This is a genomic window from Rhodobacter sp. TJ_12, assembly GCF_020023995.1.
In the GTDB taxonomy this organism is placed as follows: Bacteria; Pseudomonadota; Alphaproteobacteria; order Rhodobacterales; family Rhodobacteraceae; genus Rhodobacter.
Window position 1 is genome coordinate 56,036 of the sequence record NZ_NRRD01000010.1, and the last position, 45,755, is coordinate 101,790.

Sequence of the window (45,755 nt, forward strand, 5' to 3'; positions counted from 1 at the left end):
GATGGGCGGTTTGGGCCTCTTTACCGTATGCCAGCGCGACGTTTCGGCGAAACACTATTTCACGGCAGGTTTCGCGGCAGGCATTGAAACTGGGCATGTCCTTGCAGCCTTGCCGGTGCAGCGCAAGCAAACGGAACCCGTCGACGTCGCCCGCTTCGGGCGTCTCGCCCCGCGCGGCAAGCCATGCTTCCAAGATCTGTTCGCCCATGGCGAGAAGCTCATCGGGCGCGGGCAGCGCGACACGGCGTTCCAGCCCTGCATCGATCCGGGTCAGAATATCGGGAAAGGGCGTCTCCATCACCTCAGCCCCCGTTCCTTGAGATAGACGCGCGGATCGGCCATGTTTTCGGCCACGCCCACCTTGCGCTGTGACAGGCCCAGCGCCATCCCCAGAAGCTGGGTGAAATAGAGGATTTTCACGTTTGTCTTGCGACCCAGAAGCTTCTCGGCGCGCAATTGGTGGATTTCCAGACTGGTGTGGCAGGTCGGGCATTCGGTGGCGATCACCTCTGCGCCGCAGGCCTCGGCAGTGGTAAGAATGTTCAGAACCAACTGCGTCGACGTGTCCGCGTCCGACATCGCATGCGCGCCACCGCAGCACGCGGTTTTCAGCGGGAAATCGACATTTTCCGCCCCGGCCGAGGCCAGGAGGTCGTCCATGAAATGCGGCGCATGGGTCGATTCGCTGCCTGCGCCCTGATCCTTGTCGGGGAAGATATGGCGCGGTCGCGTATACATACAGCCATAGTAGTTCGCGATTTTCATGCCCTTGAGCTTGCCGGCCGTGCGCCGCGCCAGCTCTTTTTCACCGACGGCGCGCTTGAGCCAATCCAACGCATGGATCGTCTCAACCCGGCCTGGCTGATAAGCAGGATGCCCTGCCTTGGCGGAGATACGCTCGTTCGCCTCGACCGCCTGGGGGTTATGGGCCAAATCGTATTCGGCCTTTTTGAGATTGTGATAGCAGCCGTTGCAGGGTGCCATCACCACGTCAAAGCCCATTTCCTCGGTCTTGGTCAGGTTGCGCGCCGACAGATAGGTTTGCACCTGCGGGTCGATGTTTTTTACCTCCATCGCGCCGCAGCAGTTCCAGTCTTTAACCTCGACCAGTTCAAGCCCAAGCGCCTTGCCCACCGCCTTGGTCGAACGGTTATAGGCGTGCCCCGTCCCCTCAAGCGCGCAGCCCGGATAATAGGCCACCTGTTTGAGGTTTTTGTCTTTTGGATCGGATGTAAGATCCTGTTCCGTCATATCTTTGGCCATCAGTGCCCCCCCTTCCCCGAAAGCCCAAGCGCGGCCGCCTGCTCGGCATGGCGTTCGCGCACATAGTCCTCAATCGCCGCACCGGTTTTGCCCCAGCCGCGCGTCTTGGGGCGGAGCACGGCGGTTTTCAGCAGATTGTACAGGTAAAAGACCGGCAGCTTCTTCACCAAGCCGAGGATCAAATCGCGCAGCCACGGCGGCGCCAACGGCTGCCCCGTGCGCCAAAAGAAGATGCGCAAGACATGGCCTTCTTCAATCTTGCCGGAATGCACCACATTGTCGGTAAAGCCGCGATCAAAGACCGAAGACAGGCTTTCGCCAGTATGGCCCTTCAGTTCGAGCCAATGCGCGGTGGCCTTCATCACCGCTTCGGGCACCACATCGCGCGGGCAGGCATAGGTGCATTTGTTGCAACTTACGCATTGCCAGATGATATCCTTATCGCGCAGCAATTCCTCTTCCAGCCCCTGCCGGATCAGGTAAATCCAATAGCGCGGGTTGAACTCGGGGTTGACCGCATTCATCGTGCAGGAATTGGTGCAAGAGCCGCATTGCCAGCAGCGGTGGATGTTCTCGCCACCCGGCAGAGCCGCGATTTCCGCCTGCATCTCCTCGTTATAATCGGTGATCGTGCGCGGCTTGATGAAGGTGGACCAATGGCCCGACACATCGACGCCATCGATCACCAACTCGTCATGGCTGACAAGGTTTTCGGGCCGGATCAGGGTCTTTTCATGAATGGGCATCGGCAACCTCCGGGGCGTCGTCAGCGGGGGTGAGGTCAAGGCGGGCGGAAAGCGCGCCGCCGAATTCATGGGCCGCGCCATCGATCAGACGCAGCCGGGTGCGCCCGGTCTTGGTGTCGACGGCATCAAGCCCCAGCATGCGCCGCGTGTGCAGCATCGGGTCACCCTCTTGGGTGAAGTCATTGCGCAGATATTGCCCACCGCGGTCATTGATATAGCCCGCGTAAATATGGGCCATCAGCAAATCGGCCATCCAAAGCCGGTCGCGATAGACGCCCTCGGTCTCCAGAAAGCCGTCAAGTTCCGCGCGCAATGTGGTGAAGGTGGCCAGATCGTCGGGCGCGGTGATCTGCGTGCAATCGACATCATCGGCATGCCAAATCTCGCGCAGCACCCCGGTAGAGACGCGGGCATCCCAGACCCAGCGCGCCATCAGCGGCACCGAGGGCTGGGTGAAATGCAATAGCTCCGCCCCAAGGTCGCGCACCCAGCGCATTTCTTTGCCATCGGGGAAACGCTCTATGAAAAACGCGAGTCGTTCCTCGACCGTGCCGCCGCCGTGCAACAAAACCTCGATCCGCGCGGCCATCTCTTTGATGCCGATCCGGGCGATGGCCGGGCCGATACGGCGGCGCACCGGGGCGATAAAGGCAGCCAGATCCAGAAATTCGGTTTCGCTGATGCCAATGGCGGTCTGGCCCAACAGATCTTTGAACAGGGCCGATTTAAGATGCAGTGCCGTAATGTAACGGCTGACGCCGCCGGTGGGCTGCGCTGCCGCCCCCAAATCGGCGAAGGCGCGGCGCAGTCGATCCCCCGAAAGGTCAAGCACCGGCCCTGTCTTGCTTATCGCCTGTTTGCGCGCCCGGCCGAACATCACTCTGCCGCCTGCGCTACACGAACGCCTTGGCGCGACAGCGCGGCTATCGCCGCTGCTTGGCCTTGGGCAATGGAATCGTCAATTGTTTCAGGCCCGGAGGCCGCGCCGCATACGTAAACGCCCGGACGTGAGGTTTGGCCCGTGGTGGTGTAAGCCGCCGCCTTGCCGATATAGCCATATTGGTTGAGATCGACGCCGAAGACCGCGCCCAGCGTCATATTATCGACATTCGGATCCATCCCGATCGCTTGCACGACCATGTCGAAGGGAATGGTGATCGGGCGTTTGACCAGCGTATCTTCGCCCTTCACCACCAGCCGCTTGCCATCCGATGTGACCTCGGCGATGCGCGCCTTTATGTATTTGACCCGCGCTTCTTCTTGGCCTTTCCAGTAGAATTCGCCCTCGTAAAGCCCGAAGGTGCGGATATCCATGTAATAGACATAGACGTTGGTTTTGGGCGAGAGTTCGCGAATTTCCATCGCCATATTGGCCGAGACGGTGCAGCAGATTTTCGAGCACCATTCGCGGCCAATCTGCCGATCCCGCGAGCCAACGCATAGCAAGATCGCCACCCGCTCCGGCACGCGGCCATCGGACGGGCAACGGATGCCCTTGCCCGAGGAAATCATCTGTTCCACCTGCACCGTGGTCACCACATCGGGATAGGTGCCAAAGCCCCATTCGGGTTTATTGAGGCTGTCGAAATGTGTGAATCCGGTGGCCAAAATCGCAGCATCGGCCTCGATTTTGGTGCCGTCACTAAGGGCCGCCAAGAAGTCCCCAGGATCGCCCGCGAAGCTTTGCACCTGCGCGCCCGTATGCACTGTGATATTGGCATTCGTCTGCACCCGCGTAACCATGCCGCCAATGGCGTCCTTGGCCCATTCATGGCTGGGCACCAGTTTCGCATAGCCTTGCAAGATCGGCGCGCCGCCCAAACGGTCAGCCTTGTCCACGATCACCGCCTGCCGGCCAGAAGACGCGACCGCATGCGCTGCCGACAGCCCCGCCGGGCCGCCGCCCACGATCAGGATGGGTTTCTCACTCATACTTCACGCTCCCTGTTCGGTTTTTTCGGGCAGGCTTTTCGGGGGTTTGACGTAGCCGGGGCCGGAGGTGATGGCGCGCTTTGGGTCATAAAGCGTCTCGATCCGGCCCTCTTTCACCTCTTCGAGATAGGTTTCGAACTCGGCCTTCGTCTTTTCCCAATCGATGCCCATCTTTTCGAGAAGCCCTTCGAACGGGCTGGCGTGCCAATGCAATTGCGCAAGTTTGTAGGGATGGGCGCCCATGGTGAGGGCGGCAAACTGGCAGTCCGCCATCACCGGCAGCGCATAGATTTTGTCGACCGCCTTGCCGATCCATTGGTTTTTATCGAGCGTGGTGATGCAGCCGGTATCATGGCCAATCATCACATCCGAGCGCGCCTCTTCGACCGCCACCTTGATCTTGCGGTCAATCGCATAGGAGCGGGTGAATTCCCGCTCGCCGATGATGTGGCGGAACCCAAAACCGCAGCAATCATACCACGTCGAATAGTCGATCACCTGCGTGCCAAGGCTGTTCAAAAGCCCCGTCGTCACCGCGACCCGGTCACCATTCATCACCGTGTCGTCATAGATCACGTCTTCCGGCACCATTTTATAGACATGGCAGGCCGGGTGCACCGTGGTGCGGATGTTCGACACGTCGATTTGCTGGCGCTCTTTGATCCGGTGGCGCATGACATGCAGCCATTCCGAGTAATGCACGATCTCTTCCGGGATCAGCAACTTGCCATCAACGAGCCGCCCCAACTTGCCGAGGATCTTTTTCACCTCTTCACGCAGCTCTGCCGAATGCAGCAAAAAGCCCCTGATTTCTTTGTAGTTTCCGAAAGATGTTCCGCAGTGGATCAGCGGGTAATAGGTGCCTTCTGGGAGCCCTTGCGCCTTGGCCGACACATAGGCCTGATGCATGTTGCGCAAGAACACGGCGGCCAACGAAACCACATTGCCGATGCCCGAACCGTGGTAGTTCCATGCCGTGCAAGAGGTCTGATCGGTCTCGTCGAGATAGGTCAGCCCAAGCTCGTTCATGATCCAGAGCACCGAGGACGGATAGCCCGGAATATTGCCGCATTGGCCGCAGGATTTATGGTGCCACAGATTGGTGGTGGGGATTTTCTTGTCCCAGCCATAAAGCGTTTTCGCCATTTCGGGGGCGTGGTGATCGCCCACCCGATGCACGACGATCTCGCCCTCTTTTTCAAGCTGCCACAGGATATCGCGCACATCTTCCTTGCGGTCTTTGCCGGTCAGAAGGAAGCGCTTGTCAATCTTTTGCGTAACCCAATCGGTGGCGCGCCGCGCCTCGTTTTCGGTCAGGTTGGTGGGGGCCCAATCGGCGCCAAAGCCATTATAGGCGCCCTTGCCCTCTGTCTCCTCGGCCATCTTCCGCACTCCTCCCTAAGTCGCGGTCCTCGTGGCGGCGACGGTCAGTCGTCGTCGTCCTCCTCTTCCTGCTCTTCGAGCCATTCCTCCCATTCGTCGCGCTTCTCCTCCATCACGTCGGAAACCACGTCGAAAAGGTTTTCATCGACCTGTTCGAGTTGCTTGAGCACCCCGGTCGCCTCCCAAATCGTATAAAGCTCGACCGAGGTGCGCAGGTTCACCTCCCACGCTGTGTCGAGCGTGTGCATCGTCGGCATCGGGATCGCCTTGCGCAGCACCATCAAAGGCGCATCGACCTTGGCCACATTCGGCCCCCAATCGGGAAAGGCTTCCCGGGTAATCATGTTCGGTGCCAATTGGTTGCCGGTCGACACAACTTTAAGCAGAACGCGCGAAAATGGCCGCAAAACCTCTTTCACCGAGGGCAATTCATGTTTGATCGCCACTTCGCGCAAGATCATCACCAACCCGCCGGGCGAGTTTTCAAACGGGCAGCGCGCAGCGCAGGTATAACATTGCGCACAGGCCCAGATTTTCTCGTGCATCGCGTCATAAATGCCTTCGAGATTTTCGGTCCAAAGCAGCTGCACAATCTCACGCGGCGAATAATCGTAATATTGCGCCGAGGGGCAGGTCGCCGTACAGATCCCGCAATTCAAACAACCATGAATTTCATGGTCGTAAAGCGGATGCCCCCGCACATCGTCGAAGATCTGCTCAAGCGCTTCATAGGCCACGACCGGCTTTTCTGAGACCGGATCTGCAACCTTGGGTTGCGACATGTTGGTATGCGCATTCATGGCTGGCCCCTCCCCGGGCTGGCGCGACGGTCTATTCCGGCAAGTTGCGCGGCTAAAAACCCTAGTAGGTCAACACCTTGGCATCATCGTCTTCCATGATATCCTCGATCACTTTCGCCCCGCCGACGATCCCCGAACATTCGGGGATCAGGTCTTCTTCGGTCATGTCGAAAAGATCGAGATTGGGCGAACAGCACCAAAATTTCGCCCCGGCCCCATGCGCATCCTTGATGAAGTCATAGACCGTTTTGGGCGAACCTTCCTTGACCACAAGGCCTTCTGCCACGCCCGTTTTCATCAGCCGTCCAGCAGTCGCGGTGCAGACCACATCGACCTCGTAATCCATTGCCGCGGCAACCGTGGCTTGAAAGAACGGGGCCCCCAATTCCTCGCCATTGCGCGGATCGGTATTGACCATAAGAATGATAAGTTTGCTCGCCAAGGCGCCCTCCCAAACGACCGTGACCACATTTTTCGGAGTATTCGATCAGCGCTCCCTTCACCGTTCGAATGCTCAAATCGTCAGATGTAATTTTTGGAATGTCAAAAGATTTTTTCAACGCTGCGTTGCAGAAGGCGCCATCCAGCCGGTTTGCGCGATCAGCGCGACCATGAACGGGCCGAGGCTTTCGGCAATCTGTTTCTGGGCCGTGCCCAGCGCCTCCAGCGCCGCCACGGTATCCGCCGGCGTTTCAGAAAATTCCATGATCAGATCTTCTGCCATACCGCGTTTCATCCCCGGATGCCCCAGCAGGCCAAGGCTGTTTTCCCCAACCGTGAAGCCCAGAACCTCGCCCCTCGGCCCGGTCATCACCGGGCCCATATCCGGGCCCAAAACCGGGCGGTCGCGCAAATAGCACGCCAAGGGCATTCGCTGCGGCGCGGCAGGGCCAAGCCCGGCGATTTGTGCCGCAAGAACCTCGAATCGCAGCGGCGCCTCTTCGGCACCGCCGCCACCCGCCACAGCCAGAATCAGCGCCCCCAGCCCAAGCCCCACCACCGGCTTACCCGCCTGCAAAAACGCCCGAGCCAAACGCAACTCTGGCCCGAGCGAGGGCAGGATATGCCCCGACACCACGCCGTAGGGGCCACCGCCCAGCAGCATCAGCCCATCTGCCGCTGTGCCCTCGGGCAGGCCACCCCCTGCAGCAAAGGGCCGGAAATAGCGAAACCGCAGATTCCGCCCCTCCAGATGGTCTTCGATCCATCCTAGATATTCGGCCTGTGTGTGCTGGATCACCCAGATCGTTTTCATCGCAGCCTCCCTTTTGGGACCGATCAGAACAGGAAACCCCCACAAGTCAACGCCGCACCGATCATTCGATTTGGTAGATTGTTTTGATAATTTCATTTCGCTTTTCTGAATGACGGAATCGTATCAGGCTATGTGCATGTGAAGTCCCTTATCCACGCCAAGCCCGAAGGAACCGCCATGACTGCCACCGCCATTCCGGCCTCGGCGCCATCGATCTCGATCTGGCCCGGGGTGTCGCTGGTGGCGGCAATCGTGGCGGCCGCCTTCGCGCTGCGGCTGGTGCCCGGGATCTCGATGTTCAGCCCGCTGATCATTGCCATCATCCTTGGCGTTATCGTGCGCAACACCTATGGCCTGCCCGCCGGGGCGGTGCCGGGCCTTGCCTTTTCGCTGCGGCGATTGTTGCGGGCGGGCATTGTTACGCTGGGGTTGCAACTGACCCTTGGACAGGTGTTGTCGATCGGCGGCATGGGGCTTGCCACGATCCTGATCGGGCTGTTTGCCACCTATTTCTTCACGCTGGCAGCGGGGCGCTGGCTGGGGGTGGAGGCCGGTCTGACCCGGCTCATTGCCACTGGCACGTCGATCTGCGGGGCCTCCGCCGTGCTGGCGGCCAATGCCGTGGGCCGCGAAAGCGATGAAGATGTTGCCTATGCCATCGCCTCGGTCACTATTTTTGGCACGATTGCGATGATCCTCTTCCCGGTGCTGGGATCGGGGCTCAGCGCGCAGGATTACGGCCTATGGGCAGGGGCTTCGATCCATGAGGTCGCGCAGGTGGTGGCGGCGGGGGCGCAAGGCGGGCAAGAGGCGACCGCATTCGCCACCATCGCCAAGCTGACCCGTGTGGCGCTTTTGGCCCCGCTGATCCTGATCATGGCGCGCCATGTCGGCAGCACGGGGCGCGCGCCTTTTCCTTGGTTCGTGATCGGCTTCATCGCCATGGTGGGGCTAGCCTCCACAGGCTATGTCCCCAATTTGATCACCACCGCCTCTGGCCCGGTCACGCAGGTGCTTTTGGCGATGGGCTTGGCCGCGATGGGGCTACAAACCGATATTGGCAAACTGCGCGCCAAAGGGGTGCGTCCGCTTGCTCTGGGTCTTGTGGCCTCGCTCTTCATTGCCGGGCTGACCTTCGTGCTGGTTTTCGGAGCCGCGCTCTTTTAGCCTCGGGCCATGACCCTCGAACAACTGCGCATCTTTTTGGCCGTGGCCGAGCGTGAACATGTCACGCGCGCGGCAGAGGCGTTACACCTGACGCAATCGGCGGTATCGGCCGCCGTTTCGGCGCTTGAGGCGCGCCACGGCACCAAGCTGTTTGATCGGATCGGACGGGGCATCAAACTGACAGAGGCGGGCAAGCTGTTCGTGCCCGAGGCGCGGGCGGTGCTGGCGCGCGCTGCGGCGGCCGAACGGGTGCTGGATGATCTGGCCCGGCTTGCACGCGGCAGTTTGCGCATTGCGGCCAGCCAAACCTTGGCCACCTATTGGTTGCCGCCCTTGGTGGTGCGGTTTCATGCGGCCTATCCCGGCATCACGCTGGATCTGATCACCGCCAATTCCGAAACCGTGGGCCATGAGGTGGCCGCGCTTTCCGCCGATTTCGGCTTTATCGAGGGGGGCGCCGCCCATCCGGGGCTGCGCGATGAGCCCTTTGGCGCGGATGAACTGTATCTCGTCGTTGCGCCCACGCATCCTTGGGCGACGCAACCGCCCACCCCGCAGGCCTTGACCGCTGGCCCATGGATCATGCGCGAGGACGGCTCTGGCACCCGGGCGCGCATGGATGAGGCTTTGCACGAAATGGGCGTCACGGCTCCGGGCGGCAAGCTTGAGTTCCCCTCAAACGAAGCGGTGCGCTCGGCGGTGATTGCAGGGGGCGGCGCAACGCTGATTTCGCGCCTCGCGGTCGAGGCCGATCTGGCCGATGGGCGGCTTTTGCGGCTTGAGGCCCCGCCTGCCGCGCGCCAATTCCGGCTGCTGCTGCACCCCGAACGCCACCTGACCGAGGCGGCAAAAGCCTTTTTGCACCTCGCCCTGCCCGATCAAACGTTTTAGCGCGCGGGCTCGTTGCGCATCTGGGCCGCAACCATCACCGCCTTTGCAAAATCGCTGCCGGGGGCCGACATCAGCGCCGCGCGCGCTTGGTCAAAAAACGCAGCAACCGTGCTTTCGACCGCCTCAAGCTCGACCCCGCGCAAGGCTGCCTCAAGGTCCGGCACGATGCGCGGCGGGGCAACAAAGAAATCGCCGGTCAACAAGACCTCGCGGATGCGGTCTTGTTTTGGCCCTTCAAGCCGCAGATGCGCGGTGATCGTACCCCCTGGCCCCGCATGGCTGCCCGACAGCACATCCGCCGCGCGGGCCGGATCGTCGAGGCCGTAAACATACTCTTCAGTGCCGATTTCCGCATCATGGATCTGCTGCGCCAGGGCTTCTTCTTCGGCGGTGATCGCCCCCCATCTGGGCGTGATACCAAGCCGCTTGGCGAAAGCCGCAACCAGCGCCTCTTTCACTTCGGCCACGGGCGGGGGGGCGCCGCCGCATAATTCGGTCATCGTCACGATCCGCTGCGCCCCGGCACTGGCACCATGGCGCGCCAGCTTGGCGGAGGGAATGTTCAAAAGCCCCGCCATCTTGGCGCCATCCATCGCGCGCAGGATCGTGCCTTGGTAAAAGATCGTGTCACCGTCAAAGAACCCGCCGGTGCCAGAGATTTTGCGCCCCTCCACCTCGATATCGTTGCGCGGGCGGTAGCGCGCGGCAATGCCAAGGCTCTGCAGCCCCGCAGCGGCGGCTTCGCACAATTCCCGCGCCACATCGCCCAAACTGGGCAGCCCCAGCGTCGCCTTGTGCATCACCAGTTCCCAGCCGAATTGGCCCTCGTCCAGATAAAGCGCGCCGCCGCCGGTCACCCGCCGCCCAATCCCCACCCCCGCCGCGCGGCAAGCGGGCAGGTTCAATTCCTGATCAATCGCCTGATGGCGGCCCACCAAAACCGTGGGCGGGAAGGTCAAAAACCGGATCGTATCGGGCGTGGTGCCCGCCTTGTGCCCCTCGATCAAGGCTTGATCAAAGGCGATCTGGGCGCGGCCGGGTCGCACGCCGGTGTCAATCACCCGCACGGGTTTCTCAGTCATGCTCGAACTCCTCGCCCGGTTCATAGATTTCATTGGCGCGCGACATGTCCAACTGGCTGCGCACGCGCTTCAAATCGACCGGGCGCAACGCAAAGGGGTAGGAGGCAATATCCGAGGGCGGGCTGTCGCCATAGGGCCGATCGCAGGCAGAAATATCCTCGGCAAATTTGCCCGGGCAGCCCGAGGTGCGAAAGGCGATCCCGGCATCGATGATTGCATCCAGCTCCGCTTGCGGCAGACCGAAATCCGCCACGCGGCCTTGGTCATCAAAGCGCATCTGCTCGACCCGGACCCCGCAATAATCGATCAGATAGCGGCCCAATTGCACGCGCCGCCATTGATCGCGCGGGGTTGCGGGCAGATGGTCCATCAAGCTGCCCTCTTCGGGGTAAAAGCTGAACAGATGGCTGTGCCCGCCCATATCGCCCAACCGCTGCACCACGCCCAGCATCTCGGCCTCTGTCTCGCCCATGCCCACAATCAGATGCGCGCCGAACTTTTGCGGGCCGAACACATCGCGCGCCCAATCCAGCGCCTCCCAATAGCCCGCCCAGCTATGGGGCGATTGCACGCCCTTGCCGCGCGTGCGCGCGAAAATCGCGGGCGTGGCGGCATCCAGCGCCACGGTAAAAATATCCGATCCCATATCGCGCAGGCGCACGACATCTTGGCGCCCCATCGTCGTCGGGTTCGACAGGATCGAAATTGGAATGTGATCCGGGTCGATCCGGTCGGTCCATGTTTTCAACACCGTCACCGTATCGGCATCAGAATTCGGGTGTGTGATCATGGAAATGCACATGCGGTGAAAGGGGGTATTTTCGACATCCGCCGCGATCCGGTCCACCACCTCGGCCATCGGCACGGCGGGCCAATCAACACGAATGAAATTGCGGTCTGCATAGTTGCGCTCTGCCTCGCGGTGGCGCGCAAGCCCGCAATAGGCGCAATTGGCCCGGCAGCCTTCGGGATAGGTCAGGAGCAGGTTCAAACAGCGGGTGCAGGAACAATTATACATCTGCCCGTCCACCAGCCCGAGCGTGATCGCGGCGGCGGTCGACATTTGCACATAATCGGGCGAGCGCATTGCAGGCGTCATCACCCGGTAATCGGGCCGGTAAAGCCCTTGCGGCGCGTGATCCGCCTGTTTCACCGCACCGCCGTTTTTCCTGCTCGCGGGAATGGGGGTGGGGGCGCGCGGGACCATGATCCCCGGAGCGTTGAAGCCGGTGGGGGCGCCTTGGGCCTTGGTTTCGGATTTCGTGCAGCTCATGCGGGTTCCTCCACGCCGGTGGGGTCGGTGCGATACTCTGGCCAGGCGATCCACGCCCGGCGCAGCGCGGCCAGATCGGGGCGGCGGCCCGCCGCGTAATGGGCCATCAGTTCGGCGCGCCGTCGCACCGCAAGGGTAAGCGACGGTCCAAACAGGTCTTCGATATCCTCGGCATAATCTTCGGCGGCCTGTGCCTGCCCGGCGGCGATCTGCGCCCCCGCCTCGCCAGCCATCCGGCCCGACAAGACTGCCGTGGCGATCCCCGCCCCGGTGATCGGATGCGTCAGCCCCGCCGCATCGCCTGCAAGCAAAACCGAAGCCGCGCCGCGCCGGGCGACGGGGCCAACCAACCCGCCCACCGGGATCGTGCCCCCGGTCAGGCGGGATGCTTGTGCCCCCACGCGCCCCTCGGCCATCAACTCATCGTGCAGTTGTTCAAGCAAGGGCTTGAGGCTGTCGCGCGCCACATGCGCGACGCCCACCCCAAGATTGGCGTGATCCCCGCGCGGAAACAGCCAGCCGTAACCGCCCACGATTTCCGGGGCAAGAAAGATATCGGTCGCATCATGGGCGACCCGCAACGGCACGGTGATCTGGCGCGCCTCGCACAGATCGCGGTTGACCAACCCCACCGCGCGCCCAATGCGCGAATGCGGGCCATCGGCCCCAATCACCACGCGCGGGGTGATCCGGCGCCCATCGGCCAGATGAACCGCCCCCGCAGCATCAAACCCCGTCACAGCCAAACCAAAGGCAATTTCTGCCCCCGCTGCGCGCGCTTGATCCACCAGCGCGGCATCAAAGTGCGCGCGGTCGATCATCACGCCGCGAAAATCCGCGCTGCGCAGCGGATCATCGGTCAAATACGTCTCCATCGCCGCGATTTCCTGCACCGCAGCGGCCCGCACGGCGCCGGTCTGCGCCGCCAGCGCGGCGGGCACGAATTCGGCGCATTGCACCGGCTGGCCCGGTGTGGCGCGTTTGTCCACGGCCAAAACCCGCGCCCCGGCTTGCGCGGCCAAAGCCGCGGCCGAGGCCCCCGCCGGGCCCAGCCCGACAATCAGCACATCCACATTCATGCCGCGCACCCCGCGCGCAAACTGCGGCCCTCGCCCAACTTGATCGAACAGCAGGCATGCGCTTGGTCCCACTCACGCCCAACCAGATCGGCCACAGCGACCGCGCCTTCGGCGGGAAAAGCGATTCCATCAAGCCCCGCCATCACCGCATAGGCATCGGTGATGCGCTTGTGCATACCCGCAGGCCGCGCACAGCCCAAAAGCAGATCACGATCCGGCAGCACGTCGCGCGCCCGCAAGAAGAGACGCCCCACATCATCGGCGGGCACGGTGGCAAAGGTGCCGGGGCTGGCATAAAACGGCATCACCACCACCAAAACCAGCGCCTTGGTCGGATAACGCGCGACCATTTCCAGCGCATGTTCCTCGCCCAGCAATCGACCATAATGCAGCCCGATCACGATATGGGGCGAGATTTCCATTGCTGTGGCGCTAAGCGCTTCCAGCGTTTTTTCGAAATCGGCCACCGGACGGTCAAGGTGATAGACCTGTTCGATGGTTTCTTGCGCGCCGATCACATCCAACATCGCGGTATCGACGCCCGCCGCCTCCATCCGCCGCGCGCCGGCATCATCGGTCAGCGCGGTGTGTATGGCGATCCGCATTTCGGGGAAATCACGTTTGAGCCCCTCAATCACCGGATAGAATTTGTCATAGCGGATTTCATTGCGCCGGTTCGAGCCACCCGACAACAAGAACCCCTGCAAACCTTGCAACATCACCAGATCACGGACCTTGCGATCTAGGTCTTCGGGCTTTGTCGCCGGGATCATCGGCTCAAGGATCTTTGCCCGGCAATGGTCGCAATCCAGCGCGCAGGCCCCGCCGGTGATCGAAAAAGCCGGAAAGGCGTTCTTGCCACAGCCCTTGATCTCTTGGCTGTCATATTCCTTGAAGGTGGGGGTCGAAAACCGCACTGGGCGAGGTTGGGCCCGCGCGGCGTGTGCCTGCATCTGCGCCACCAGATCGGCATCGAAATCAGCATCTTCCAGCGGTTCGATCAAAGAAAGCGCGTCCAGCCAAGTGCTCATGCATGCGTCCTTTTCTGTTCGGGTCTTTGCCGTGCGCGACCGTTTTGCGGAAAGGCCACGTCTTGCGCGGCCAGCCGTTTGCGGGTGGCGGCAATCAAAGCCTCTGTCTCGGGGCGGATCGGTCCCGGGTTCGGCGGATCGGCCAGCGTCGCAAACCATGCCGGGGCGCGGTCTTCCTCCTCGACAAGGTCGCAATCGAGACTGGCCAGCACCGCGCGCGCCGCTTTGGGCAATTGCGCCGGGATCTCCTGCCCCGAAAGCCGCGCCCACAGGCCCGCCCAAGCGCGCCCCAAGGTCCATGGGTTATAGCCGCCACCCCCCAGCACAACGCGCGCCGGGGCAAGCGCACAAACCGTTTCAACCGCCGCCCAAAGCCGGGAATTAGTGATCGCCAAAGAGGACAAAGGATCGCCTTGCAAAGCATCGGCCCCGACCGTCACCACCACCGCATCGGGCGCGAAATCCCGCGCCACCGGTAGCACCGCCTGCACCAGAATGCGGTCAAACTCGCTATCATTCAGGCATGGCGGCAGCGGCAGGTTGCATCGCCGCGGCCCCTGATCCTCGGCCCCGCCGGTGAAGGGCCAGCGCCCCACCTCGTGAAGCGATAGCGTCATCACGCGTGGATCGTGCAAAAACGCCGCTTCTACCCCATCGCCATGGTGGGCATCGAAATCGACATAAAGCACCCGCCGCCGCCCCAGATCGAGCAGCGTCAGGATGGCAAAAACCGGATCGTTGAGGAAACAAAACCCGCTGGCCCGCGCGCGCAACCCGTGCTGCGTGCCGCCGCCGGGGTGAAACGCAACGGCCCCTTGATGGGCCAACCGCGCGGCCAACATCGCGCCCCCTACGGAAACCGCCGCGCGATGCCACAGCCCTTCAAAGACAGGGTTTTCCAATGTGCCGATCTGATAGCGGGCGCGATCTTCGGCGCTGGCCCCGCGCGCCGCCTCGGACCGCTGAATCGCGTCCAGATACTCTGGCATGTGGAACCGCTCGATCTCGGCTCGGCTCGCGGGCAGGCATTCCAGCGGCGCATCGCCCGGCCCAAACCAGCCCAGCGCCTGGCACAACCGCTCCACCGTGCCCACGCGTGGAATGGCCAGCGGATGGTTGCCAGAATAGCCCGTCTGCCTGAAACAGGCGGCGGTGATGAAATGGGCCGTCATCTCTGATGGCCTCCCTCCCTATGCGGGCTCCCCTCCCGCAACCAGAAGTGTCATGCAGAAAATCGCATGTGACAAGATAAAATTGGAAAACGGCGCTTAGCCGGCGCGGCTGCCGCGCAATTGCGCCAAGAAGGCCGCCGCTGCGGGCGACAGCCGCTTGCCACGCGGCCATGCCACATGCCATGCGCGATCCAGCGGGAACCCCTGCACATCCAGTGCCACCAGCCGACCCAGTTCCAGTTCCAACTCGACGGTCGATCGCGACAGAACCGCGATCCCCAGCCCCGCCCGCACCGCCTGCCGGATCGCGGCATTCGCCCCCAGTTCCAGCCGCACCTTGGGCGCCCACCCTTGCGCCGCAAAGAACCGCTCGGCCGCGATCCGTGTGCCTGAGCCCGTTTCGCGCATCACGAAAGGTTCCGCAACCAGCCTGCCGGGGGCGATACCGCGTTGGTTCGCCAGCGGATGATCGGGCGGCGCCACAAGCACCAAGGGGTTCTTGGCAAAGGCAAAATGCTCTGCCTCCACCTCATCGGGCGGGGTGCCCAGAATGTAAAGATCGTCTTCATTGGCCATAAAACGTGCCAGCAACTCGCCCCGGTTGCCGACCTTCAGCGCCACCTCGATCCCCGGATGATTGCGGCAAAATTCGCCCAAAAGCGCGGGCGCATCATATTGCGCCGTCGAGACGGCAGCGAGCCGAAGCTGCCCAGCCGACAGGCCCTGCACCTCGGCCAGACGCGCCGCCATCCGTTCCATTTCGCCCAAAATCTCGCGCGCGGAAGCCAGCACCACCTCCCCCGCCTGCGTCAGGTAAAGCTGCTTGCCGATCCGCTCGATCAGCGCTGCGCCGATTTGCTCTTCCAAACTGCGCACTTGGGTAAAAACGGCAGGCTGGGTCAGATTCAAAGCCTCCGCCGCGCGGGTGTAAGAAAGCTCCCGCGCCACCGCCGCAAAGATCTGCAATTGCCGCAAGCTCGCCCGCATGAATAGCCTTTTATAAAGCCTGTATCTAAAAACTATTCATTTTTGCATAGTCTCGCAAGCGGCTAACCTTTCGTTAAGCAAATGCGTCGGAGGAGTGCCGCAGATGAATGCTCAGCCCAGAAAGACTTATGATGCCGGGGTCAAAGACTACCGCGCGACCTATTGGGAACCCAATTACACGGTGAAGGACACCGATGTTATGGCGGTGTTCAAAGTGATCCCGCAAGCCGGGGTCAGCCGCGAAGAAGCCGCCGCCGCCGTGGCCGCCGAAAGTTCGACCGGCACGTGGACCACGGTCTGGACCGACCTTCTGACCGACCTTGACCATTACAAGGGCCGCGCCTACCGCGTCGAAGATGTTCCGGGCCATGACGAGGCGTTTTATGCCTTCATCGCCTATCCGGCGGATCTGTTCGAAGAAGGCTCGGTCGTCAACGTCTTCACCTCGCTTGTGGGCAACGTCTTTGGCTTCAAAGCGGTGCGCGCGCTGCGGCTGGAAGATGTGCGCTTCCCGATTTGGTTCTTGAAAACCTGTTTCGGCCCGCCGCATGGCATTCAGGTCGAACGCGACAAGCTAGACAAATATGGCCGCCCGCTTTTGGGCTGCACGATCAAGCCCAAGCTTGGCCTGTCCGCCAAAAACTATGGCCGCGCCGTTTATGAATGCCTGCGCGGCGGGCTCGACTTCACGAAAGACGACGAAAACGTCAATTCGCAACCCTTCATGCGCTGGCGCGACCGGTTCCTGTTTTGCCAAGAGGCGATCAGCAAATCCGAAGCCGAAACCGGCGAGCGCAAGGGCCATTACATGAATGTCACCGCGCCCACGGTCGAAGACATGTTCCGCCGCGCCGAATTCGCCAAAGAGCTTGGCACGCCGATCATCATGTCGGATTACATCACGCTTGGCTGGGCCGCGCATAATTCGCTGTCCAAATGGTGCCGGGAAAACGGGATGCTTTTGCACGTCCACCGCGCCATGCATGCCGTGATTGACCGCAACCCGAACCACGGCATCAATTTCCGGGTACTGGCGAAACTGCTTCGCCTTTTGGGCGGCGATCACCTGCATTCGGGCACCGTGGTTGGCAAGCTGGAGGGCGACCGCGCGGCCACCTTGGGGTGGATCGACCTTCTGCGCGACCGTTTTGTGGCCGAAGACCGCGAGCGGGGGATTTTCTTCGATCAAGATTGGGGCTCGATGCCCGGCGTCTTCCCGGTTGCTTCGGGGGGCATTCATGTCTGGCACATGCCTGCACTGGTTTCGATTTTCGGCAATGACTCGGTGTTGCAGTTCGGCGGTGGCACTTTGGGCCACCCCTGGGGCAATGCAGCGGGCGCGGCGGCGAACCGCGTGGCGCTAGAGGCCTGCGTGCAGGCCCGCAACGAAGGCCGCCAGCTTGAAAAAGAGGGCAAAGACATCCTGACCAAAGCCGCCCAGCACAGCCCCGAACTGAAAGTGGCGATGGAGACGTGGAAAGAGATCAAGTTCGAATTCGACACGGTCGACAAGCTCGACGTGCAGCACCGCTGATCGCAAAGCCCCGCTCTTTTCGACGTTGTCCAAATATCCCGGGGGTCCGGGGGCAGCGCCCCCGGCTTGCCCGACCAAAAAGGAAAAACCATGAGCACCGTTCAAGATTACCCCTCGCGCCTATCCACGCCCGAAAGCCGCAAGATGGGCACGTTTTCCTACCTGCCGCCGATGGATGACGGCGAAATTCGCAAACAGGTGGACTGGATCGTGAAACACGGCTGGAACCCGGCGATCGAACATACAGAGCCCGAATTCGCCCGCAGCACCTACTGGTATATGTGGAAATTGCCGATGTTTGGCGAAAGCGATGTCGATGCCATCTTGGCAGAGTTGAAAGCCTGCCACGAGGCCAACCCCGGCCACCATGTCCGGCTGATCGGCTATGACAATTTCACCCAAAGCCAAGGCGCCAATATGGTCGTCTATCGCGGCGCCGCCGTGTGAAGCGACGTGCCAAGTGGTCCGCCCCCCGGCGGGCCGCACAGCGGGGAGGATGCGATGAAAGACATGATCGAAAACCATCTGGTTGCGGCAGAGCCGTGGTATCGGCCGGTCGCAGATGAGGTCGCGCTGTTTCAGGCCGCCTATGCCGCGCGGATGCCGGTGATGCTCAAAGGCCCGACCGGCTGCGGCAAAACCCGGTTTGTCGAGCATATGGCGTGGCGTCTGGGCAAGCCGCTTGTCACCGTGGCGTGCAACGAAGACATGACCGCCTCGGACCTTGTCGGGCGGTTCTTGCTCGATGCCAATGGCACCCGCTGGCAGGACGGTCCGCTTGCCTTTGCGGCGCGCCATGGTGCGATTTGCTATCTGGATGAGGTGGTCGAGGCGCGCCAAGACACGACCGTTGCGATCCACCCGCTGACCGATGGCCGCCGCGTGCTGCCGTTGGAAAAGAAAGGCGAATTGCTCAAGGCGCATCCCGATTTTCATCTCGTGATCAGCTATAACCCCGGCTACCAATCGCTGATGAAAGACCTCAAGCAATCCACCAAGCAACGCTTTGGTGCGCTGGATTTTGCGTGGCCCGAAGCTGCGGTGGAGGTTGAGATCGTCGCCCATGAGGCGGGGGTGGCGGAAGACACCGCCCAAAAACTGGTCGAGATCGGGGCCCGCGCGCGCAACCTAAAGGGCCACGGGCTGGATGAGGGCGTCTCGACCCGGATGCTGGTGCATGCGGGGCAACTCATCGCCCAAGGCGTGGCCCCGGTGGCCGCCTGCACCATGGCGATCACCCGTCCGATCACCGACGATATGGATATGCGCGATGCCCTTGATGCAGCCGTTGCCACCTTCTTCTGAAAGCCCCACCTCCCCGGGCTGCGAGGGCCTTCCTGCCGAGCATGCAGGCCTTCCCTTCTCGCTGCCTGATGCGGCGGCGAAGGCCCTCGTTCAAATGCTGCCGGAGGCACGGCGGCGGCTTTCGCCCCGCGGGCTTGATACATGGCTGCGCGGAATCGAGGCGCTTCATCAAATGGGGCGCGGCGCGGGGCCGATTGCGGCTTACGCCACGGCCATGCCGCAGGTCGCCCGCGATCTGGGCGAAGACGTTCTGGCCGAAACCACCACCGCCTGCCTTGGCTTTGCCTCGCGCACCTCTGGCGCGGTGATCGAGCGGATCTTGGAAACTGCACCCTTGGCGGCGCGACGGTTGGGCGATGCGGGGCTGTTTTTGGCCTATTTGCGGTTCTTGGAACATGTGCTGGCCCGTGCGCCGCGCGCGATCCGCCCGATGCTGGAGCATTTGGGCGAGCTGTTCGATGTGCTCACGCTTGGCGGTCTGCGCCGTTGGGCCGAGTGGGGGATCGAGGCACATCGCACCGATCCCCCCGCGCTAGAGGCTTATTTTTCGCTCGGCTCGGACGCCGCCAAAGCGGTGCTCCAATCGGAGCGCAAAGGCGTGTTGCTGGTCGATGTGCAGCGGCGCTTGGGCATGTATCTGCGCGCGCTTTGGGGGCGTGATTTCGTTTTGGTGCCGACGGCGGGCGATTATGAAACCCGTGCCGGGCTGCGCCCCTTTGCCGAAAACCGTAGGATGCATCTCCCCGATGCCTTGGACGATTGGCAGGGCGCACCGGGGCTTGATCTTTATCGCGCGCAAGTCGCACATCTGGCGGCGCATTTGGCCGTTTTGCGCGCGCCGATTTTGGCCGAAGGGCTGGGCGCGCTGGATCTTGCCTGCATCGGGTTGATCGAAGACGCACGCGCCGAAGCGCTGGCAATCCGCCGCTTCCCAAACCTGCGCGGGCTTTGGGCGCGGTTTCATAGCCAAACCGGAACCGGCATTGCCGGGGTCTTTGATCGGCTTGCCCGCGTGCTGCTGACAGGCACCGCAGAAGACGACCTGTCAAGCTGGGTTCTGGCGCAGTTCAACGCGCTGGATTTGCACGAGCCAGAGGCCACGCGGGCGCTTGGCCTGGCGCTTGCAAATCGGCTGCACAACCAGCCCTATTCCACGCATCGCGATCAGCCCTCGTGCCCCTATCGCTGTGACAACCGCGTGCTTTGGGAATTTGACGAGATCGACTGGGAAGTTCTTACCGCGCCCGCGCAAACCCGCCGCTATGTCTCGGTCAGCGAGATGGTGAATGAGGTGGAGGTCGAAACCGCAGGCGAAGATGCGCAAGAAATCTGGGTGCAATCGGCCGAGTTTTTTGACGATGATGGCACCAGTTTCAATGCGCGCGAAGGCAAGCCCGCGCTCGCGCCGCCGGTGCTGTATGAAGAGTTCGACCACCGCCTGCAGATGACCCGCCCCGCTTGGGCGACCCTGCGCGAGATGCGCCCCAAAGCGGGCAACCCGGCGACGGCCGAGGCGATTTTGGAGACCCATCGCAAAACCTCGGACAGGCTGCGGCATTTGCTGGAGGCCATGCGCCCGCAAGGCACGCAGCGCATCCGCAAGTTGGAAGATGGCGACGAGATCGACCTAGAAGCCGCAATCCGCGCGGTGAGCGATATCCGCATGGGGCGCGAGCCCGACCCGCGCGTGATGATGCGGGTGATCCGCAAAACCCGCGACACCGCTGTTTTGGTGCTGCTTGATCTGTCTGAATCCACCAATGACCCCGCGCCGGGCGGTGAAACGGTGTTGAGCCTCACCCAATCCGCCTGTCTGATCCTGTCGCAAGCGATCGACCGGGTGGGCGACCGCTTCGCGATCCATGGCTTTCAGTCGGATGGGCGCGAGAATGTGTTTTACACCCGGCTCAAGGATTTCGACACGCCTTGGGGGGCTGCCCCCAAGGCGCGGATCATGGGGGCAGAGGGCAAGCTTTCCACCCGTATGGGCACGGCGCTCCGGCACGCCACGGCGGAACTGTCGCGCCTCAAAGCCAACCGCAAACTACTGTTGGTGCTGACCGATGGCGCCCCTTCTGACATTGACGTGCGCGACCCGCATTACCTGCGCGCCGATGCCCGCGCGGCGGTTGAGGCGGCGCGGCGCGTGGGTGTGACGCCCTTTTGCCTGACGCTTGATCCTGGGGCCGATGCCTATGCGGGGCGCATTTTCGGGGCGCAAAATGTGCAGGTGTTGGAAAAGGTCGAACGGTTGCCCGAGCGGCTCCCCCTGCTTTACGCGGCGCTGACCTGCTAGCGCTTGCAATCGCCTTCGCACGGGTCTTTCATCGCCTTGGGCAGCCCCGATACGGCACCCGAAAGCGAGGAAGAACCATGCTCAAGAACATCGACCCGATCCTGACGGCAGACCTGCTTTATACGCTGCGCGCGATGGGCCACGGCGACGAGATCGTCATTGTGGATGCCAACTTTCCGGCGGAAAGCTGCGCGCAAGAACTGATCCGCATGCCCGGGCTGAGCGCCACGCAGGTGATGGATGCGATCTTGTCGGTGATGCCGCTGGATGACTTTGTGCCCGAAGCGGCTTTCCATATGGAGGTCGTGGGCGAGCCCGATGCCGAACAACCGATTTTCGCTGATTTCCGCGAAATTTTGGCCAAGCACGAAGGGCCAGAGGCGAAACTGGGCCGGGTTGAACGGTTCGATTTTTATGACCGCTCGAAAAAAGCCTTTGCCATCATCGCCACCGGCGAAACCCGGCTTTACGGCTGCCTGATCTTGAAAAAAGGCGTGATCCGGCCCGCCTGAGGCAAAAAACAAGACCGCCCGCCCCGGGAGGGAGGCGGGCGGCTGGTTGGGCCCCGGCGCAACGGGGAGGAGGGTGTTCCGCCAAGGTCTACCGCGCGATCTGTCCGCGCGATTTCTTAGGCCGTGACGCGGGCCAGCACTTTGCGCACCGCCGCGCAAATGCCGGGCACCGACAGCCCGTATTCTTCAAACAGCCATTCGGTGGAGCCGGTCGGCACAAAGCCCGGGAACCCCAGCCGTTCGACCGGCACCGGGCATTCGCCTGCGGTCAATTCGGCCACAGCCCCGCCCAAGCCGCCCCGGACCGAGGCTTCTTCGACCGTGACAATCGCCCCGGTTTCGCGCGCCGCAGCCAGAACGGCTGCCTCATCAAGCGGATTGATCGTTGCCATGTTCAGAACCCTCACCGAAAGCCCTTTGTCTGCCAGCCGGTCGGCCGCCTCGGCCGCCAGATGCACCGTGGTGCCACAAGCGATCACGGTCACATCCTCGCCCGAACGCACCAGTTCTGCCTTGCCCGGCGTAAAGACCCGACCCACGATATCCAGATCGGGCACCGGCATCCGCGACAGCCGCAGATAGACCGGCCCTTGATGCGCGGCGGCCCATTTCACCGCCTCGGCGGTTTCCCAAGCATCGGCGGGCGCGATCACCGTGATATTGGTGAGCGGACGCAACCAAGCAAAGTCTTCGATCGAATGGTGCGTTGCGCCCAACTCGCCATAGGCCACGCCGGAGGATTGGCCCACAAGTTTGACGTTGAAATTGGCGTAAGCCACATCGGCCTTCACCTGTTCAAGCGAGCGCCCGGTCAAGAAGCACGAGGCCGCCGAAACAAAGGGAATACGCCCGCCATTTGCAAGACCGGCCCCCACACCGACCATCAACTGTTCGGCAATGCCGACATTGATCAGCCGGTCGGGGAATTTCTTTTGAAACCCGCCCAGTTTCGACGAGCCGGTGGAATCGTTTACCACCGCCACGATGCGTTCGTCTTCCGCCGCCAGCGCTTCGAGCGTTTCCACCCAAGCGTTGCGGCAATCGTGCAGGCGGGGGGTGGGGCTGCCATCATGTGCCATCAGACCAACTCCTCCATCGCTTGGGCAAATTGCGCGTCATCGGGCACGCCATGGTGCCATTTCGCTTGGTTTTCCATGAAGGACACCCCCTTACCCTTGACCGTATTGGCAATCACACACAGCGGCTTGCCACGACCTCTGGGGCTCGCGGACAGCACCTCAAGCAGCGCGCCAATGTCATGGCCATCCACCATCGCGACCTCAAAGCCAAAGGCCCGGTATTTGTCATCCATCGGGTCCATCCCCGAGGTCGCCTCGGTCGATTGGCCCTGTTGCAGCCGGTTGCGGTCGATGATCAGCGTCAGGTTTTCCAGTTTGCGGAACCCCGCCGTCATCGCCGCTTCCCAGTTCGAGCCCTCTTGCTGCTCGCCATCGCCGGTCAGCACAAAGGTGCGGTAATCGGCGCCGGTCAATTGCCCCGCAATCGCGATGCCGGTGGCCACCGGGAAACCATGCCCCAAGGGGCCGGTATTGGTTTCCACGCCCGGCAAATAATTGCGGTTGGGGTGCCCGTTCAACATGGACCGCGGCTGCATATAGGTTTGCAGCCAGCTTTCGGGGAAATACCCCGCCGCGCAAAGTGCGGTGTAAAGCGCGCCCGTGGCATGCCCCTTGGACATGATGAACCGGTCGCGGTTCTCCCATTCGGGGCGGTCGGCGTCATAGCGCATGACCCCGAAATACAGTGTCGCCAGAATATCGATGGCAGAAAAATCGCCGCCGGGGTGCCCAAGCTGCGCTTTGTGGACCATGCCAAACGCGGTCCGGCGCATCCACAGCGCTTTCTCGCGGATCAGCTCCACAGTTTCGGGTTTCGTGGTCATGATATCCTCGTCAGAAACGGTGGGGGGTAAAAAGCTGCGGCTCGGGCTCGCCCCCATGGTGGTAGATCGGCCAGCCGAGATAGCGCACCACGGCCTCATTCAGCACATCGGCCACGTGGCCGCGCACCATGGCGACGTGATGTTCAAAGCCGTTGTGGCTGGCAAATTTCATCAGCTTGCGCAGCTGCGGCACCTGCGCGACAGCAATGCCGCCATCCATGCCAAAGGGATCATCGGTGAAATCCCCCTCGCCCAGATAGCATTTCAGCGTCCCATTGCGGTCATCGGTCGACAGCCGGAAATAGGTCATCGGGCCGGGCTGCACCTTGCCTTTGACCGCGCCAAAGCAATTGGACCGGCCCAAGCTTTCGCCCAGCACATCCAGTTCGCCGATCTCGGGCGTGGTGCCCAAGAAGCTTTTGGGATAGTTGCCGCAATGAGTGCAGACGCATTTGTCCGGCTCGGCCCCATAGTTATTGTTCCAATCCAAAAGCGCGGCAGGCTGACCCGAAGCCAGCGCCAGCGCATACATGGAAACGGCGCCGATCACATCGACCTCGCAGGCCGAGGGCATCAATTCCTCGCCCATCATCGACATGGTCACGCAGGTCGCGCAGCCGAAATTGTCTTGCAAGCTCCGCCAGCACTGAATGGCCGACGCATCACAGCCGTTTTCCGCGATCCAGCGGTTCACCGCGAGCGTCCATTTCGCCTGTTTGACGATCTGGCTTTGCTGGATATGGGCCGAGATTTTGCCGTAGTTTTGCAGCTTGTCGAGCTTCGCCGCCAGGTCGGGATCGTCATCGCCAATCGCGCCAGCGGCGGCCAGCAATTCCGAAAGATCGGCGGTGACAACGGTCATGCCGCTTGCTTGCAGCAGTTTTTCGGAAAACCGCATGGTTTGGAACGGGCTGGTGCGCGCGCCAATCGCACCGATACGCGCATTGCGCAGGCCCCGCACGGTGCGGCACACGCGGGCGAAACGCTCCAGATCGGCCCCGAACGCCGCGCCCCAAGTGTCGCAGGTATGCGTGGTGGTTTCGGTAAAGGGCACGCCATATTGCCAAAAGTTGTTCGACACCGAAAGCTTGCCGCAAAACGCATCGCGGCGCGAATGCACATCGACCTTGTCGATTTCATCATTCGAGGCTTGCAGCAGGATCGGCACATTCAGTTTTGCGCGGTTGACCAGTTCGGCCACGGCGATCTCGTCGCCGAAATTCGGCAAACAGATCACCAGCCCGTCGATCTCGTCGCGGTGTTCCTTGAAATGGCGCGCGTAAAGCTCGGCATCGGCAATCGATTGCACGGCCCCGTTCGCGGTGGCCTCGAACGGCAAGATCACCGCATTCACGCCGATTTTTTCAAGCTGCGCCAGCACGTCTTCGCGCGCATCCTTGCACGGCGCGGGGCTAAAGAAGGCGCGGCTGCCGATGACAACGCCAAAGGTCACCTTGCGGTGGATGTTCAGGCTCATGTCTCTCCTCCTGGCCTTGCGGCCGACATTCGCGGGAAGCCGCGCAATACCTGCGGGCTACTTTCGATTACTTTCGATTTTTTCGGTTTACGCCGAGTCGGTCCCTTGATGCAAGCTTTCCTCGCGGCATCGCACCGCATTTGGGCGCCCGACAGAATCGGCTGCAATCGCAGCATTTCGCGCCGCAGCGCCGCATTGCTCGCTAACATGCAAAATCACGCATTTACGGCAGATCAATTTTTAGGGCGAAAACCGCAAGAAAGCGCGACTAAACGAAAATACTTGACGACAAACGAGAGCCGGGCGCAGGATCAACAGGGGAGTCGCCCCACGATCGGGAGCGACGACAAGGAGGAACCCATGAACTTCAAAAGACGCCTTCTGGTGTCGGCCATGGCCGTCGCCATGACCGGTCTGATGCCGAGCTTTGCCGCGGCGGCGGACACGATCGCCATCATCACGCCCAGCCATGACAACCCGTTCTTCAAAGCCGAAGCCGATGGCGCGGCGGCGAAAGCGGCGGAACTGGGCTATGACACCATGGTTTTGGTGCATGACGACGATGCCAACAAGCAATCCGAACTGTTCGACAGCGCGATTGCGGCAGGCGTTTCGGCGATCATCCTTGATAATGCGGGGGCCGATGCCACCGTGGCCGCCGTACAAAAGGCGAAAGATGCGGGCATTCCGTCTTTCCTGATCGACCGCGAAATCACCGTTTCGGGGATTGCCATCAGCCAGATCGTGTCGAACAACTACCAAGGCGCGCAACTTGGTGGCGAGGAATTCGTCACGCTGATGGGCGAAGAAGGCAAATATGCCGAATTGCTGGGCAAGGAATCCGACACCAATGCCGGGATCCGCTCGCAAGGCTACCATGATGTGATCGACCAATATCCCGATCTGGAACTGGTCGCCCAGCAAACCGCGAACTGGTCGCAGACCGAAGCTTTCACCGTGATGGAATCGATGTTGCAGGCGCACCCGGAAATCAAGGGTGTGATCTCGGGCAACGACACCATGGCGATGGGCGCTTGGGCCGCTTTGGAAGCGGCGGGCCGCACCGATGTGATCGTGGTGGGCTTTGATGGCTCGAACGACGTGCGCGACTCGATCTTGGCGGGCGGCATCAAGGCGACCGTGCTGCAACCGGCCTATGCGCAAGCGCAGATGGCGGTGGAACAAGCCGATGCCTATCTGAAAACTGGCTCGACCGGCGTGGATGAAAAGCAGTTGATGGACTGCGTGCTGATCAACGCCGACAATGCCGCGCAGCTCGAAACCTTCGCGATTTCCGAGTGATCCGCTGAAACGACCGGCGCGCCAACCCCTTGGCGCGCCGGAGTCTACCGGGACCAAGGCCATGAAATTTGTTACCGTGACAGCCCTGTGCCTGGCGTCAGCCATGGCACTTTCGGGCTGCAAGATCGTGCCTGACACGGCTGAAGACGATGCCACCCCCGCGGCCGATGCCAGCGGCGACGCGGCGCGGATCGAAACCCTTTTGGCCGCAAGCTACGACGCCAAGCTGCTGCCGCATATCACCGCCAAGGCGCAATCGGTCACCAGCTTGCGCGGCCAGCTTGCCGCTGATTTTGCTGCGGCTGCCGCCGAACATGGCGCCTCGGGCGCGGGGGCCGGTGCGCCGGTGAACTTTGCGCTTGCCGATACCGGCACTGTGGTCGCCACCAAATTGGACAGCCGCGCCCGCACGCTGGATCTGGATGTCGATGCCGATGGCACGGCGGATGTCGTGTTGCAGCTTGGCCCCGTGGTGCGCGGCTCTGCACTGCGCGATGTGGCGCCGCAGCTTTACGACTTCACCTCGTTCCGCGACCAGATCGAATTTGCGAAACTGGGCCGCGCGCTCAATGACCGCGCCTCGGGCGGCCTTGTGATCCCCGAAGGCGATCTGATGGGCGCCACGGTTGGCTTTACCGGGGTTGTGCCGCTGAAATCCGCCAAGGACAAATGGCTTGTGACGCCGGTTGCGATTGAGGTGACGCCATGACAGAGGCGCACCCGATCGGGCTGTCGATCCGGGGCGGCGTCAAGGTTTACCCGGGCACCCGCGCGCTTAAAGGCGTGGACTTCGACCTGCGCATGGGCGCGGTCAATGTGCTGGTGGGCGAAAATGGTGCCGGCAAATCGACCCTGATGAAACTGATCGCGGGCGTGGAAGAGATGACCGAGGGCGTCATCACCATGAATGGCCGCGAAATGCATTTCCGCGACAAGGCCGATGCGGTCGCGGCGGGCATTGGCATCGTGTTTCAGGAGTTGAACCTGTTTCCCAACCTAAGCGTGGCGGAAAATATCTTTATCGGCCATGAACGCACCCGCGCGGGCATCGATATCGATACCGACACCCAGCGCGAAGAAGCCCGCAAGCTGATGGAGCGTTTGGAACAGCCCATCGATCCCGATACGATCTTGGGCACTTTGCGCATCGGCCAGCAGCAGATTGTCGAAATTGCCAAGGCGCTGGCGCTTGAGGCGAAAATCCTGATCTTGGATGAGCCCACCTCGGCGCTATCGGCCGCCGAGGTCGAGGTGCTGTTTCGGGTGATTGATGAGTTGAAAGCCCAAGGCGTGGGGATCGTTTATATCTCGCACCGGCTCGAAGAACTGATCCGGGTGGGCGATTACATCACCGTGCTGCGTGACGGCACGATCACCGGCGCGCGCTCGATGGAGGGCGTGGATATTCCGTGGATCGTGCAGGCGATGATCGGCTCGTCGTCGAAAGAATATGGCCGGACCGAAGTGACCGAATTCGGCCCCGAGATTTTCCGCGCCGAAGACATCACGCTACCCCGCACCGGCGGCGGCTACACGGTCGACCATGTGTCGCTGTCGATCCGCGCGGGCGAGATTGTCGGGCTTTACGGGCTGATGGGCGCGGGCCGGTCAGAGTTTCTGGAATGCGTGATGGCGCAGCACCCGCATTCGACCGGCAAATTCTGGGTCGAGGGCAAGCCGCTTGTCGAACGGGATGTGCCGGGCCGGATTGCGCGTGGCATCGCCCTGATCCCCGAAGATCGCAAACGCGACGGGCTTATCCAGATCATGGCGATCCGCGAAAACCTGACGCTGTCCTCGCTGCCCGCCTTCACCAAGCTGTTCCACCTCAACCTCAAACAAGAGGCGGAGCGGGCGCGCGACTTTATCAAACGCCTGACGATCAAAGTTGCCAGCCCGGAAAACCCGGTTTCGTCGCTGTCGGGCGGCAACCAGCAAAAGGTGGTGATCGGCAAGGCGCTGATGACCGGGCCGAAGGTGCTATTGATGGATGAACCCTCGCGGGGCATCGACATTGGCGCCAAGGCCGAGGTCTTCCGCACCATGCGCCGCCTTGCCGCCGAGGGCTTGGGCATTTTGTTCGTCACCTCTGACCTTGATGAGGTGCTTGCCCTGTCCGACCGTATCATTGTCATGGCGCAAGGCCGTGTGACAGGCGAATTCCCTGCGGGCACCGATGCCGCGCAGGTGATTTCCGCCACCACGCCCAATGCGCAAGTTCCGAAGGAAGCCGCCGAATGACCGCCGTTCCCGCCCCGAAAGCCGCGCAAGGATCGTCGATCCTGCTGACGTTCTTGCAAGCCCGCACCTATGTGGCGCTGATCTTGGTGTTTGGCTATTTCGCGATCATGGCGCCGAATTTCCTGTCGGTCGCCAATACGGTGATCGTGGCCAAACACGCCGCACTGACCGCGCTGTTGGCCATTGGCATGACCTTTGTCATCATCACCGGCGGGATCGACCTGTCGGTCGGCTCCACCGTCGGGCTGACAGGCATGGTCTCTGGCTGGCTGATCTTGTACGGCATCGACCCCGGCCTAGGCTGGTCGATCCAGTTCAATACCGTTGAAATTGCCCTTTTGGTGATGTGTGTGGGCATGTTTGTCGGCTGGATAAACGGGATATTGGTCACAAAGCTAAATGTGGCACCATTCATCGCCACACTTGGGATGCTGTATATCGCACGGGGCGTGGCGCTGTTGTCCTCGGGCGGGCGCACCTTCCCGAACCTGTCGGGCAACCCCGAATATGGCTCTCATACCTTCCCGATGATCGGCGCAGGCACCTTTTTGGGGCTGCCGATCCTGATCTGGATGCTGATCGTGGTGGGGCTGATCGCGGCCTATATTGCCAAACGCACGCCTTTGGGCCGCCATATCTATGCGGTGGGCGGTAATGAACGCGGCGCGGCGCTGTCGGGCGTGAAAGTCGACCGGGTGAAGATTTTTGTCTACATGTTCTCGGGCTTTTGTGCGGCGCTTGTGGGGCTTATCATTGCCTCGCAACTCAAGGCTTCGCACCCCGCCACGGGCGAGATGTTCGAGCTTAACGCCATCGCCGCCGCCGTTCTGGGGGGCACCTCGCTTTCCGGCGGGCGCGGCAAAATCTCGGGCACGATTGTCGGGGCTTTTGTAATCTCGATCTTGGTCGATGGTCTGGTGATGATGGGCGTCTCGTCCTTCTGGCAAACCGTCATCAAGGGGCTGGTGATTGTCGCCGCCGTGGTGATCGACCAAGCGCAAAGCAAGCTGCAAGCGCGCGTGGCGCTTCAACAAGAAGCGGCGGCGGGGCGCTGATACGCCCCGTTGACCGGGTCGGCCCTTCCCGCTTAGGGCTAGGACCGACCCAATCCTTATAGCTATAACCTCCAAAGGCGCTTCCGTGGCCACCAAACCCACCCCGACCCGCGAAGACAGCAATACGGGCCTTTTGTCCGAACCGCGGCGGCGTCGCATTCTGGAATGGATCGAAGAAGAGGGGTCGGCCCGGGTGCGCGATCTGGCCGGAGCGTTTCAAGTCTCGGAAGCGACGATCCGCCAAGATCTCGAAAAGCTCGAAACCGATGGGTTCATCACGCGAGAACATGGCGGGGCGTTTTTGAATGCCCCCACCTCGCCCGCCGAAGGGCTGGTGCTGCATCATCAAGAGAACATGGACAAGAAACGCCGCATCGGCGCGCTGGCCGCAGGTCTTGTGCGCGATGGCGAGACGATCATCTTGGACGCGGGCACCACCACGACAGAGGTTGCCACGCGCCTTGTGCAACGGCGCAACTTGACGGTGATCACCAACGCGCTGAATATTGCGATCATCTTGGGCTCGGTGCCGGGCACGGCGGTGCATATGCCGGGCGGCCAGTTCAAGGCGCCGACGCTGTCGCTTTCGGGGGATAAATCGGTCGAATATTTCCGCAATATCTTCGCGGGCAAGCTGTTTTTGGCCACCGCAGGCGTCGCGCTGGATGCCGGGCTGACCTATCCCAGCTTTGCCGATCTGCAACTGAAAGAAGCGATGATCCGCGCGGCCTCCCACGTCTATCTTGTGGCCGACAGCACCAAGATCAACAAAAGCTCTTTCACGCGCCTCGGCGCGCTGGAGGTGGTCCATTCCTTCATCACCGATGACGGGATTTCCGACAAAGACGCCAAGGAATTTGAAGCCCGCGGGATCGAACTTCTGATCGCCACCTGAGGGCCGCCACGCTTAGCGTAGCGACGCCTCGATATTGCCGCCATCCACCGTCATCACATGGCCGGTCGTGCGCTCGGCCTTTGCCAGCATCACGAAAGCCTCGGCCACATGGCGCGCCTCGACCTCGGCTTTCAGCAGGTTGCCGGCCATGTAGCTGCCCTCATCCAGCCCCCGCGCGGCAGAGCGCGCCGCAATCATTTCAGGCGTCAGCAGGCCCGAGCGGATGCGGTCGGCATTGATGCCATTCACGCGAATGCCCTCGCCCCCATGTTCAAGCGTCAATTGCTTGAGCAAGAAGAACAGCGTGGCTTTGGGCAAGCCATAAGCGGCAAAGCCCTTGCCCGGGTTCACCGCCTGCTTGGAGACATTGAACAGGATCTGCCCCGGTTCCGCCCCCCGGCAGCCACGCGTGCCCACCTGCGCGCGGTAAAGCGCGATGGCGGCCTGTGCAAAGGCCAGATGCGAGAAGAAGTTCAACTCGAAACTGCCGCGCAGGACCGCATCATCGAGCGTGGCAATATCACCGTTGATCGCCGCCCCCGCGTTTGACACAAGAATATCCAGCCCGCCAAAGCGCTTGGCGCAGGCGGCGACGGCCTCGGCTGCCGCGCCGGGTTGGGTGATATCACAGCCATAGCCGCCCGCATCGCGGCCAAGGTTTGCCACCGCCTGATCCAGCACCGCGCCGGGGCGGTCGACGATGAAGATCGCGGCCCCCTCGGCGGCAAAAGCCTCTGCCGTGGCCATGCCAATCGCGCCCGCGCCGCCCGTCACCAACACCACCCGGCCTGCAAGCGGTTTGGGTTTGGCGGTGCCCAACTTGGCCAGCTCCAGCGGCCAATATTCCATGTCGAACAAATCACCGGGCGTGACAGAGGCAAAGCCGCCCGCCGCCGCGCCATCGGCTTTCACCCGGCGCGATTGGTCGCCGATATCCGCCGCAATCCGTGCGGCCTTGGCATCACGCCCCACCCCCACGGCACCAATGCCCTCAAGCCAGCACAGCCCCGGCAGCGGGGTCAGCATCTCGACCGGGCCGCCGAAACGGGCTTTGTTCGCCTCGAAATAGGCCCGGTAACGGGTGACCCAAGCGGCGACCGCGTCGCGCATTGCCTCGGGCGTTTGGGCATCGCGGCGCAGCACCAGCACCTCTTCCTTGGTGCGAATGACATGGTCGGGCGTTGCCACCCCCAAATCAGCCATTTCTTCCAGATCAGGCCGTTCGCAAAACGCGCGGGTATCCTCATCATCGCGCAGATCAAGCACCGGCAGCGCCGCATCATCGGGCAATGCCGTGGCCAGCGCCCCGCGCAACGCGGACAGCACCGGTGCAACCTCTGCCACCGGCAGCGCGGCAGCGGGTTTGAGCGGCGCGGGACGGCGGTCTTGCAGCCAGGCCTCGACCGTATTGGCATGCGCAATCACCCGGTCATAGCTGGATTTCGCATCCGGCCCCCAAGTGAAATGGCCATGATTGTGCAGCAAAAGCCCCTCGCAATCCGGGTGCGCGTCAAAAGCTGCGGCTGCCGCTTTCGCCAGGCCAAAACCCGGTTTGACAAAGGGCACCAGCGCAATCCGATCGCCAAAAAGTTCACGCAAAACCGCTTCCACCTCGGGCAGGTTCGCCAGAACAAGGAAGGGCGTCGCATGGGTATGATCGACGAATTTATGCGGCACCCAAGCATGCAACAGCATCTCGACCGAGGGGTTCGGCGCGCCGGGGTCCAGAAGGTTCAGCCGTTGCAGCTTGACCAACGGCTCATCTGCCAGCGCGTCGCGCGCCTTCAACTCCAGCATCGGGGCCAGCCGCACCGCGGGCAAGCCATCGGCCGTGATCGTCGCCAGATCATGGCCCGAGCCTTTGATGTGCAGCACCTCAAGCGGATCGCCAAACAAATCGGTGCCCATGGTCTTGACCGAGGTGTTGCCCCCCCCATGCAGCACCAGATCCGGGTCTGCCCCGATCAGCCGCGAGCTATAGACCCGCTGCGCCAGATCGCTGTCACCCGCCGCGAGCGCGGCCTCGTCGCTCCAAAGATTGCGGATCATCGGGGGGCTCCTGTTTTCACGGTCTACCGGCTGGATTTCTTTACTTTTGTCACCTATCTATGTCAAACGGCGAGACCGGAGGGCGACCATGGCAGCAGGCGCGAAACGACGCAGTCTAGGGCGGGTCAGTGGCGAAAACGCCGTGATCGAGGTTGCGTGGCTGTATTACCACGATGGCCGCAACCAGCAGGAGATCGCCGAGCGTCTGGGCATTTCGCGCGCAACGGTGGTGAATTACCTGCAAGCGGCGCGCGAAACCGGCCTTATTCGCATCACCTTGGCCGCGCCCGCCTTTACCACGCATCGGCTGGCCTTGGAGTTGCGCGAGAAATTCGGGCTTGCGGGCGCATGGGTGGTGCCGGACGAGGGGCTGCCCCCCGAGGACAGTTTCACCCGCGTGGTGCGCGGCGCGGCGCAATGGCTGCCGGACCTGCTTGCCCCCGGTGACCGGCTGGGCGTGGCCTGGGGGCGCACCGTCTATGAATTGGCCGAACAGATCGAGCCGCAACAGATTGAGGATCTGACCGTGCTACAATTGGTCGGATCAATGGCAACGCCTTATGGTTTCACCGCCGAGGCCTGCTCGACCCGGCTGGCGCAGCGGCTGGGGGCGCGCTGCCTGAACCTGCATGCCCCTGCGCTCCTGAGCCGGGCCGAACTGGCGGCGGAATTGCGCGCCGAGCCGATCTTGGAACGGCAACTGAACGCGCTGAAGGGCGTGAACAAGCTGCTCTTTTCGGCGGGGACGGTCAGCGCGCAAAGCCATGTGGTCGAAAGCGGGCTCGCCAGCCCGGAAGATCTGGCCGATCATGTCGCGCGCGGCGCGGTGGGCGTGATCTGCGGGCGCTTTGTCGATGCGCAAGGTCAGGCCGTGGCAAGCCCGGCCGAAGACCGCATGATCGGCATTGCCTTGCCGCATCTGGTCGGGCTTGAAATGGGGATTTTGGTCGCGCCCGGGCTCGACAAGCTTGCCCCCAGCTTGGCCGCAATCCGGGGCGGCTATGTCACCCATCTTGCCACCTCGACCCGCGTAGCCGAGGCGCTATTGCAATCCTAAACGCGTGACGCGCCCGGGCGCCCCGGGCACAGCCGGAAACCGCTTAGTCGGCCAACATCGCCGCTTTCAGATCGGAAAACATCTTTTCCATTTCGGTGGTGTCCGCAGGGCACAGGCCCCGCTCGGTCAAAAGCCCCGTCACCAATTCGGCGGGCGTCACGTCAAAAGCCGGGTTGCGCGCAGGCGTGCCATCGGGGGAAATTTGCACCAACGCGATCTGACCATCGGCGCCGCGCCCCTGCACCAGCGTCACCTCTTCTTGATTGCGCTCTTCGATCGGGATTTCTTTCACCCCGTCATCGACGCGCCAATCGATCGTGGGCGAGGGCAGCGCCACATAAAACGGCACGCCATTGGCCTTGGCGGCCAGCGCTTTCAGATAGGTGCCGATCTTGTTGCACACATCGCCGCGCGCGGTGGTGCGGTCGGTGCCGACAATCACCATATCCACTTCGCCATGCTGCATCAGATGGCCCCCCGCATTGTCGACAATCAAAGAATGCGGAATGCCGTGGTGATTAAGCTCCCACGCGGTCAGCTGCGCGCCTTGGTTGCGGGGGCGCGTTTCATCCACAAACACATGCACCGGGATCCCCGCCTCATGCGCGTGATAAATGGGCGAGGTGGCGGTGCCCCAATCCACCGTGGCAAGCCAACCGGCGTTGCAATGGGTCAGAATATTGACGGTTTGACCGGGCTTTTTAGCGGCGATCTGCTTGATGATGTCCAGCCCATGCAGGCCGATATTACGGTTGATCTCGACATCTTCATCGCAAATATCAGAAGCGCGTTTGGCGGCAGCGGCGGCGCGTTCTGACGGGGCAAGCGGGCGCAGCACCCGCTCCATTTCATCGAGCGCCCAACGCAGGTTGATCGCGGTGGGTCGCGTTTCGTTCAGCACCTGCCAAGTTTCCGACAGCCCCGCATCCGACGGATCTTCTTGCATCGCCACCGCCACGCCCCACGCAGCAGCCGCCCCGATCAACGGCGCACCACGCACCCACATATCGCGGATCGCCACGGCGAAATCGGCGCGCGTTTTCAGCGGCACGATGCGCAATTCATGCGGCAGCCAGCGCTGGTCGATCACTTGCACCACGCCCGCGTCATCTTGCCAGATCGTGCGATAATGGGTTCCGTCGATCTTCATGCCTGCCTCCTGCGCCAAATCGGCGGCAGGATTCCCCTCCGCACAGGCAGATGTCAAACCCAAATGACAATTGAAAAGGGCGCAAGGCCACGCCTGCGACGATGGGTCATCGCGCGCGCAAAGCAAATGCCCAGCGCTTCAACGTTTCACGATCTCGGGGAGGATGGTACCGCCTCCCCGGCTCGAACGGGGGACCTCTGGATCCACAATCCAGCGCTCTAACCAACTGAGCTAAGGCGGCACTGAGGGGGCGTTTAGCGGCTGACGCGGGGGATTGCAAGAGGGAACCGGCCGCCAATTTATGCGACGAAAACGCGAAGCGCTTGCCCCCCGGGCGTGCTTTGGCTAGGCCGGGTTCAGCAAACCGCATCGGAGGCACAGATGGGGATCAACGACGAAAACGAAATGGCCGGGGATTTGCAGATCGGCCCCACCGATCAGGGCATGGTGCGAATCTTTCTGTCGGGCGAGGGGTTCGAATTTCCCTTCGATTTCGACCCGGAAGAAGCCGAGGAAATCGCCGAAGAATTGCGCGCCGCCGCCGAAGCCGCGCGCGAGATCGCCGCTGGCGCCAAATCCAAAAAACCTAAGGGAAAAAGGTAAGCCCACCGGGCAAGGCAGCCGGGGCCGGCCCGCCGTGCCCCGCCGCAGCCTCATCGCGCCCGGCCAGCCGAAAGGCTGCTGTGCGCGCAAAGACCTGCGTCATCAGCTTGCGCCGCGCAGCGGGCAGCTTCGTCTCTGGCCCCATGCGCAAAATTTCTGCCCCGAACCGATCCGCCAGGATCAAACCGCTGTCCGCCGGTAAGATTTCGGTCGGAAAATCTGGCCCCACAGCCCAAAAGAATCGGTCTGCAAACGCCAGATAGCCTTGCCACTTGCGGTCCGACGTAAAATCGGCCCGCGACGATTTGCACTCCACCACCCAAATCTCCCCCTTGCGGCCCAGCGCCATCACATCAACGCGCAGGCCCGGTTTGGGCACCACCTCGGGCAGGCAGGCAAAACCATGATCCATCAAACAGCGGGCCACGCCGCGCGCCAGGTTTTGACCGGGGGCAAGTTCCTTCACCATTCCCGAATGATGAACGAAAGAAGAACATTTGTCGAGTGCGGCATCGCGCCATTTTGACCCCGCGCGCGCCACGCGCGAGGGTCCGCGCGGTATGAGTGGCCTAAAGGTGCCCATGATGTCGGACTACGAACGCCGCCTTGCCGCGGCGCAGGCAGAACTGGATGGACTGGGCCTCAAGGCGCAGGTGCCAGGCCCCACAACGGCCCGGTTGCTGCGCATGGCCGGGCATGACCCGCGCCCTTGGCCTTATCTCCCCTTGCATCTGCGGTTGCTGGCTTATGGCGTGCCCTTCGGCGTGGTCTGGATCGTCGTCAATGCGCTGTTCGGCTGGCGCGGCATCTTGCAAGACCCGTCGCAGTTTTTGGCTTCGACGCTGTTGGGCATCCCGCTTTACACGCTGTTCATGGGGCTTTTGGAGCGGCGGCGCTGGTGCGGCAAGGGACTCAGCCGCTGGGAAGAATTGTGATCGCCCGGCTTTAGCGCTGGTGCATTTGCGCCGAAGATCCCCCTTGCCGAGCGCCATCCCCGCCCCTATCTCTGGGCGTGGCGGTTACTGCTCTTCGCGTAAACGGGGCCTTTTTCCAGTGGCCGATAACCATTCCTGAGGGAGCTGGCTCTGCCATGGCCCTGGCCTTGGTACCTGGCGCCCACCTGATTCGTCAGGCTCTCGGGAAATTTCGCCCCCACGGTCGCTGCGGTTTCCGCCACCCTTTCCCGCCATATACGCCCCGGTCAAACCGGGGCGCGAGGCTGGCGAGCTTAGCCTTTCTTGTCGTCCTGCGCGTCTCCGGTGCCGTAGCGCGAAAAAAGCGGCGCCTGCGCGGCAAAGAACCCCATCAGCAGGATCGTCAGCCCGAAGGTTTTAAAATTGACCCAGACGGTGTCCGAAAAGCTGCGCCAGATCACCTCGTTTGCCACGGCAAGGCAAAGGAAAAACACCACAAGCCGTTTCGTCAAAATCCCCCACCCCTCTGGCTTCATCGGGATCGCGCCATCCATCACCAATTGTAGCCATGGCTTGCCGCGCCACAGCCCAAAACCAAGGATCGCGGCAAAGAGCAGATAGATCAGCGTCGGCTTCATTTTGAAAAAGCGCGGATCGTTGAACCAGATCGACAGCCCGCCAAAAACCACGACCAGAACCAGCGTAGCAATCTGCATCGCCGCCAAATGCCCGGTCAGCAGCCAAAGCACCGCCATCGCGGCCACCAGCACCGGCACAAAAATCGCCGTGGCCAGAACGAACCCGCCATAGCTTTGCCCCCAAAGCTCGACCGGATGATCCTTGAACAGGAAAAAGGCGACAAAGAAGACCAAAAGCGGCCCGAAATCGAGCGCAGCTTTCAGCCCGGCGGAAATCTCTTTCTTTTGTGCCATCCGGCTCTCCCTATCGGTTGCCCGCAAATTCCACCACAACAGCGCCAAGGGCAATCAGCGCCATCAAGCCCGTCCGGCGCGGCCCGACCTTTTCACCCAAGACCAGCCACCCGATCAGCGCGGCAAAGACGGTCGAGGTTTCGCGCAGCACCGCCGCTTCGCCGACCCGGTCGATGCGCGTGGCCATCATCACCGCCCCGAAAGAGAAATAGGCGACGATCGCGCCGGTGACACCCCTTTTGACCAGGGGCAGGATTTCGGTTTTCGGAATGTGCCCCCAACGCCGCAAGGTCAACAGCGGCATGAACCAACCATCCAGAAAGAAAAACCACGCCAGGAAGGTGAAAGGGTTCGCCGTGGCGCGGATGCCATACGCATCGACCGTTGTATAAGCCGCAACAAAGCCCCCGGTCAGCACCGCAAGGGCAAGCGCCGAGACCATCGTTTCGCGCCCCACGGTCAGCGTGCGCAGGTTGTAAAGCGCAAGCCCCCAAATACCGCTGACCAAAAGCGCCACACCGGCCCATTGGCCGGGCGTGAAATGTTCGGAAAACAGAAGTCCCGCCCCGATCACCGTAAAAAGTGGCCCCGTGCCGCGCACCACGGGGTAAACGACCGTATAGGCCCCGCGCGTGTAGCTTGCCGCCTGCGCCAGCTTGTAGCCAATATGGATCACCACGACGAGCGCGAAGATCGGCCACATATGCGGCTCGGGCCAAGGCACGACAAACAGTGCAACTGGCGCAGCGATAAGCCCGTAAGACGCATCAATCACCGCGCGGCTCAGCCAAGGGTCATGCCGCCCCTTTTGCAAAGCGCCAAAAAGGGCATGCAAAAACGCCGCCATCAGCGCCAGTGCAATTGCCACATTATGCCCGGTGGGCGTGCCGGAAATCGCGTTAATCGTATCGATCACGTCAGATCTTCTTTATCGAAAGAAAAGGGGGCGCCGCCCCCTCTTTGGCTTTGCCAAATTCACCCCCGGGATATTTGGACAAAGTCGAAGCCAGACGGTTCATTGGCTTCGACCGCGCCGAAATATGTGGGCAAAGATGGCGGGCCAGCGGGGCGTGCGCCCCCTCTTACTCTGTTTCAATCCCCACAAGCGCTGCGGCAAATTCTTCGGGATCGAAAGGCGACAAATCGTCGATCTGCTCGCCCAGCCCGATCGCGTGAATGGGCAGGCCGAAGCGGTCCGCCAGCGCGACCAGAACGCCGCCCTTGGCGGTGCCGTCGAGCTTGGTCATCACCAACCCCGACACATCCGAGATTTTGCGGAACACATCGACCTGCGTGACCGCATTTTGCCCCGTGGTCGCATCCAGCACCAAAAGCGTGTTATGCGGCGCGCTGTCATCAAGCTTGCGGATCACCCGCACGATCTTGGCCAATTCTTCCATCAAATCAGCGCGGTTTTGCAGCCGCCCGGCAGTGTCGATCATCAACAGATCGGCGCCGTCCTCGGTCGCGCGCTTCAGCGCATCATAGGCCAGCGCCGCCGGGTCTGAGCCTTCGGGCGCTGTCAGCACCGGCACACCGGCGCGATCCCCCCAGACCTTCAGCTGTTCGACGGCTGCGGCGCGGAACGTATCGCCCGCCGCGATCACCACCTTTTTGCCCGCTGCGCGGAATTGGCTCGCCAGCTTGCCGATGGTTGTGGTCTTGCCTGACCCGTTCACACCGACGACCAGCACCACCTGCGGGCGTCGCGCATAAAGCGGCAGGGGTTTGGCCACCGGCTCCATGATCCGGGCGATCTCGGCGGCCAGAAGCTCTTTCAACTCAGGCACCGACAGTTTGCGCCCCATCCGCCCCTCGGCCAGGTTGGCGGTGACGCGCAGCGCGGTTTCCACCCCCATATCGGCGGTGATGAGCAACTCCTCGAGGCTTTCGAGCATGTCATCATCCAGCACCCGGCGGGGCACGTCGTTGCGTGCAGCCAAACGACCGAAGAAGCCGGGTTTCGCGGCTTCGGCGGAAGCCGCTGGCACCGGGTCAGGCGCGGATGGCGGCTCCGGTTCCGGGGCGGCCTCCGGTGCAGGCTCGGGCGCCGGGTCCGCGCCACCACGGCCAATCAGGCGGCCAAAGAAGCCGCGCTTTTCAGGTTCGGGCGTCGGAGTGGGCTCAGGCTCAGGCTCAGGCTCAGGCTCAGGCTCAGGCTCAGGCTCAGGCTCAGGCTCAGGCTCAGGCTCAGGCTCAGGCTCAGGAAGCGGATCGGGCATCGGCGGCGGCGGGGCAACCGGTTCTGACACGATCGGCTCTTCACCCACCGGTTCCGCGGCCTCCGGCGTCACCGGGTCTGGTTCAGGCGCCCCCTCCAGCGTCGCTTCGGGTGCGGCTTCGGGTGCGGGCGGTTCCGTGCGCGCAGGCTCTGCCTCCGGCACCGGCGTCGTGTCCTCTGTTGGCGCCTCTGCGGGCGACTCCTCTGCAGGGGGCGCCTCTAAAGCCGGCTCAGGCAGCGGCGGCGGTTCGGCAGGGGCGCTTTCGGGCGCAGGCTCCGGCGGCGGCTGCACAACGGGCTCTGCCGCCTGATCCTCTTGCGGCTCCGGCGCGGGCGCCTCTGCGATGATCGCGTCAAGCCCTTCCTCCAGCTTCGAGGAAGAGCGGGTGAGCCGCGATTTGAGCTTGTTGAAGAACGACATCGGGGCCTCCGTTTTGCAAACCCCTAGCGGATCGGGGCGGATGAGGGAAGGGCGAAGCCCGCTCAGGCCAGCGCCGCTGCCGCAATCAGTGCCTGCGCGGGCCAGTAAAGCGCCCAAACCGCCCGGCTGACAGCCCGACGCCCCGCCCCTTCGGGCAGAACGAAAAGTTCAAGTGCCAACAGAAAATCCGCGATCATGAACAAAACCGCGCCCCACAAGATGCGCGGATCGGGGCCGCGCAACGCCAGAAGCACCATCGCAAGGATCACCCCGATATAAAGCTGCACGGGCCGCTTGAGCGCTCCTGCGCGCGGCGCGATAAAGAGCAACGCCCCAAATGCCACAGCGCAGGCGGCCAGCGCGGGCAGCGGCAAGGGGCCGCCACTGCCCAGCACGAAAAACGCCCAAGCATAGGCCAGATGGCCGGCCCCAAAGACCGCCATGCCCGCCAGAAACATCCCCCGCCCGGGCCGCGACAGGCAGAAATCCCCCACCGCGCCAAGGATCAAACCGGCCAAAATCCACAGGCCCGGCCCGATCGGGGCAAACAGCGCCAGCCCCACGGCCAGCGCCAAGACCGACCCCGTCTTGATGAAGGATCGCCGCCAAGACACCGGCGCCCCGGCAAAGGCCACGCCATGCCAAAGCGCAAGGCCAAGCGCAGCACAGAAAAACGGCAAGGCGAGCAAATGAACGGCATTCATGGCCGCAAAAGGCCACAAAAGCCCGGACGCGGCAAGTCGTCACCCCCCCTGCCCGATCTTTTTGCCGCTAAGCAAAGGCAAAAGTCGGCCCCTTCCGCACCGGAGAAACCGCATATGTCCGAGACCCCCAAGGAATTGCCCTTTGCCACGTTCACCGAGGCCCTGCGCGGGCTGCGCAAGCTGGGCCGCGACATCCCCGAGATCGGCTCTTTCGCGCTGATGGCCTTTGCGCCGTTCGCGCTGATCGTTCTGGGGGCGCTGTTTGGCGGGATCTGGCCTTGGCTGGCGCTGGCGTGGATCTTCATCGGCGTTGATGTGCTGGACCGCCGCCTGCCGCACCCTGCGCCCGATGCGCCCGAGGGCCGCGCCTTTCCCGCCACCGATACGCTTTCGACCGCGCTGGCGATCAGCCATTTCGGGCTGCTGGTGGTGGTCGTTGGTGCGGTTGCGGGCTTTGCCGGGATCGGCTGGCCTGCCCGGATCGCGGTGCTCTTGGCGGCAGGGTTGTGGTTTGGTCAGGTCTCGAATGCCAATGCGCATGAGCTGATCCACCGCGGGGAGCGGAAGCTTTTTGCGCTGGGCAAATGGGTCTATATCTCGCTGCTTTACGGCCATCATGTTTCCGCGCATCGGCTGGTGCACCATGCCGCCGTTGCCACCCCTGCCGACCCGGCCACCGCGACGCTGGGCGAAAGCTTCTGGGCCTATGCGCCGCGTGCGTGGATCGGTGGATTTCAGACGGGCCTGGCCGAGGAAAAGGCGCGCGACGCGAAACGGCGCGATGCGCTGGGGCCGAAACCGGGGCTAAAGCAACGCCTGCGTGCGCTTAACCCCTATGTGATTTACGTTCTGGGCGGATCGTGGTTCGTGATCGGGGCGCTTTTGTTCTTTGGCTGGGGCGGTTTGCTGGCCTATCTGGCGCTTTGTGTGCTGGCGCAAATGCAATTGCTGCTGAGCGATTACGTCCAGCATTACGGGATGATCCGCAAAGAAACCGCACCGGGCCATTATGAGCCGGTGAACGAAACCCATAGCTGGGATGCGACCGAAACCGCCTCGTCGCTGATGATGCTGAACGCGCCGCGCCATTCCGACCACCATGCCCACCCGGCGCGCCCCTATCCGGCGCTGCAACTGGGCGATCTGGACAGCCCCGGCCGCCCGATCCTGCCGCGCAGCCTGCGGGTGATGTCGGCACTGGCGCTGCTGCCCGGCAAATGGGGCGCGACGATGGATCATCGCGTTTTGGCGCTGCGCAAGGCGGCTGCGGACAATGCCCCCACGCTGCGCATGGCCTCCCAAGATCGCTAAAATTCACGGAGCCGTGGCTTTGCCGCGCGCCCGTTTTAGGGCAATTTGGGCGCAAAGGAGACACCCGCATGCGTTCTCGCCTGATTGCCCTTGCCCTATGCCTCGTGCCGCTGACCACAGCGGCCGACGACATTGGCCCCCCCCTCAGCGCCGAGCAATTCGACGCGCTGACCCTTGGCAAAACCATCACCTATTCCGCCGATGGCGCGGTCTATGGGATCGAGGAATATCGCCCCGGGCGCCGCGTCGTTTGGGCCTTTTCCGAGGGGAATTGCCAAGAGGGGGACTGGTTCGCCATGGGCGATCAGATCTGCTTTGATTACCACATGCCCGAGGTGGGCCTGCAATGCTGGACCTTCCACCAACGCGGCGATGATCTGGTCGCTTGGTTTGAGGGCGACCGGGCGGGCGAGCCGCTGGTGTCGCTGCGCGAAAGCCCCGCGCCGCTTAACTGCCCGGGCCCCGAAATCGGCGTTTGAGGCGCCCCCGCATTTGCAGCGTTACCGAAACACGGCTTAGAACAACGACCCCTGTTCGGGCGGTGTGTTCTTTTTCTTGGTGTGTTTTTTCGGAGCGCGCGATTTTGGCGCAGGTTCTTGCCGCGCGGCGGGGTCGGCGGGCTTGGCCGCCGGGGCGCCCCCCGCGCTGACCCCCAAGCGGCCATCGGCGAATTCCACCTCGAACGTAACCGCCCGCGCGGCAGCTTCTTTTGTTTTCAAAATACTGTCGCCCGGCCCCCGCACCACCGCATAGCCGCGCCGCAAGGTCTCGGTATAGCCCAAGGTCTGACGCAACCGCTCCAGTCGCGCCAGCCGTTCATGAGCATTGGCCAAGCGCGTTTTCTGCGCTTGTTCCAGCCGCTCGGCCAGCCCGGCCAGTTTCTGCCCCTCATGCCGCATGTAGCTTTGCAAGAGCCGGGGCGAGACGCGGGCGGCCAAAGGCGCGAAAGCCGCGCGTTTCTTCACCACCAACCGATCCAGCGCCGGCAACAGCCGATCCGCCGTCAGATCAAACCGCTGCCGTTTCGGGCGCAGCAATGTCTCGGGCCGCCCCAAGCCCCGCGCCAGATCGGCCAGCCTTTGGCGGCGCACCTCAAGCCGGTGCAACAACGCACGTCTTGAGCGCGCCTCCATCTCATTAAGCCTTGCGGCCAGTTCCGCGCGCACTGGCACGGCGATTTCCGCCGCCGCCGTGGGCGTGGGCGCGCGCCGATCGGCGGCATAATCGATCAAGGTCGTATCGGTTTCATGGCCCACGGCGGAAATCAGCGGGATCTGGCTCTCCGCAGCGGCGCGCACCACAACCTCTTCGTTGAAGCCCCACAGGTCTTCAAGCGAACCGCCGCCGCGCGCGACAATCAACAGATCGGGGCGCGGGATCGCCCCATCCGGCGCCAACGCGTTAAAGCCACGAATGGCGGCGGCAACCTCGGGTGCGCAGGCTTGGCCCTGCACCGCCACCGGCCAAATGATCACCCGACGCGGGAACCGGTCACGCAGCCGGTGCAAAATATCGCGAATGACCGCCCCCGAGGGGGAGGTCACCACCCCGATCACCTCTGGCAGATAGGGCAGCGCACGTTTGCGCGCGGGGTCAAACAGCCCCTCTGCGGCCAGTTGCTTGCGCCGCGCCTCTAGCATCGCCATCAAGGCGCCCGCGCCCGCCGGTTCGATGGTGTCGACAATCAACTGATAGCGCGATTGGCCCGGGAAAGTGGTCAGCTTGCCCGTCGCAATCACCTCCATCCCCTCTTCGGGGCGGATCTGCATCCGCGCGACCTGCCCCTTCCAGCTAACGGCAGAGATCACGGCATTGGCGTCTTTGAGGTCGAAATACATATGCCCCGACGACGGGCGGCTGACCCGCCCCACCTCGCCGCGCACCCGCACCCGGCCAAATTCTCCCTCGATCACCCGTTTCACCGCGCCGGAAATTTCCGACACGGTGTAATCATGCGCGTTCGAATGGCCATCGCCCCCGGGGCTGTCGTCGATCAGGTCCATGTTGCCTTGCCTGTGGGTTGGCGAAACTTTAGAAGGCCGGAAAGCCGAGGCCAAGAGCCAAGAGGAGCAAGCGCATGAACATTCTGATCTTGGGCAGCGGCGGGCGCGAACATGCGCTGGCCTGGGCGGTGAAGCAAAACCCGAAATGCGACCGGTTGATCGTGGCGCCGGGCAATGCCGGGATCGGGCAGGTGGCGGAACTCGCGGCGATTGATCCGTGTTCAACCTCGGCGGTTCTGGCCTGTGTCGAAGAAAATGCGATCGATTTCGTGATCATCGGCCCCGAAGCGCCCTTGGCCGCCGGGGTGGGCGATGCCCTGCGCGCGGCGGGCATCTTGACCTTTGGCCCCTCGGCCGCGGCCGCACAGCTTGAGGCCTCGAAAGCCTTCACCAAGGAAATCTGCGATGCCTGCGGCGCCCCCACCGCCGCCTATGCCCGCTTTGACGCGCTTGACCCCGCCTTGGATTATGTGCGCGCCCAAGGTGCGCCGATTGTGGTCAAGGCCGATGGTTTGGCGGCAGGCAAAGGCGTGATCGTGGCGATGACGCTCGAAGAGGCCGAGGCTGGCCTGCGCGAGATTTTCGGCGGCGCCTTTGGCGAAGCCGGGGCCGAAGTGGTGGTCGAAGAATTCATGGCCGGTGAAGAGGCCAGCTTCTTCGTGCTGTCGGACGGGGTGAACGTGCTGCCCATCGGCACCGCGCAAGACCACAAGCGCGTGGGCGAGGGCGATACCGGCCCCAATACGGGTGGCATGGGCGCCTATTCCCCCGCACCAGTGCTGACCGAGACGCTGCAAGACCAAGTGCTTGACCAGATCATTCGCCCCACCGTCGCGGAAATGGCTGCGCGCGGCACGCCGTTTCAGGGGGTGCTTTACGCCGGGCTGATGATCGAAAACGGTCAGGCGCGGCTGGTGGAATACAATGTCCGCTTTGGCGATCCGGAATGTCAGGTGCTGATGCTGCGGCTGGGCGCGCAGGCGCTGGATCTGATGCAGGCCTGCGCCGAAGGGCGGCTGGACCAGATGCAGGCCACTTGGGCCGAGGATCACGCCCTGACCGTGGTGATGGCCGCCAAGGGCTATCCGGGCGGCTATGAAAAGGGCAGCGTGATCAACGGGCTTGAAGCGCTCCCCGAGACTGCGTCGCAAATGGTCTTTCACGCGGGCACCACCGCGAAAGAGGGCCAGATCCGCGCCGCCGGGGGGCGGGTGCTCAATGTCACCGCGCGCGGCGCCACGCTGCAAGAGGCGCAAACCCGCGCCTATGAGATGGTCAATCAGATCGACTGGCCCGAAGGATTCTTCCGCCGCGATATCGGCTGGCGCGCGCTATAAGCGCGAGCCCCGCCGGGGGATTGCCTGCCCCCGCCCTTCGGAGAATTTGATCACAACATCGAAGGCGCAGCTATCTTGCCTTCGACTTTGCGAAAATATCTCGGGGTGAATTCGCCTGAAAGGCAAAGAGGGGCAGCGCCCCTCAAATTTTCCCGCTTAGCAGTTGGGCACGTTCACCGCCAACCCGCCAAGGCTCGTTTCCTTGTAGTGTTCATGCATGTCGCGGCCCGTTTGGCGCATCGTTTCAATCGCCGCATCCAGCGGCACGAAATGCGTGCCATCACCGCGCAGGGCCAGCGATGCCGCCGAGATTGCCTTGATCGCGCCAAGCCCGTTGCGCTCGATACAGGGCACCTGCACCAACCCTTTGACCGGGTCGCAGGTCATGCCAAGGTGGTGCTCAAGCGCGATTTCGGCGGCGTTTTCGATCTGCTCGGGCGTGCCGCCCAGCACCGCCGCCAGCCCCGCCGCC

At 62.6% G+C, this 45,755-nt stretch carries 45 protein-coding genes, 1 tRNA gene and 1 other RNA gene (1 of these 47 cut by a window edge); 19 read left to right on the top strand and 28 right to left on the bottom strand.

All coding sequences use genetic code 11. The annotated features are described in order from the left end of the window. From CKO11_RS09320 to CKO11_RS09360, 9 genes are all read right to left on the bottom strand, one after another. Nucleotides 1–301, bottom strand: the 5' portion of a protein-coding gene (locus CKO11_RS09320) for a hypothetical protein (RefSeq protein WP_223637102.1). 119 nt of this gene lie to the left of the window's left edge; only the first 301 of its 420 coding nucleotides appear in the window; its start codon is at nt 299–301; its stop codon lies off the left edge, out of view. Then, on the bottom strand, nt 298–1,263 hold the full coding sequence (locus tag CKO11_RS09325) for a CoB--CoM heterodisulfide reductase iron-sulfur subunit B family protein (protein ID WP_223637105.1): 966 nt from the start codon (nt 1,261–1,263) through the stop codon (nt 298–300). Before CKO11_RS09325 ends, CKO11_RS09320 begins: the two co-directional genes overlap by 4 nt. Then, nucleotides 1,263–2,009, bottom strand: a complete 747-nt coding sequence (locus CKO11_RS09330) for a 4Fe-4S dicluster domain-containing protein (protein ID WP_223637108.1) — start codon at nt 2,007–2,009, stop codon at nt 1,263–1,265. Before CKO11_RS09330 ends, CKO11_RS09325 begins: the two co-directional genes overlap by 1 nt. Beyond that, nucleotides 1,996–2,841, bottom strand: a complete 846-nt coding sequence (locus CKO11_RS09335; RefSeq protein ID WP_223637111.1) for a hypothetical protein — start codon at nt 2,839–2,841, stop codon at nt 1,996–1,998. The genes CKO11_RS09330 and CKO11_RS09335 overlap by 14 nt, the downstream gene beginning before the upstream one ends. A 44-nt stretch (nt 2,842–2,885) precedes the next feature. Then, nucleotides 2,886–3,941, bottom strand: coding sequence for an FAD-dependent oxidoreductase (locus CKO11_RS09340; RefSeq protein WP_223637114.1), 1,056 nt, complete (start codon nt 3,939–3,941; stop codon nt 2,886–2,888). A 3-nt stretch (nt 3,942–3,944) separates the two neighbouring features. Then, a complete protein-coding gene (locus CKO11_RS09345) occupies nt 3,945–5,324 on the bottom strand; it encodes a heterodisulfide reductase-related iron-sulfur binding cluster (protein WP_223637117.1) in 1,380 nt (459 codons plus the stop codon). Between the two features lie 44 nt (nt 5,325–5,368). After that, entirely contained in the window at nt 5,369–6,124 is a 756-nt protein-coding gene (locus CKO11_RS09350; protein ID WP_223637120.1) for a 4Fe-4S dicluster domain-containing protein, read from the bottom strand. Nucleotides 6,125–6,185: 61 nt separating this feature from the next. Continuing rightward, nucleotides 6,186–6,566, bottom strand: a complete 381-nt coding sequence (locus CKO11_RS09355; RefSeq protein WP_223637123.1) for a DsrE/DsrF/DrsH-like family protein — start codon at nt 6,564–6,566, stop codon at nt 6,186–6,188. Between the two features lie 114 nt (nt 6,567–6,680). Beyond that, entirely contained in the window at nt 6,681–7,379 is a 699-nt protein-coding gene (locus tag CKO11_RS09360) for a hypothetical protein (RefSeq protein WP_223637126.1), read from the bottom strand. Between the two features lie 177 nt (nt 7,380–7,556). Between CKO11_RS09360 and CKO11_RS09365 the strand changes: the two genes are divergently transcribed. Both CKO11_RS09365 and CKO11_RS09370 read left to right on the top strand, forming a co-directional pair. After that, nucleotides 7,557–8,546: a YeiH family protein gene (locus CKO11_RS09365; protein ID WP_223637145.1), complete on the top strand. Its 990-nt coding sequence runs from the start codon at nt 7,557–7,559 to the stop codon at nt 8,544–8,546. A gap of 9 nt (nt 8,547–8,555) precedes the next feature. Beyond that, nucleotides 8,556–9,437: a LysR family transcriptional regulator gene (locus CKO11_RS09370; protein WP_223637148.1), complete on the top strand. Its 882-nt coding sequence runs from the start codon at nt 8,556–8,558 to the stop codon at nt 9,435–9,437. Here CKO11_RS09370 and CKO11_RS09375 read toward each other — a convergent pair. From CKO11_RS09375 to CKO11_RS09400, 6 genes are all read right to left on the bottom strand, one after another. Then, on the bottom strand, nt 9,434–10,519 hold the full coding sequence (locus CKO11_RS09375; protein ID WP_223637151.1) for a lipoyl protein ligase domain-containing protein: 1,086 nt from the start codon (nt 10,517–10,519) through the stop codon (nt 9,434–9,436). The two genes, CKO11_RS09370 and CKO11_RS09375, sit on opposite strands and share 4 nt — an antisense overlap. Next, nucleotides 10,512–11,792, bottom strand: coding sequence for a radical SAM protein (locus tag CKO11_RS09380; protein ID WP_223637154.1), 1,281 nt, complete (start codon nt 11,790–11,792; stop codon nt 10,512–10,514). The genes CKO11_RS09375 and CKO11_RS09380 overlap by 8 nt, the downstream gene beginning before the upstream one ends. Next, nucleotides 11,789–12,871: an NAD(P)/FAD-dependent oxidoreductase gene (locus CKO11_RS09385; protein WP_223637157.1), complete on the bottom strand. Its 1,083-nt coding sequence runs from the start codon at nt 12,869–12,871 to the stop codon at nt 11,789–11,791. Before CKO11_RS09385 ends, CKO11_RS09380 begins: the two co-directional genes overlap by 4 nt. Continuing rightward, complete coding sequence (locus tag CKO11_RS09390) at nt 12,868–13,902, bottom strand: radical SAM protein (protein WP_223637160.1); 1,035 nt, start codon at nt 13,900–13,902, stop codon at nt 12,868–12,870. Before CKO11_RS09390 ends, CKO11_RS09385 begins: the two co-directional genes overlap by 4 nt. Next, nucleotides 13,899–15,074 (bottom strand): acetoin utilization protein AcuC, encoded by a 1,176-nt coding sequence (locus tag CKO11_RS09395; RefSeq protein ID WP_223637179.1) that lies wholly within the window; start codon nt 15,072–15,074, stop codon nt 13,899–13,901. The genes CKO11_RS09390 and CKO11_RS09395 overlap by 4 nt, the downstream gene beginning before the upstream one ends. Before the next feature lie 96 nt (nt 15,075–15,170). Then, nucleotides 15,171–16,061, bottom strand: coding sequence for a LysR family transcriptional regulator (locus CKO11_RS09400; RefSeq protein WP_223637191.1), 891 nt, complete (start codon nt 16,059–16,061; stop codon nt 15,171–15,173). Nucleotides 16,062–16,164: 103 nt separating this feature from the next. On the opposite strand from CKO11_RS09400, the gene CKO11_RS09405 reads away from it, so the two are divergent. From CKO11_RS09405 to CKO11_RS09425, 5 genes are all read left to right on the top strand, one after another. Continuing rightward, entirely contained in the window at nt 16,165–17,595 is a 1,431-nt protein-coding gene (locus CKO11_RS09405; RefSeq protein WP_223637193.1) for a form I ribulose bisphosphate carboxylase large subunit, read from the top strand. 90 nt (nt 17,596–17,685) lie between these two features. Then, nucleotides 17,686–18,042: a ribulose bisphosphate carboxylase small subunit gene (locus CKO11_RS09410; RefSeq protein ID WP_223637195.1), complete on the top strand. Its 357-nt coding sequence runs from the start codon at nt 17,686–17,688 to the stop codon at nt 18,040–18,042. A 54-nt stretch (nt 18,043–18,096) separates the two neighbouring features. Further along, nucleotides 18,097–18,900 carry a CbbQ/NirQ/NorQ/GpvN family protein gene (locus CKO11_RS09415; protein ID WP_317851804.1) on the top strand — a complete coding sequence of 268 codons (804 nt, stop codon included), beginning with the start codon at nt 18,097–18,099 and terminating at the stop codon, nt 18,898–18,900. Nucleotides 18,901–18,994: 94 nt separating this feature from the next. Then, nucleotides 18,995–21,196 carry a nitric oxide reductase activation protein NorD gene (locus CKO11_RS09420; protein ID WP_223637197.1) on the top strand — a complete coding sequence of 734 codons (2,202 nt, stop codon included), beginning with the start codon at nt 18,995–18,997 and terminating at the stop codon, nt 21,194–21,196. A 77-nt stretch (nt 21,197–21,273) separates the two neighbouring features. After that, nucleotides 21,274–21,708, top strand: a complete 435-nt coding sequence (locus tag CKO11_RS09425) for an RbsD/FucU family protein (RefSeq protein ID WP_223637200.1) — start codon at nt 21,274–21,276, stop codon at nt 21,706–21,708. A 116-nt stretch (nt 21,709–21,824) separates the two neighbouring features. Here the strand turns inward: CKO11_RS09425 and CKO11_RS09430 are convergent, their stop codons facing one another. Genes CKO11_RS09430 through CKO11_RS09440 form a run of 3 tightly spaced genes read right to left on the bottom strand, consistent with a single transcriptional unit; the run spans nt 21,825 to nt 25,088 of the window. Beyond that, nucleotides 21,825–22,787 carry a transketolase family protein gene (locus tag CKO11_RS09430; RefSeq protein WP_223637203.1) on the bottom strand — a complete coding sequence of 321 codons (963 nt, stop codon included), beginning with the start codon at nt 22,785–22,787 and terminating at the stop codon, nt 21,825–21,827. Further along, nucleotides 22,787–23,611, bottom strand: coding sequence for a transketolase (locus CKO11_RS09435; RefSeq protein ID WP_223637206.1), 825 nt, complete (start codon nt 23,609–23,611; stop codon nt 22,787–22,789). Before CKO11_RS09435 ends, CKO11_RS09430 begins: the two co-directional genes overlap by 1 nt. Nucleotides 23,612–23,621: 10 nt before the next feature. After that, nucleotides 23,622–25,088 carry an L-fucose/L-arabinose isomerase family protein gene (locus CKO11_RS09440; protein WP_223637209.1) on the bottom strand — a complete coding sequence of 489 codons (1,467 nt, stop codon included), beginning with the start codon at nt 25,086–25,088 and terminating at the stop codon, nt 23,622–23,624. Between the two features lie 360 nt (nt 25,089–25,448). Here CKO11_RS09440 and CKO11_RS09445 point away from each other — a divergent pair, with 360 nt between their 5' ends. From CKO11_RS09445 to CKO11_RS09465, 5 genes are all read left to right on the top strand, one after another. Further along, nucleotides 25,449–26,390 carry a D-ribose ABC transporter substrate-binding protein gene (locus tag CKO11_RS09445; protein WP_223637212.1) on the top strand — a complete coding sequence of 314 codons (942 nt, stop codon included), beginning with the start codon at nt 25,449–25,451 and terminating at the stop codon, nt 26,388–26,390. Nucleotides 26,391–26,451: 61 nt separating this feature from the next. Then, nucleotides 26,452–27,099 (top strand): DUF2291 family protein, encoded by a 648-nt coding sequence (locus CKO11_RS09450; RefSeq protein WP_223637232.1) that lies wholly within the window; start codon nt 26,452–26,454, stop codon nt 27,097–27,099. Further along, nucleotides 27,096–28,631 (top strand): sugar ABC transporter ATP-binding protein, encoded by a 1,536-nt coding sequence (locus CKO11_RS09455; RefSeq protein ID WP_223637236.1) that lies wholly within the window; start codon nt 27,096–27,098, stop codon nt 28,629–28,631. The genes CKO11_RS09450 and CKO11_RS09455 overlap by 4 nt, the downstream gene beginning before the upstream one ends. Further along, nucleotides 28,628–29,686 carry an ABC transporter permease gene (locus CKO11_RS09460; RefSeq protein ID WP_223637239.1) on the top strand — a complete coding sequence of 353 codons (1,059 nt, stop codon included), beginning with the start codon at nt 28,628–28,630 and terminating at the stop codon, nt 29,684–29,686. Before CKO11_RS09455 ends, CKO11_RS09460 begins: the two co-directional genes overlap by 4 nt. A gap of 85 nt (nt 29,687–29,771) precedes the next feature. After that, nucleotides 29,772–30,581 (top strand): DeoR/GlpR family DNA-binding transcription regulator, encoded by an 810-nt coding sequence (locus CKO11_RS09465; protein ID WP_223637242.1) that lies wholly within the window; start codon nt 29,772–29,774, stop codon nt 30,579–30,581. A 12-nt stretch (nt 30,582–30,593) separates the two neighbouring features. Here CKO11_RS09465 and CKO11_RS09470 read toward each other — a convergent pair whose 3' ends face one another. After that, nucleotides 30,594–32,630 carry a bifunctional aldolase/short-chain dehydrogenase gene (locus CKO11_RS09470; protein WP_223637244.1) on the bottom strand — a complete coding sequence of 679 codons (2,037 nt, stop codon included), beginning with the start codon at nt 32,628–32,630 and terminating at the stop codon, nt 30,594–30,596. A gap of 88 nt (nt 32,631–32,718) precedes the next feature. On the opposite strand from CKO11_RS09470, the gene CKO11_RS09475 reads away from it, so the two are divergent. Continuing rightward, nucleotides 32,719–33,687: a sugar-binding transcriptional regulator gene (locus CKO11_RS09475; protein WP_223637247.1), complete on the top strand. Its 969-nt coding sequence runs from the start codon at nt 32,719–32,721 to the stop codon at nt 33,685–33,687. A 43-nt stretch (nt 33,688–33,730) separates the two neighbouring features. Here the strand turns inward: CKO11_RS09475 and mtnA are convergent, their stop codons facing one another. After that, complete coding sequence (gene mtnA / locus CKO11_RS09480; protein ID WP_223637250.1) at nt 33,731–34,837, bottom strand: S-methyl-5-thioribose-1-phosphate isomerase; 1,107 nt, start codon at nt 34,835–34,837, stop codon at nt 33,731–33,733. Nucleotides 34,838–35,001: 164 nt separating this feature from the next. After that, a tRNA-His gene (locus tag CKO11_RS09485) sits at nt 35,002–35,078 on the bottom strand. Between the two features lie 140 nt (nt 35,079–35,218). On the opposite strand from CKO11_RS09485, the gene CKO11_RS09490 reads away from it, so the two are divergent. Continuing rightward, nucleotides 35,219–35,440 carry a DUF6324 family protein gene (locus CKO11_RS09490; protein ID WP_223637254.1) on the top strand — a complete coding sequence of 74 codons (222 nt, stop codon included), beginning with the start codon at nt 35,219–35,221 and terminating at the stop codon, nt 35,438–35,440. Here the strand turns inward: CKO11_RS09490 and CKO11_RS09495 are convergent. Further along, complete coding sequence (locus tag CKO11_RS09495) at nt 35,424–35,909, bottom strand: MmcB family DNA repair protein (protein WP_223637284.1); 486 nt, start codon at nt 35,907–35,909, stop codon at nt 35,424–35,426. The two genes, CKO11_RS09490 and CKO11_RS09495, sit on opposite strands and share 17 nt — an antisense overlap. A 115-nt stretch (nt 35,910–36,024) precedes the next feature. Here CKO11_RS09495 and CKO11_RS09500 point away from each other — a divergent pair, with 115 nt between their 5' ends. Both CKO11_RS09500 and ssrS read left to right on the top strand, forming a co-directional pair. Next, on the top strand, nt 36,025–36,375 hold the full coding sequence (locus tag CKO11_RS09500) for a DUF6404 family protein (RefSeq protein WP_223637287.1): 351 nt from the start codon (nt 36,025–36,027) through the stop codon (nt 36,373–36,375). An 81-nt stretch (nt 36,376–36,456) separates the two neighbouring features. Then, nucleotides 36,457–36,614, top strand: a non-coding RNA gene (gene ssrS, locus CKO11_RS09505) — 6S RNA. Between the two features lie 54 nt (nt 36,615–36,668). On the opposite strand, the gene CKO11_RS09510 is transcribed toward ssrS, so the two are convergent. The 4 genes from CKO11_RS09510 to CKO11_RS09525 form a co-directional block, all read right to left on the bottom strand. Further along, nucleotides 36,669–37,286 (bottom strand): inner membrane-spanning protein YciB, encoded by a 618-nt coding sequence (locus tag CKO11_RS09510; protein WP_223637290.1) that lies wholly within the window; start codon nt 37,284–37,286, stop codon nt 36,669–36,671. A 10-nt stretch (nt 37,287–37,296) separates the two neighbouring features. Continuing rightward, on the bottom strand, nt 37,297–38,202 hold the full coding sequence (locus CKO11_RS09515) for an EamA family transporter (protein WP_223637293.1): 906 nt from the start codon (nt 38,200–38,202) through the stop codon (nt 37,297–37,299). 166 nt (nt 38,203–38,368) lie between these two features. After that, nucleotides 38,369–39,928: a signal recognition particle-docking protein FtsY gene (ftsY, locus tag CKO11_RS09520; protein WP_223637296.1), complete on the bottom strand. Its 1,560-nt coding sequence runs from the start codon at nt 39,926–39,928 to the stop codon at nt 38,369–38,371. A gap of 62 nt (nt 39,929–39,990) precedes the next feature. Further along, the gene (locus CKO11_RS09525; RefSeq protein WP_223637299.1) at nt 39,991–40,632 is read right to left on the bottom strand and encodes a lysoplasmalogenase; all 642 of its coding nucleotides are present in this window, start codon (nt 40,630–40,632) and stop codon (nt 39,991–39,993) included. 114 nt (nt 40,633–40,746) lie between these two features. Here CKO11_RS09525 and CKO11_RS09530 point away from each other — a divergent pair, with 114 nt between their 5' ends. Both CKO11_RS09530 and CKO11_RS09535 read left to right on the top strand, forming a co-directional pair. Then, a complete protein-coding gene (locus CKO11_RS09530) occupies nt 40,747–41,943 on the top strand; it encodes an alkane 1-monooxygenase (protein ID WP_223637302.1) in 1,197 nt (398 codons plus the stop codon). Nucleotides 41,944–42,011: 68 nt separating this feature from the next. Beyond that, a complete protein-coding gene (locus CKO11_RS09535; protein ID WP_223637305.1) occupies nt 42,012–42,422 on the top strand; it encodes a hypothetical protein in 411 nt (136 codons plus the stop codon). A 36-nt stretch (nt 42,423–42,458) separates the two neighbouring features. Here CKO11_RS09535 and xseA read toward each other — a convergent pair whose 3' ends face one another. Further along, complete coding sequence (xseA, locus tag CKO11_RS09540; protein ID WP_223637308.1) at nt 42,459–43,946, bottom strand: exodeoxyribonuclease VII large subunit; 1,488 nt, start codon at nt 43,944–43,946, stop codon at nt 42,459–42,461. Nucleotides 43,947–44,020: 74 nt separating this feature from the next. On the opposite strand from xseA, the gene purD reads away from it, so the two are divergent. Then, a complete protein-coding gene (gene purD, locus CKO11_RS09545) occupies nt 44,021–45,283 on the top strand; it encodes a phosphoribosylamine--glycine ligase (RefSeq protein ID WP_223637312.1) in 1,263 nt (420 codons plus the stop codon). A 156-nt stretch (nt 45,284–45,439) separates the two neighbouring features. Here the strand turns inward: purD and CKO11_RS09550 are convergent. Beyond that, a partial coding sequence (locus CKO11_RS09550; RefSeq protein WP_223637315.1) for an L-serine ammonia-lyase, iron-sulfur-dependent, subunit alpha occupies nt 45,440–45,755 on the bottom strand: 316 nt, incomplete at its 5' end.

Excerpts from the sequence above, each read along its gene's own strand:
- CKO11_RS09325 (WP_223637105.1), bottom strand. The coding sequence starts at position 1,263 with ATGGCCAAAGATATGACGGAACAGGATCTTACATCCGATCCAAAAGAC.
- CKO11_RS09330 (WP_223637108.1), bottom strand. The coding sequence starts at position 2,009 with ATGCCCATTCATGAAAAGACCCTGATCCGGCCCGAAAACCTTGTCAGC.
- CKO11_RS09340 (WP_223637114.1), bottom strand. The coding sequence starts at position 3,941 with ATGAGTGAGAAACCCATCCTGATCGTGGGCGGCGGCCCGGCGGGGCTG.
- CKO11_RS09345 (WP_223637117.1), bottom strand. The coding sequence starts at position 5,324 with ATGGCCGAGGAGACAGAGGGCAAGGGCGCCTATAATGGCTTTGGCGCC.
- CKO11_RS09350 (WP_223637120.1), bottom strand. The coding sequence starts at position 6,124 with ATGAATGCGCATACCAACATGTCGCAACCCAAGGTTGCAGATCCGGTC.
- CKO11_RS09360 (WP_223637126.1), bottom strand. The coding sequence starts at position 7,379 with ATGAAAACGATCTGGGTGATCCAGCACACACAGGCCGAATATCTAGGA.
- CKO11_RS09365 (WP_223637145.1), top strand. The coding sequence starts at position 7,557 with ATGACTGCCACCGCCATTCCGGCCTCGGCGCCATCGATCTCGATCTGG.
- CKO11_RS09370 (WP_223637148.1), top strand. The coding sequence starts at position 8,556 with ATGACCCTCGAACAACTGCGCATCTTTTTGGCCGTGGCCGAGCGTGAA.
- CKO11_RS09375 (WP_223637151.1), bottom strand. The coding sequence starts at position 10,519 with ATGACTGAGAAACCCGTGCGGGTGATTGACACCGGCGTGCGACCCGGC.
- CKO11_RS09380 (WP_223637154.1), bottom strand. The coding sequence starts at position 11,792 with ATGAGCTGCACGAAATCCGAAACCAAGGCCCAAGGCGCCCCCACCGGC.
- CKO11_RS09385 (WP_223637157.1), bottom strand. The coding sequence starts at position 12,871 with ATGAATGTGGATGTGCTGATTGTCGGGCTGGGCCCGGCGGGGGCCTCG.
- CKO11_RS09390 (WP_223637160.1), bottom strand. The coding sequence starts at position 13,902 with ATGAGCACTTGGCTGGACGCGCTTTCTTTGATCGAACCGCTGGAAGAT.
- CKO11_RS09395 (WP_223637179.1), bottom strand. The coding sequence starts at position 15,074 with ATGACGGCCCATTTCATCACCGCCGCCTGTTTCAGGCAGACGGGCTAT.
- CKO11_RS09400 (WP_223637191.1), bottom strand. The coding sequence starts at position 16,061 with ATGCGGGCGAGCTTGCGGCAATTGCAGATCTTTGCGGCGGTGGCGCGG.
- CKO11_RS09405 (WP_223637193.1), top strand. The coding sequence starts at position 16,165 with ATGAATGCTCAGCCCAGAAAGACTTATGATGCCGGGGTCAAAGACTAC.
- CKO11_RS09410 (WP_223637195.1), top strand. The coding sequence starts at position 17,686 with ATGAGCACCGTTCAAGATTACCCCTCGCGCCTATCCACGCCCGAAAGC.
- CKO11_RS09415 (WP_317851804.1), top strand. The coding sequence starts at position 18,097 with ATGAAAGACATGATCGAAAACCATCTGGTTGCGGCAGAGCCGTGGTAT.
- CKO11_RS09420 (WP_223637197.1), top strand. The coding sequence starts at position 18,995 with ATGCTGCCGGAGGCACGGCGGCGGCTTTCGCCCCGCGGGCTTGATACA.
- CKO11_RS09425 (WP_223637200.1), top strand. The coding sequence starts at position 21,274 with ATGCTCAAGAACATCGACCCGATCCTGACGGCAGACCTGCTTTATACG.
- CKO11_RS09430 (WP_223637203.1), bottom strand. The coding sequence starts at position 22,787 with ATGGCACATGATGGCAGCCCCACCCCCCGCCTGCACGATTGCCGCAAC.
- CKO11_RS09435 (WP_223637206.1), bottom strand. The coding sequence starts at position 23,611 with ATGACCACGAAACCCGAAACTGTGGAGCTGATCCGCGAGAAAGCGCTG.
- CKO11_RS09440 (WP_223637209.1), bottom strand. The coding sequence starts at position 25,088 with ATGAGCCTGAACATCCACCGCAAGGTGACCTTTGGCGTTGTCATCGGC.
- CKO11_RS09445 (WP_223637212.1), top strand. The coding sequence starts at position 25,449 with ATGAACTTCAAAAGACGCCTTCTGGTGTCGGCCATGGCCGTCGCCATG.
- CKO11_RS09450 (WP_223637232.1), top strand. The coding sequence starts at position 26,452 with ATGAAATTTGTTACCGTGACAGCCCTGTGCCTGGCGTCAGCCATGGCA.
- CKO11_RS09455 (WP_223637236.1), top strand. The coding sequence starts at position 27,096 with ATGACAGAGGCGCACCCGATCGGGCTGTCGATCCGGGGCGGCGTCAAG.
- CKO11_RS09460 (WP_223637239.1), top strand. The coding sequence starts at position 28,628 with ATGACCGCCGTTCCCGCCCCGAAAGCCGCGCAAGGATCGTCGATCCTG.
- CKO11_RS09470 (WP_223637244.1), bottom strand. The coding sequence starts at position 32,630 with ATGATCCGCAATCTTTGGAGCGACGAGGCCGCGCTCGCGGCGGGTGAC.
- CKO11_RS09475 (WP_223637247.1), top strand. The coding sequence starts at position 32,719 with ATGGCAGCAGGCGCGAAACGACGCAGTCTAGGGCGGGTCAGTGGCGAA.
- mtnA (WP_223637250.1), bottom strand. The coding sequence starts at position 34,837 with ATGAAGATCGACGGAACCCATTATCGCACGATCTGGCAAGATGACGCG.
- CKO11_RS09490 (WP_223637254.1), top strand. The coding sequence starts at position 35,219 with ATGGGGATCAACGACGAAAACGAAATGGCCGGGGATTTGCAGATCGGC.
- CKO11_RS09495 (WP_223637284.1), bottom strand. The coding sequence starts at position 35,909 with ATGGTGAAGGAACTTGCCCCCGGTCAAAACCTGGCGCGCGGCGTGGCC.
- CKO11_RS09500 (WP_223637287.1), top strand. The coding sequence starts at position 36,025 with ATGTCGGACTACGAACGCCGCCTTGCCGCGGCGCAGGCAGAACTGGAT.
- CKO11_RS09510 (WP_223637290.1), bottom strand. The coding sequence starts at position 37,286 with ATGGCACAAAAGAAAGAGATTTCCGCCGGGCTGAAAGCTGCGCTCGAT.
- ftsY (WP_223637296.1), bottom strand. The coding sequence starts at position 39,928 with ATGTCGTTCTTCAACAAGCTCAAATCGCGGCTCACCCGCTCTTCCTCG.
- CKO11_RS09525 (WP_223637299.1), bottom strand. The coding sequence starts at position 40,632 with ATGAATGCCGTTCATTTGCTCGCCTTGCCGTTTTTCTGTGCTGCGCTT.
- CKO11_RS09530 (WP_223637302.1), top strand. The coding sequence starts at position 40,747 with ATGTCCGAGACCCCCAAGGAATTGCCCTTTGCCACGTTCACCGAGGCC.
- CKO11_RS09535 (WP_223637305.1), top strand. The coding sequence starts at position 42,012 with ATGCGTTCTCGCCTGATTGCCCTTGCCCTATGCCTCGTGCCGCTGACC.
- xseA (WP_223637308.1), bottom strand. The coding sequence starts at position 43,946 with ATGGACCTGATCGACGACAGCCCCGGGGGCGATGGCCATTCGAACGCG.
- purD (WP_223637312.1), top strand. The coding sequence starts at position 44,021 with ATGAACATTCTGATCTTGGGCAGCGGCGGGCGCGAACATGCGCTGGCC.